We start from the raw sequence: 57,525 nt of genomic DNA, 5'->3' as shown, positions 1-57,525 counted from the left end.
GTCGATCTCGCCGATCCGAGTGGGCTCGAGGTTCGGGTCGTGGCCGACACCCATGAGCTCGCGGCCCTTGCTCCGCAGCAACCGCACCTGCTGAACGTGGGGCATGAGGTTGTGCGGGTCAACGCCGCGCAGCGACCGGCCGCAGTCCCGGCGCGGGTACAACGGTTGGGGCACGTCGTCGCGCAGACCACGAGATTTCGAGCGACGCTCGATTGGTACCTGGAAAATCTCGGCCTGATCGTCAGCGACTTTCTCTATTATCCAGGCCAGCGAGAGCGCGGCCCGGTCATGAGCTTCATTCGCTGCGATCGGGCGGGGACTCCGGCCGACCATCACACGCTTGCGCTGACTCTGGGCCCGTCGAACCGGTATGTGCATTCGGCGTATCAGGTAGCGGACCTCGACGCGCTCGCCGCGGGTGGGGAGTATCTGCGTGAGCACGGCTATCGCCGATCGTGGGGTATCGGCCGGCATATCCAGGGCAGTCAGATCTTCGACTACTGGCGTGATCCCGACGGGTTCATGGTCGAACACTTCAGCGACGGAGACATGTTCGATTCGACCGTCGAGCCGGGCTGGGCCCCGATGAGCGCCTCGGGTCTGGCTCAGTGGGGGCCGCCCGCGACGAAGGACTTCCTCGGCATCAAGCCCGGAGCCGAGTCGTTGCGAGAGGCACGCGCGATCGTCGACGCGCTCCGCGAGGACAACGAATTCGATTTCCGCCGCCTGCGCGGCCTGTTGAAAGTAGCCGGCTCATGACCATCTCCGTACTCCGCACCATCGACGGCTGGTGGGTGCACACGCCGGCCGGTGCCGCCCGGATCGATACCGCCGCGACCACCACGCGAGAGCTCCTGGCGGACCGCGCGACCGTCGTCGCCGCATCGGAATCCACCGATACCGTTGCAGTGCATACTCTTTCGTTGATATCGCCGGTGACCGCGCCGTGTCGCGTGGTCGCGCAGATGACGAACTTCGCCTCCCACGTGAAGGATTCGGGTGGCGATCCCGCGACTGTGCCGCTGACGTTCTTTCGCAAGGCATCGGGATCGATCAGTGGCCCTTACGACGATGTGGTCCGGCCCGCCCATGTGTCCCTCCTGGATTACGAGGTGGAGATCGGGATCGTCTTCGGCCGGGAGATGCCGGTCGGCTCGGAGATAACCCCAGAGAATCTCGCCGGCTACGTCGCGGGCCTGGTCGTCACCAACGACGTCTCCGCACGCGATGTCCAACTACCGAAAACACAGTTCTACGAAGCGAAGTCGTACCCGACCTTCACCCCGGTCGGGCCGGCTCTGGTGCTACTGGACGCCGACGAGCTGAAGCGGTTCACCGACCTGCGACTGCGGCTGTGGGTCAACGGCCGGCCGCGTCAGGACATGACGGTCGCCGACATGATCTACCGGCCGGTCGAGGCGCTGCGAGAACTGACCCGTTTCCAGCGAATGGACGCCGGTGATCTGCTGCTCACCGGAACGCCGGTCGGCACCGCGATCAGCGCGCCGCCCAAGCCGGTGGAGATCATCGGCTCACTGCTACCGCCGAAGTTGAAGTGGAAGCTGTTCTTCTCCCGACAAGCCCAGAATCCGAAGTATCTGAAGGACGGTGACGTGGTGGAGGCGACGATCGGCACCGACGACGGCGTGCTCGATCTCGGCCGCCAGCGCACGGTCGTGAGGTACGCCCGGTGACCGGCACCGCCCCCGTGGCCGGCACCTCCGAGGAACTGTTGTGGCCGCGCTACGAGCGCCCGGAAGATCTCGCGATCATCGAGTCGCTTCCGCTCGAGGCGCGCGGATTGCCCGAATCGACATACGCGCTACTCGTGCGTGCCGCGACACGATGGCCGCACCGGCTGGCACTGACTGTGCTGCCCGATGCGTCCCGCTGGCGAGAACCTGTGCAGCGCAGTTACTCCGAGCTGCTCGCAGACGTCCACCGGTACGCGAATCTGCTGCACGAACTGGGTGTGGGCCGCTCCGATGCGGTCGCGCTCATCGCGCCGAACTGCGTCGAGCTGATTCCGGCGACATTGGCCGCGCAGCTGGCGGGCGTCGCCGCTCCCGTCAACGGCGGCCTGTCCGGCGACCACATCGCCGAACTGTTGCGCCGCTCCGGCGCCAGGACTCTGATCGCCGCAGGTCCGGAGCTGGCTCCCGAAACCTGGGACACCGCTTGTGAGCTGGCCGGACGAGGGCTGCTGGACGCGCTGCTCGTATTACGTCCGACGGCCGCAGCGCAGCCTCGACCGGCACTGCCGGACATCGACGGCGTCCTGGTCGGCTACCTCGACCTCCTTGCCGCGGAACAGGTTTCGAGTGGATTCGCGGGCCGGCCGCCGACCGGAGCGGATCTGGCGGCGCTGTTCCATACCGGGGGGACGACCGGTGTGCCGAAGCTGGCCGCCCACCGGCATTCCGGTGAGGTCGCCAACGCCTGGATGATCGCCGCCAACTCGCTGCTCGACGAGCAAGCGGTGGGATTCGCCGCGCTGCCGTTGTTTCACGTCAACGCTCTCGTCGTCACCGTGCTCGCACCGCTGTTCCGCGGCCAGTCGGTCGTGTGGGCGGGCCCTCTGGGATACCGGGATCTCGCTTTGTACGCGGAGTTCTGGAATATCGTGGCGCACTACCGGATTGCGGCGATGAGCGCGGTGCCGACCGTGTACGCGGTGCTGGCCCGGTGCCCGGTCCAGGCGGATATCTCGAGCCTGCGGTACGCGATGGTCGGTGCCTCGCCGTTGCCGGCCGCGGTGCGCGAGGACTTTCAGAAACACACCGGCGTGACACTCGTCGAAGGGTACGGCCTCACCGAGGCCACGTGCGCTACCGCGCGCAGCTTTCCCGGCGTTTCGCGACCCGGCGCGGTCGGCCAGCGCATGCCCTATCAGCGCGTCGCGGTTGTCCGGACGGCCGACAACGGGACGTGGGAAGACCTGCCCGCCGGAGAAATCGGCGTGCTGGTCATCAGTGGACCCACCGTCTTCGCAGGCTACGTGACCGGCCGTACCGACGCCGGCCACTGTGTCGACGGACTCGGCACGGTGATCGACGGCTGGCTGAACACCGGAGACCTGGCGCATATCGACGCCGAGGGCTTCATCCATTTGCACGGCCGCGCAAAGGATCTCATCATTCGCGGCGGCCACAATATCGATCCGGCGACCATCGAGGACGTTCTGCTGTCCCACCCCCAGGTAGTCGCGGCGGGCGCCGTCGGTCGCCCGGACGCACACTCCGGGGAGGTGCCGGTCGCCTACGTCGCCCTCACCGGCGATGCGAACGTCACCGAGGACGAGCTGGCACGCTGGGCCTCCCGACGTATGCACGAACGCGCGGCCGTGCCGAAGACCGTGACGATTCTCGACGCGCTACCGGTCACCGATGTCGGCAAACCGTACAAACTGGGCCTGCGCGCCGATGCTACGCGACGCGAGCTACGCGACGCGCTGGCGAATGCGAACGGAATCGCCGACATCACAGCTGTGGTCGAGGACGGCGCCATCATTGCGACGGTGGTGCTCGACTCCACAGCCGACCGCGACGCGATCGAAGCTGTTCTGGGCCGCTACGCGCTTACCTGGAAACTGGAGAAGCGTCGATGACGAAGATCGTATCCCTCACGCCCGCAGGGGTATCGGCGACCGGAATCCGCTCGTTCGGGGTGGCCGAACAGCGCCGAGACGGTGACGGAATCACCGAGTTGGTTCCCGCGCTCGGTGCCGACCTGCCCGCCGGCGCGTTCGTCGCTGCGCTGAGAGGAGTGCCCTCGTGAACCTGCCGGCGGTCCGAGTCGTGATCGTCGGCGCGGGCCCGACCGGGCTCACCGCGGCCACGCTCCTCGCCCAATACGGCATCGAATCGCTGGTGCTCGAACGGTGGGAGGACATCTACCCGCAGCCGCGCGCTGTCCATGTGGACGGCGAAATCCGGCGGATCCTGGAACGGCTGGGCGTCGGCCACGAATTCGACGCCGTGTCCCGGCCGGCGGCGGGCTTGCGTTTGGCGGATCCGAATCACCACGTGCTGGCGCAATTCGATCGCGACCCGACCGGTGGTCGCAACGGTCACCCGGAGGCGAATCTCTTCGATCAGCCCGAGTTGGAAGCAATCCTTCGCCGCAACGTGGCGCGGTACCCGGAGGCGACGGTGCGCGGCAACGTGGAAGTCACCGCCGTGGTCGAGGAGAACGATTGCGTCCGTGTGGTTTTCGGCGATCGGTCGACCGGTGCGTCCGAGACCGTGCGGGCGCAGTACGTCTTGGGCTGCGACGGGGCGAACAGTCTGGTGCGTGGTCAGATCGGCGGACGTATGCGGGACCTGCGATTCCAGCAGCGATGGCTGGTGGTCGACATCGCGACCACGGCCGAGCTACACCACTGGGAAGGTGTCCACCAGATCTGTGATCCCGATCGTGCCGCTACCTACATGCGAATCGGAAAGACGCGCTACCGATGGGAATTTCGTCTGCATCCGGGTGAGAACTCCGACCGCTACCGGAATTCGGCCGCACTTCGTCCGCTACTGGCCCCTTGGGTCGGTGAGACCGACTACGAAAGTCTGGAATTGGTCCGCGTCGCGGAATACACCTTCCGCGCGCAGCTCGCGGACCGGTGGCGAAAGGGCCGAGTATTCCTGCTCGGGGATGCGGCCCACCTCACCCCGCCGTTCATCGGGCAAGGAATGGGCGCGGGTGTGCGCGATGCCGCGAACCTGAGCTGGAAGCTGGCCGGAGTGCTGCGCGGCGAGTTGTCCGCCGCGGTGCTCGACACCTACGAACGGGAAAGAAAACCACACGCGCGCAGGATGATTCGGTTGGCCCAGCTCACCGGGCTGACCATGACCGAAGGTGGCGAACTGGGCAACCGGCTGCGCGGCCTGATCGTGCCACGCCTGCACCTCGTTCCGGGCCTCACCCGGATGGTCGGCAGTGGCGAATCCCCACCGCTGCGTACCACCTCGCCCGTGGCGGCGAGCCGGATCCGCGATCGTCTGGCGGGTCGTCTGGTCCCGAACGATCGGATGGTGGACGGGCGGCGCGTCGACGACGTCGCCGGTGGCCGATACGCCGTCATCACTCTCGAAGATCCGTCTCCGGCGGATCGTGCCGAAGTCGAAGGGCGAGGCGGGGTGATGGTGTGTCCCGGGCCGAACTCGGAATTGTCTCGCTGGATGCGCCGCGGCCACGCGTCGACGCTCGTAGTCCGGCCCGACGGAGCCGTGCAGTGCTGCCGCGGGAGTTTGGCCGCGCTGTGCGCGTCACTTCCTCGCTTCGCGCCGAGCGTTCGGCGGTGATGCCTCGCCTTCGGGCGGCGATCGGCTGAGATCGCAATCTCCCCCCTGCTTGAATGGTGTCATGAAACCGGTGGAGCGGTGGGCGAGAGTTCTTGCGGGACTGGGTGGTTTGGTCGCCGTCGGACTCGTCGTCCTGTACGGGCTCGCGGTGTTCCTCGGCGGCATGCCCGACGAGGGTGCCCCGCCCATCGCGCAGCGGGTCCTTCTCCTCGTCAAGGCCGTCGTCATCGGTGTCGCGTGTATCGCGCTGTCGATCGGTGCGATTATCGGGCGGCCGAGGTCGATCATCGCCGGCTGCGTGTTGTTCGTCGCGGATTTCGTTCTGCTGTACGTCTGGTACTCGAATGTTTTCGTTCCCCCCGAGAGCTTGCCCGTCGAGTCCGAGACGGGGGGATATCCACTCGAGTTCGTGCTCGCGGTATGGCTGGTCTGGACGGTGCTCCCGATCGTGACAGCGCTGCTCGTCGTCGCGTGGGGTGGGGTGGCACGCGGGCCGTCGGTGCCGCTGCCGGCATAGATCGGCGACTCTCGCGGGCCCCGCCGAAAGGTCATGGCGGTCGTCGTCGATCGCGTCCCCGGGCACGGTGATTGTGCTTGAATATTCCTAGAACCTGTTTCAGTCAGCGATGACGGCCCGGTGGTTGATATGCGTGCGACACGTCCCGATATCCCGGCGAATTTCGACGTCACGGATCCGGATATGTGGGCCCGGCGGGTGCCGGTCGAAGAGTTGGCGGAACTGCGTCGTACGGCTCCGATCTGGTGGAATTCGAAGCCGCCGCACAGCGACGGATTTCCGGACGACGGATTCTGGGTCGTGACCACACACGCCGACGTCAAAGAGGTGTCTCGGCGCAGCGATGTGTTCTCCAATGCCGAGAACACCGCGCTGCCACGGTACGGCGTCGAACTCACCCCCGAACGGATGGACATGCAGCGGCTCGTCCTGCTCAATCAGGATGCGCCGCAACACACCAGGATGCGCAAGCTGATCTCGAAGGGATTCACCCCGCGGGCCGTCAACGGGCTGCGCGCGGAGTTGTCCGCTCGCGCCCAGGCCATCGTGGCCGCCGCCGCCGAGGCGGGCGCGGGGGACTTCGTCACGCAGGTGGCATGCGAACTGCCGTTGCAGGCGATCGCGGAATTGATCGGCGTGCCGCAGGCGGACCGGATGAAGATTTTCCGGTGGTCCAACGAAATGATCGGCTACGACGACCCGGAGTATGCCGGCGTGGACCCGCTGGCCGCCTCCGCCGAACTCCTGGCCTACGCCTGGCAGATGGCCGAAGCGAGAAAGTCGCGGCCGGCCGACGATATCGTGACCGAACTGGTCCACGCCGACGTCGACGGGGAAGCGCTGACCTCGGAGGAATTCGGCTTCTTCGTCATTCTCCTGGCCGTGGCCGGCAACGAGACCACCCGTAACGCGATCACGCACGGGATGATCGCATTCCTCGAAAACCCCGGCCAATGGGAGCTTTTCAAATCGCAGCGGCCCAAGACCACCGTCGACGAAATCGTCCGCTGGGCCACGCCGGTGAGTACGTTCCAGCGAACCGCGCTGGAGGACACCGAACTCGGCGGCGTCCGCATCCGGAAGGGGCAGCGGGTACTGATCGTCTACCGATCCGCGAATTTCGACGAGGAAGTCTTCGACGCCCCGTTCACCTTCGACATCACCCGAGACCCCAACCCGCACTTGGCGTTCGGCGGTACGGGTGCGCACTTCTGCATCGGGGCCAACCTGGCCAGACTGGAGATCGACCTGATCTTCAACGCCGTCGCCGACCACCTTCCCGACATCACCGCACTGGGGGACCCCCGGCGGCTGCGGTCGGGCTGGTTGAACGGCATCAAGGAATTCCAGGTGCGCTACCGGGGCGAGTGAAGGGTCCGGCGCCCACGGCCGGATGGCGTGGACGCACCGAACCGTCGATGATTTTCGGCCGCACGCATCGTCTCTTCTGCGACTCGACAGATTGGATGAACCGATGCAGATCCTGGCCCGCCTGTGTGTGACCGCCGATGGTTACGTGACGACTCCGGACGGCTGGCCACCTCAGGTCATCGATCCGGTGCACGGTCCGGGCAGTCACGGCATCGCCGAATTTCTCCGCACCTGCGAGGCCGCCCTGATGGGACGCACGACCTTCGAACCGGCGCTCACCGCCGATCGCTGGCCGTGGCCGGACCTGGAGGTTTTCGTGCTGGGTTCGCGCCGGCCCGACGGCACCCCCGACGATGTGACCGTCGACGACGATCCGGTGCGGCTGCTGGAGAAGGTCCGTGCGGCCAACAGGGGCGGCGATGTCCACCTGATCGGTGGGCCCGCCACGATCGAGACCTATCGCGCGCTGGGTGCCGTCGACAAACTCGAGCTCGTGATCCTGCCGTTCTTCGTCGGCAGCGGCATGCGCCTGACCGATTCGCTGGATCCACGGACCGATCTCGAGTTCGAGAGCTCGCGGCCGTTGGACGGTGGCGGCGTGGAGATCGTCTACCGAGTGTTGCCTGCCGCCGGATAATCGCTGTCGAAGCTCTCGCCGGCGGGCTCGGCGGCGTGGACGGTGTGCAGGATCCAGTTGCCGCGGGCGCCGGACTTGGCGTCGTACAGCGAGGTGTCGGCCGCGTCGAGCAGCCATTCGGGGTCCTTGCCGGCGACCGGAGTGACGACGGCGCCGATGCTGGCGGAAATGTGGAGCCGGTGCCCGCCGACGATGAGGGGATGCGACAGTGCGCCGCGGAGGCGATCCGCCACGGCGGAGACCCGTCGGGTGTCGGCCGGGGGCGGAATGAGGGTGACGAACTCGTCGCCGCCGATCCGTGCGACCAGGCATCCGTCGTCCTGCAGGCTGTCGTGCAGCCGACGAGCGACGGTGGCCAGCACTTGATCGCCGACGCCGTGACCGTATCGGTCGTTGACCTCTTTGAAGTGGTCCAGGTCGGTGAAGCACAACCCCATCAGATCGTTCTCGCCGGCCGTGGAGATCACTGCTCTGAGCGTGTCGAGCAGGTGGCGGCGGTTGGGCAGCTCGGTGAGCGCGTCGTGGCGCGCCTGGTAATGGAGCTGCTCCTGCAGTTGGTGGCGTTCGGTGACGTCCTCCCCGATGGCGAGCAGATAGTCCGGCCCGAAGGCGCTCCGGACATAGGTGATCGCGAATGTGGCCCATCCGGTGCTGCCGTCCGCGCGCTGCAGACGCCGTTCGATCTTCGCGGTACCCGCCCTGGCCGGTACGAGGTCGTCGTAGACCATCTGGCGGATCGCGGCCTGGTCGTCGGGGTGGGCGAAGTCGTAGACGCTGATTCCGCGTAGCGAGTCGACCGGTACGCCGATCATGTCGGCCAGATGCGGATTGGCTTCCAGCAGCACACCGTTGGTGTCGCCGATAGCGATGGCGATGGAGGCATGGTCGAACACGAGCCGGAACCGGCGCTGGCCTTCCTCGACATCGTCGGCCCGGATCGCTTCGGCCAGGAAGTGGTGGCCGTGGCCGAACGCGACGAGCAGGGTGGCCATCCGCCGGCCGGTGTCGGGGTGATCGCTGAATTCCGTGAGTCTGTGCAGTACCGGGGCGGACACGACCGGGACCGCCGGATCGGTGAGCCGGGCACCCGCCAGCGCCGCTCCTGCTCGGGATCCGGCGGCCGCGTCGAAGTCCTCCGCGGTGAGACTCGCGTGAAGTTCTTCCAGTAGATCGCGCAGAAACGAAATTTCTACATTGGCGTAGGAAGGGTGGGCGGTGATCGTCGCGAGCGCGCGCTCCCATTGCTGGGCGAGTGCTGTGCTCAGATCATCCACTCCAACTCCCCATGTCCGATGCGCTTGTGCTGCTACTTCGGGTGCCCGGCGATACTCCCCTGGCTGGTACTGCTGATCGAGACGCTGCAGTCAAAGGTACTGCATGCCTGATTCGTCACGTCATCGGCGGACTACCTCTGTGTGTGGGCCTCGGCGAATATCGACCGGCCCTTGTAGCGCGAGGTGGCGCATTGCCACACCCAGCTCGCTTGCACGCATTGGTCGAGGTCGTCGGCGTAGGCGGTGACGGCGGTGGCCAGCGGTGGACCGAGTGCGGCGCAGCGATCGAGCAGGTCTCGACGCAGCCCGCGGAAGTGTGTGAATCGCTCGCGCACGATCTGCGCGGCGCCGAGTACGGCGTCGGCCAGTGTCGCGCCGGGCGTATTGAGCAGCAGAATCGATATGAGATTGAAATCGGATCGGTCCACGATGACCTCCTTCTCGAAGGAGAAGACATCGTTCATCAGGGCGCCGACTTCGGCGGTCAGGCGTTCCAGCGTGCGCAGGTCCTCGGCGAGGCCGGCGGCGGCGAGCCGATCCCAGGGCAGGGTGGTGTCGCGCGCGAACTCGCACAGCTGGATCGCGGGGTACATCCCGGAAACTTCGTTACGCAGGGCGATGTAGTCGTCGACGCTGAGCAGGTCACCGCGCGCGCCGACGTTCTGGTCGCGGATCGCCGTGCGCAGGTGGTCGATCGTCGATGCGCGGAATCGCTGCAACCACACGGGCTCGGCTTGTTCGGTGAGGATCGTCAAGAATTCGAGGCTCGCCTCGATGATGGGGGTGGTGGTGTCCGGCCGGATCCGGCCGGACTCGAATAATCGACACAGATGGTCGACCTCCCGCTGCGCCTGTGCGCGTTCGTCCTCGGACAGATGGCTGAACTTCTCCCGGCCCACCGTGTCGTTGAGTGCGAACAAGATCGCGTTGTAGATACCGATCGTCGTCATCCGCGGTAGGTCTATCGTGCGCGGATGCAGGTAGGGTGTCATCGAATTGTAGGCGGCACCACCGCTTTCCAGCCAGATCCGGTGTCTGCGGCAGAACGTCTCGACCGCCTCGCACGCCTCGGCGCCGAACCGGTTCGGCGCGAAAGTGCCGCAGTATTCGGCGATATCGCAGTCGTCGGTGCTGAACAGGGCGCGCAACGACCATCGATCCCCGTGCAGAAGTGACTGGTATTCGGTGTGCATGGCGGCGATATCCGATTCGATATGAGGCATGTACTGCACGAACGTCTCCCAACCAAGAGCGGCATCAGCCGATCCGAAAGTGTCGCCGACAGTTGGCGATACCCGGTACCAGTATTTCATCGGGAGCGGTCGGACGCTGGCCGCTCGAAGCGGACGCGTTTCAGAATTTGAGGCGGGGGCTCCTGCCTGTCATGGCAGCCACTGACGCATGGCTCGACGCCGTCGCCCTTGGGTCCAGCGCCGTACTCCCGGCCGGGAGAGCATCGTCTGCGCGTCGATCACCGACGCCGTCCGCGGCGAATGCGGATGGTCTGGGGATTCGACCTCGACGTGGTCGCGAACCGCGTTCGCTAGCGCCACGACATCGCCCACGCGACAACACCGGTCGAAGTCGCCGCCGCCATCGAAGTGTTCCGTGATCACATCCCGCTGCGGCCACGGCGAACGATACCGGCATGACTTCGCGGCCGCGTCTCGATCCCGACGGCCGTTTCGCTCCGATCGCGTCGGTGGCCTTCAGTGGCGGCGGTCACTCTTGACCGATCGAAGGCGGTGACGTTAGTTTCGAACCGACATGAACTTGGGGGGTGAAATGTCTTCTTCTACAGGACGTTTCGTTAGCAAAACAGTAGCTGTCCTCGCTGTCGTCCTCGGCATCTTCGGGATGCTGGTGGTCGCGGCACCGATAGGATCTGCCGATTCGTTGGACTGCGGGGCGGTCGCTGCGCGGATCGAGGCACACAATCAGGCTGCCGCGGTCCACAACGCGAATCCGCCGAATCCGTCGGATGAGGCAGCGGTCGCGGCCTACAACGCGGAGGCCGAACGCGGCAACGCCGAGATCCCGGAATTGCAGAGCCTGGCCGAGCAGTGCCGGGCCGAGGGGCATGACGTTCCGCAGGTCGGTGCACCGCCGAAACCCGATGCGCCGCAACCGTGCCCGGCCGCGCTGATCATCGCCGCGGCCGCGCCCAACCCGAGCTGCCCGCCGAGCCCGGCACCGGGGCCCGCGCCCGCGCCGAGTCCGGCACCGGCGAAGCCGCGCACGCCGTCGGTGCCGTTGGCGCCGCGCTCGTCGACCGCGCCGGCGCTACCGAACCCTGCGATGGCGTTGCCGCCGTTGTCGCGGATCATCCGCAATCCCGCGATCCCGCAAGGTGGCACCTACAGTCCGTCGACGTTGATCGGTAGCGGTGCTCCGGTGCAGCCGGCGCTGCTGCCCAACAGCATGGTGAACGGCCCCAACGCCTTCCGTGTCCTGCCCGCGCCCGCGAATCCGTTGCAGGCGCCCGGCGCCACCGGTGGGATCGGGCCGGCGCCGGATATGACGGCCATGCAGCAGGAGTTCTTCGCCAATGCCTTCCAGATCCAGCAGGCTGCCCAGGGTGTGCTGCGCCCGAGCAACGCCACGCCGCAGGTGTTCGCGTTGCCGAATCCGGACGGCACCAACCCGGTCGCCGATCAGACCCCGGTCATCCTCGTCGCCGGCGACGGCGGCAACGTGCTGGCCGCACCGCTGGACGACTACAACCGCTCCGGCGGCCTCGTCGGCTACATCACCCCCGCCATGGTCGGCACGGGCGGTTCCCCCTCGATCAAGATTCCCGGTGCGACCAGGCCGTACCAGCGGGGACACCTGTGCGCCAACGTCAACGGCTGTCCGGGGGATCTGCCCCAGTTCCTCACTCCGGAACTCGGCGCGATCAACACCGGCATCATTCGCGACTGGGACGTCGAGATCAGCAAGGTCGTCAGCGGTGCCAGAGTTGCCGACGGGATCCCGCAGCAGAACGTCTCGCTGGGCAAGATTCCGCTCTACGTCGGCGACAACGCCATCCCCGACTACATCCTGATGTGGGCCATCGGCGACAAGGGATGGAATCCCGGGCCCGTGCTGATCCAGAATTTCTGACAGGATCGAGACGATGACCGCCTTCGACGAGCTCACCACCTTCCTCCCGCCGCCACCGGCACGGCCGCCGGTGGCGTGGGAGGAGACCGAGGCCGAGCTCGGCGTCGAGCTGCCGGCCGACTACAAGCGGCTCTACGACACCTACGGCGATGTCCTGTGGTGCAACGCATTCCGGCTGCTGGGCCCGGCGCCCGACGAATGGGACGATCTCGCCGCCCGCACGCGCCGAGCCCGTGGCGACCTGCTGCCACCGGAACGATTACTGCCGCAATGGCAGCCCGCGGTGCCCGCCGGAGTGTCGATCGAACCGGCACAGCTGATCCAGTGGGGCGCTCACGAGGGCGGGGACTATCTGCTGTGGTATCCGGGACCGGATCCGGCCGTGTGGACGATCATCCTCACCAACGTCCACCAGTCCGCGTGGTTGTTCACCGCTATGCCGGTCACCGACTTCCTGCTGGCCTGGACCACCGGCACCCTCGACCTGGCCGGCAACGACTACTTCGACGTCGCCCACTACCTCGACGGCGAGCCGCCCTACTACGAGATCGACGATCCCGCAGGCGATCTCGCGGGCGGTGAGCCGATCCGGGTACAAGCCACGACCTGAACCGACACCTCTGCCCCTCGTCTCGTATATCCGCGCGGCGCTGCGGGCGGTGGAGCCACCGATTCAACAGCGCCTCGATCGCCCCGTGCGCCGAGTCGCTGCCCGATAGGGTGCCGGTGTGGATGCCTACACGAGTTCGGACGCGATGGCGCTGGCTGCTCTGGTGCGGTCGGGTGAAGCCGAGCCGTCCGAATTGCTGGAGGCGGCGCGGGCGCGCGCGGCCGAAGTCGATCCGCGGATCAACGCGATCGTGGCCGAGGTCGATCCGGCCTGTGCTGTCGAGGTGGACGACGCGCCTTTCGCCGGGGTGCCGTTCCTCATCAAGGACCTGCATCAACATCTCGCCGGCTATCCCACCAGCGGCGGTTCGCGGTCGCTCGCGTCGGTCCCGGCGACCGAGAATGCCACGGTGGTGCAGCGGTGGCTCGATGCCGGTCTGGTTATCTTCGGTAAGACCAATACTCCCGAATTCGGCGCCAAGGGAATCACCGAACCCGAGTTGTTCGGTCCGGCGCGCAATCCGTGGAATACCGGCCACACGCCCGGTGGCTCCTCTGGTGGCGCCGCGGCGGCGGTGGCTGCGGGGATCGTGCCGTGCGCGGGTGCCAGTGACGGCGGTGGCTCGATCCGAATTCCGGCTTCGGCGTGTGGGCTGCTCGGGCTCAAGGCTTCTCGCGGCCTGATCCCGGCCGGTCCCGTGCACGGTGAGTATCTGGGTGGAACCGCCACCGATGGCGTCATCTCTCGGTCGGTGCGAGACACCGCCGCCATGCTCGACGTGCTGGCCGGCCCGACCCCGGTCGGGCCGTACCTGGTCGCGCGGGAGACGGGCAGCTATCTCGCGGAGGTGGAACGTGCCCCGGGGCGTCTTCGGATCGGGATGTGCACTGCCAGTTCGGTCAATCCGGCGCCCCATCCGGAGGCTGTGGCGGCGGCGAACGGAGCGGCCGAACTACTGGTGAGCCTCGGCCACGACGTGATGGAGTTGCCCCGCGCTCCGTTCGATGACGCGGCTTTGGCCAAGGATTTTCTCACCACCTGGTTCGTCGAGTGTGCCTTTTCGGTGGACGAGGCCAAAGCCGCTGGTGGCGTGGGGGATTCGGGATTCGAACTCGATACCCGGCTCATGGCCGCGCTGGGGCGCGCGATCAAGCCTGTCGAGTTGACTCGCGCCGTCGAGCGGCGACACCAGTACGTGCGGCGGCTGGCGGACTTTCACGAGTCCTACGACTTGCTGCTCACTCCGACGACAGCGACGCCGCCGCCTCGGATCGGGGCGTTCGACCTCTCGCCGACGCGGCGCACGGCACAGCGACTGTTGCTGACCGCCCGGGTCGCCGGGCTACTGCGCTGGACACCGATCGTCGACCAGTTCATCAACGACAACCTGGGCTGGGTTCCTTACACCCAATTGGCGAACATCACCGGCCGTCCCGCCATCAGCGTGCCACTGCACTGGACTCCCGACGGGCTACCGATCGGCGTCCAGTTCGTCGGCCGCCTCGGCGCGGAAGGACAGCTCATCCGGCTGGCCGCACAGCTCGAGCAGGCCCAGCCCTGGGCCCAGCGCCGCCCGGACATCTGACCTGTCGTCGATCATCAGAGGCGGTGCGAGAGCGCGGCCCCGGTCTCTGCGCCGAACATCGGATCAGCTCGTTCGCCGTGTGCCCGCGGTCGGTGCCGCGGCGATGATCCAGTTGCTGAACTCCGCGGCCAGATGCCACTGGTGTTGGCGGATGAAGCGGGCGGGCACGGTGGCCGGGAATTGTACGGTCAGCAGTGCGTCCATGGTGCCGGCGCGGTCCCGGAACTGGTGGCGGACACCGCCGATGACCAGGCCGTCGTCGAGAGTCGCCGCTCCGGCGATCTGGATCGGATAGTTGGGGTCGACCGGAATGGTGAGAGTGTCGCTCGCGGTGTAGTCGATGATGAATCTGGTTGCGGCGGGGCTTCCCCCGGTGGTTTCGAGGACTTCTTGGCGTCCGTCGGGTAGGCCGCGCACAAGGTAGTGGTCCGGGCAAGCGGCGATCATGTCGGATTCGGCGTTGGTGGTCGTCAGGTCGTTGAACCACGTGGCAAATCGTTCGGCGGAGTAGCCGGGTACCTCGAGGCGAGTAACGCAGTGTTTGGTTCGGCCTCTGCTCGCTGCCACCCCGATGCGGGATGTGCGTTCCGAGAAGGCCAGTTCGTGCCGGAGTAGCGCGTAAACGCCGGCGTGACCGAGTCGGGTTTTCAGTGTGATCAATGCGGAGCGTTGCTCGTCGAGCGGAGCGGTGCGCAGTTCGTGCGGTGTGCGGTCGGGCATGATCTCGTTCAGCCCGAGATGTCCCAGGCGCGCGGTGAATTTCCCGAGAACTGCTGTGGCGCGGCGCGATTCCCATGCGCGTACCTGTTCACGTGTCACGTTCTGCGTGCCGACGGTCGCCCGGATCTGCACGGTTTCGGTCATGTCTGCTCCTGCTGTTCTGGTTGGCCTGACACCCGGGTTCCGGGCGTGTGGACGGCGCGCACATCGTTGACTGGGAAGGCCGGCTCGCCCCGGACGCCGCCCGGATTCCCGCGGCGGCCGAGGTGGTGAGGGCTCCGTCACCGTTCGGGGCGAACGTGCGGCAACTGCTGGCCGATCTCACCACGCATCGAACATCCTGTCTACATTTTCGTCAACTCGCAGTGAACAGTAGTGCGTGACTGTTCGGCCGCAGGACGAATCGGGTCGCCCACCTCTGCTGCTCCAGAATACGCACCCAGCGTGGGCGGTTGACCGCAGTATAAGCCGCGTATTGCGGGTGTATTCCTGTGCGCGAAGCTCTGACGCTCCTCCTCGATGGTTGACATCCTGCCTCCGAGTGTTCCATGCTGCTTAACATAGTTTGGGTTCGCTGAACCTCCCATTTCCCCTCATCGACGCCGAAGGAGCCCTTGATGCCATCCTCGATCCCTCGATCACGATCGACCCGCGCACCACGGTCGGCGACCGGCGTCGCCGGCCGCATTCGCCGTCCGAGCGGGGTGTGCCGGCGCTTCGCCGGTAAGGGATTGCCGTGCTGATCGGGTTCGCCGGATTGGGGCGGATGGGACGGCCGATGGCCGCCCACCTCGCGGCGGCGGGGCATACCGTCCTCGCCTACGATCCCGTGGCCGAGTACGTCCCCGAGGGGCTCACCCTGGTCGACTCGATCGAGGATCTCGCGGTGGCGCCGTTGTCGATCAGCATGCTGCCCGATGGGCCGTCCACGCACGCTGTGGTCGTCGACGGACTGCGAGCGGTCGCGGTCGGTCACGTGCACATTGTGATGGGCACGATCGGTCCAGAGGCCGTGCGCGAAATCGCGGATCGCACCAGGGCGGAGGTCATCGACGCGCCCGTGTCGGGCAGTGTGTCGATGGCCGAATCCGCCTCCATCACAACGATGGTCGGATCCTCTGTCGAGCAATTCGCGCAGTGTCGCCCGGTGCTGGCGGCGATGACCGCGGCACAGTTTCATGCCGGGCCCCTCGGTTCGGGGTCGGTGGCAAAGCTGGCGGTGAACGCGGTCCTCGCCGGATTGAGTCAAGCCGTCGCGGAAGGGCTCGTTCTCGCCGAGGCCGGCGATCTGGATCCGGAGGCCTTCTACGACATCCTGCGCCACAGCGCGGCCGGGGCGCCGTATGTCGGATACAAGCAACAGGCGTATCTGGCGCCGGAGACCGCCGCTGTCGCGGCGACAGTCGCCCTGATCCGCAAGGACCTCGGCCTCGCCCTGGACCTCGCACACCGCCACGACCTCGACCTCCCCGGAGCCGAGGCCGCGTTCGGCGTGCTCGAGGAGGCCGTGGGGACCGGCTTGGGGCAGGCCGATATGGCCCAGGTCCTCACCGTGCTGAGACGACGACGCGGCGGGTCCTCGTACTCGGCACTTTCCAGCGATCAGCGGAAGGGAGCACACCTGTGACCGACGCACCCATCACCGCCGCAGTCGAGTCGACGATTCGCTCGCTCGAAGACCGACGGTACGCGGCCGTGATCGCGGGCGATGTGGACGGCTTCCTCGCCCTGGCTCATCGCGATCTCGTCTACACCCACTCCAACGCCGAGGTCGACACCCTCGACAGCTATGTCGAGAAGCTGAGGTCCGGCCACTACGTGTATCACCACATCGACCATCCGGTGCGCGGCGTCGTCGTCGCCGGCGACACCGCGGTCGTCGTCGGCGAGATGCACGCCGATCTGACCGCCGGGGGAGTGCGCAAGAAGCTGGCCAACCGTGCGCTGGCGGTGTGGGTGCGCGACCGTGATCGCTGGTTGCTGCTCGCCTATCAGCCGACAGTGATTCCGGGAGATGACCGATGACGATGTTCACCTACGACGCGCTGCCCGGCCGAGTGGTCTTCGGCGCGGGCGCGGCGCGCACCGCATTGCTCGACGAGGTCGACCGACTGGGCGCGCAGGCAATCCTGCTGATCGCTTCCACTTCGGAGTACGAGCTCGCGGCCCGGCTGTGCGAGCGGTTCGCCGACCGGCTGTCTGCGACATTCTCCGGGGTGCGCCCGCACGTACCGGTCGAGGTCGCCGAGCGCGCCCGCGAGGCGGCGGACGGCTCGGATCTGGTGTTGTCCGTGGGTGGCGGTTCCACGACAGGCACCGCGAAAGCCGTTGCCCTGACGACGGGTTTGCCGATCATCGCCGTCCCGACGACCTATGCCGGGTCGGAAGTCACACCGGTGTGGGGAATGACCGACGAGGGCCGCAAGACCACGGGCACCGACCGGCGAGTGTTGCCACGGACGGTGATCTACGACCCGGAATTGACACTGTCGTTGCCCGCGGACCTCTCGGCGGCCAGCGGCCTCAACGCCATGGCTCACTGCGTCGAAGCATTCTGGGCTCCGGGGCGCAACCCGGTGTCGAGCGCGGTCGCCGAGGACGGTATCCGGCATCTGAGCCGGGGCCTGGAAACAGTCACCGCGGCGCCGGATGACCTGACGGCGCGAACCGAACTGCTGCTCGGCGCATATCTGGCCGGATCGGCCTTCGCGGTGGCCGGCTCGGGACTGCATCACAAGATCTGCCACGTCCTCGGCGGTGCCTTCGATCTGCCTCACGCCCGAACGCACGCGATCGTCCTGCCGTATGTGCTCGCGTACAACGCCCCGAACGCGGCGGCGGCCACCGACCGGATCGGCGCCGCGCTCCGGCGGCCCGATCCCATCGCGGCGCTGCGCGAGATGAGCGAAAAGCTCGGTGTTTCAACGGGTTTGCGCGACCTCGGTGTTGGTGAAGCAGACCTCGACGCTGTCGTCGACGACATTGTCGCGATCGCCCCCGGCGACAACCCGACACCCGTCACCGCCGCCGGCGTCCGCGCGATCCTGCACGCGGCGTGGGCCGGATCCGAGCCGACAGGGCCAATCGCATGATCCTCGACCACACCGCCGTATCCGGGCGGGAACAAGCGGTTACCGACGAGGTTCTGGCAAGCTTCGACGCGACGCCGGATCCTCGGCTGCGCGCGGTGTTGCACAGCCTCGTCCGGCACCTGCATGCCTTCGCCCGCGAGGTCCGGCTCAGCGAACGAGAATGGCAGCGGGCGATCGAATTCCTCACCCGCGCAGGCCATATCACCGACGAACGCCGCCAGGAGTTCATTCTGCTGTCGGACGTTCTGGGGTTGTCGATGCTGACCGTCGCCATCAACGAGCCCGCCGAACCCGGCGCCACAGAATCGACGGTATTCGGCCCGTTCTTCGTCGACGACGCTCCCGAAGTGCCGCTCGGCGGCGATATCGCTCGCGGCGCCTCCGGCGCGCCCTGTTATGTGTCGGGGCAGGTCCGCTCGGTCACCGGCACACCGATCGCGGGCGCTCGGATCGAGGTCTGGGAGGCCGACGAGGACGGTTTCTACGATGTCCAGTACCCCGACGGCCGCTCGGCCGGTCGTGGATGGCTTCGCTCGGATATCAACGGCGAGTACAGGTTTCGGTCGGTTCTGCCCGCGCCGTATCCGATCCCGCACGACGGGCCGGTCGGTGATCTGCTGCAGGCGACGAATCGTAGCCCCATGCGCCCCGCGCATCTGCATTTCATGGTCACCGCCCCCGGATTTCGGACCCTGATCACCCACATCTTCCTCTCCGGCGACCCCTACCTCGCCACGGACGCTGTGTTCGGCGTGAAGGAAGACCTGGTCGTGAGCGCCGTCCATCACGACGACGGTCCGGCCCCGGACGGCACCCACCCCCGCGGCGGCTGGCACAGCATCACTTTCGACCTGGTCCTCGCCACCGACGACGACCTGAAACACCCTTGAGGAAATCGCCTGTGCCACAGATGATGAGGGCTGCTGTGTACTACGGTGCACGCGACATCCGGCTCGAAGAAGTACCCGTGCCGAGTCCCGGCGGCGGCGAAGCGCTCGTGCGAGTGCTGCGGTCGGGGATCTGCGGTACCGACGCATCCGAGTGGATCGCCGGACCGAAAACCTATCCCGTCACACGACGCCACCCGCACAGCGGCCATCTGGGTCCTATCATTCCCGGGCACGAGTTCGTGGGTGAGATCGTGAGGTCCGACTCCGATTCCGACCTCGCCGTCGGAGATCTGGTCGCCAGCGGAGCCGGAGTATGGTGCGGGACTTGTCGCAGATGCCGCGAAGGTCGCACAAACCAATGCGGGCACTACAAGACTGTCGGGCTCAACGTCCACGGTGGTATGGCCGAATACGTTGCGGTCCCTTCGAAGACGCTTCGCCGGTTGCCCAGCGGGTTGTCGATCGACCACGCCGCTCTCGCGCAACCGCTCGCGGTCGGCATCCACGCCGCTCGCCGCGCCGGAGGCCGTGACGGTGACAGCGTCGTCGTGATCGGCGCCGGCGCCATCGGCTCCTTCGTCATCGCCGGGCTCGAGCACATCGGTGGCTTCGACATCACCGTCGTCGATATCGCGGCCGACCGGCTCGAGCGTGCGATGCGGCTGGGCGCCCATCGAGCACTGACCACATCGGACACGATCGCCTGCGATGTCCGAGAGGCCTTGGGCGGCCACCGGCCGGAGGTCGTCATCGAAGCCAGCGGCGCGCCGGGGCAGCTCGCCGAAGCACTGGCCATGGTCGCCGACGGCGGCCGCGTCCTGGCAGTCGGCATACCGAAAGGCAAGCCCGAGTTGGACATTCACTCGATGATCTTCCGCGAGGTCACCCTCGACACCACACTCGCACACATCTGCGACACCGATCTGCCCGCAGCACTCGACATCCTTGCCCACGGCGTCATCGGCGGCGAATTCGTCGAACCCGCCGTCGCGCTGGACCAGCTCGGCACCTCCCTCGACCGACTCGCCGCCGGTCGAGTGGAAGGAAAGATCCTCATCGATCCCGGCATGTGAGGTCACTGATGACAACGACCCGCGCCGGCGTAACCGCCGCCGTCTGCACCGCCGCCCTCCTGTTGAGTGGATGCACCGCACTACGCACCCCGGGCCGCGCCGAGAACCACATCACCGCCGACTTCCGCGACACTGCGGGCATTTTCGACGGGAACCCCGTCACCGTGCTCGGGCTCCGGATCGGCACGGTGGACAAGATCATCCCCCACGGTGAATACAACGAAGTCCACATGAGCATCGATGCTTCGGTGCAGATACCCGAACACGTTGTCGCGGCCCTCGTTTCACCGTCGATCGTCACAAATCGTCACATCGAACTCACGCCCCGCTATACCGGCGGTCCGGCACTGCCGGCCGATGCGCACCTGACCGTGCAGCAGACACGCACTCCCATCGAGCTGGACACGATGATCAAAACGATCGACCAGTTCGCCGCCGCCCTCGAGCCCGAACCCGGCGCCGACACCGGCCCGCTGTCGGGAGAACTGCTCTACTCCATGGTCAACGGACAGGGGCAGAAGATTCACGACACCCTGGCTGCCTTGTCCGGAGCCCTGAAGGTCGGCGTCGGCAACGGTGATGCGATCACCGGCATCATCAGCAAACTCAACGAACTGACGACGATGCTGGCCGACAACGACCATTCGGTGCGCGAGTTCAGCGACAAGATGACCCAGCTGTCGAAGTTGCTGGCCGAACAAGCACCAGGACTGCAAGCGACTCTCGACCAGCTCAACGGGATGTTGGCCAACACCAGCGGAACCCTGAGCCAATATCAGGACCAGCTCGCGGGCACCCTGTCGAACCTGACCAGCGTCACCGCCCAGCTGCGCGCCAACGCCGCCGGAGTGACGGAAACGGCCGACCTCGCCCCGCTGCTGCTGCAAAACCTCGACCGATCGATGGACCGAAGCCAAGGATCCATGCGCGGTCATGTCGTGCTCGGTACCGCGCTCACCGGAGAGGTCGTCAGCCTCTTCTGCGACCGCATCCAGATGCGATCCGACGGCTGCCGCACGGGCCGCCTGGAGGACTTCGGGCCCGACCTGGGACTCACCTCGGCACTCCTCGGACTGACACGATGAAACACTAAGGAGCCCAGCGGTGTTCGAACCCTTCCCGGGAAATTACGTCTGGAATCTCTCGATCAATCTGGCACTCGCGCAGGGCGCCGCGATCGGGGAGATCGACGAAGCATGCCGCCCCCTGATCGGTGCCGGACCGGATTCGGAGCAGTTGTTCGCGAGCCTGTGTGCGATCGCGGATCGGGTCCGCCGACAGGCCGACGCGGATGTTACTGCGGGCCATGAGCTTTCGGCGGCGACGCGATACCGCCGTGCGTCGATCTACTACCTGACCGCGGAGCGGATGCAGAGCCGGTCGTTCGAGCCGTGGAAAGTGGCTTACCGTAACGGTCTCGACTGCTTCCGTAGGTCGGTCGAGCTCGGTGGTGACCACTGTGAGTTCGTCGAAGTTCCGTACCGTGACGGCGATATCGACACCACCTTGCCCGGCCTGCTCCTACAAGCGGACGGCGATGGCTCGACGCCATACATGGTGCAGTTCAACGGCCTCGATTCGACCAAGGAGATGGTCTACGGCACCGGCCTGGCCCGAGAATATCGCGAGCGCGGAATTTCCACGCTCATCATCGACCAGCCCGGCACCGGGGAAACGCTGCGACTCCGCGGGCTAACCGGCATCGCCGAGGCCGAGCGCTACGGGTCCGCCTGCTTCGACTATCTCGCCGAGCGGTCCGACTGCGATCCGGAACGGATCGGTGTCGGTGGGTGGTCGCTCGGCGGCTACTTCGCGCCCCGCGCCGCGGCATTCGAATCGCGTTTCGCGCTGTGCGCCGCGTGGGGCGCCATCTACGACTGGGGCGAGTTGCAGCGCACCCGCCGGGCGCGCGAACGCACCGGAACCGCCGAGCCGTCGGTCCCGCACTTCTGGGAGCACGTGATGTGGGTGTTCGGAAAGAACTCGGTGGACGAGTTCGCAGACTTCGCCGCGTCGCTGACGATGGCCGAGGCCAGCGCGAAGATCGAGGTCCCTCTCCTGGTGGTCCACGGTGCGAACGATCGCCAAGTTCCGCCGGCCATGGCGCAGAAGCAGTACGACGCAGCCGTCAATTCGCCGAACCGGCAGTTGAAGATCATGACCCTCGACGACGGGGGAGTCGAGCACTGCGCCGCCGACAACATGTCGGCCACAGTCGACTTCATCGCCGACTGGGTCGCCGATCGATTCGGTACCGGACGATAGTGAACGACGGGGCGGGGTCACGTCGGCACGGGCAATCACCGAAGTGACTGCCGTTGCCCTGTCGTGAACGCATTCGGATGTGAGCCGGCGGCTCGGTTTTGCGTCGCTCGGACCGGCGCGTCCGGGGTGAGATCGACCGGGGCCGGATGTGGCCGTTTGGCGACTCGCCCGTCGCCGGATGACCTGCCGGTGAGGCGGCGAAGCAGCCACGGTGTCAGGAAGCCTGTTACCCAGCGCAGTTCGGCGGTGATTGCCGCGGCGGTGCCGAGTTGTGGTGCGGCGGAGGGAAGCGGTTCGGTCCAGCTGCTGTCGGACCCCGGCAGGTGGAGGGCCTGGGCCAGTGCGTCGGCGAAGCGCTGGTGGCCCAGCGGGGTGGCGTGCAAACGGTCCCAGGACCACATGCGCGGATCGGTCATCACTTCGTGGTCACCGGTTTCTGCCACCAGCACGCCATGGCGCGCGGCCGCGTTCCGGATCGCTTCGTTGAGCGCGGCTGTGCGTGGGCCGAGCACCCGGGCCAATGGAATGACGCGAGCGACATCGGGAAATGTCACAGTCGCCACGACCGTGCCCTGAGCGGTCAGCTGCGCGAATGTCGCCTCGAGATGTTCACCGACGGCCTCGGCGTCGAAGTTCGGTCGCAACAGGTCGTTCCCGCCGGCGATCACCGTGGCGACATCCGGCTGAAGCGCCATCGCAGCGTCGAGTTGTTCGTAGCGGACTTGGCTTGCGAGCTTGCCCCGCACGGCCAGATTCGCGTACTGCAACGCGGGATTGGACGCGGCCATCGTCGCGGCGAGCCGGTCGGCCAGGCCGACCAGCCCCGTGCGTTCATCGCCGTCGCCGAGTCCCTCACTCTGGCTGTCGCCCAACGCGACGTACCGAAGAAATTGCGTGGGTGTGCGCACCCTTGTCCTCCTGGGCAATTGGTTGAGCAGCCCGAACGAGATGTTCGGTCGCGAAGTTTCGGAGCGTGTGTGGCAGGCTCAGTACGTCACGGGGGCTTGATGTCCGGCAGCGAATTCGAGGGGTACCGCGAGGCGGTTTCGTAGTTCGTCCAGACCTGTTTCGAATGTCTCGCGCACCTCGACGCCGTGAGCGGTGATGTCGAATATCGCGTGGTCGGTGTAGACGCGGCTGACGCAGTTGATGCCGGTGAGAGGGTAGGTGCATTCGGGGACGAGTTTGGGGAGTCCGGATCTGTCGAACAGGGTCATCATGACGAAGACGCGTTCGGCGCCGATGGCGAGATCCATCGCTCCGCCGACTGCTGGAATGGCGCCGGGTTCGCCGGTGTGCCAGTTGGCGAGATCGCCACGTGCGCTGACTTGGAAGGCGCCGAGGACACAGACGTCGAGGTGGCCGCCGCGCATCATGGCGAAGGAGTCGGCGTGGTGGAAGTAGGCGGCGCCGGGGAGTTCGGTGACCGGCACTTTGCCGGCGTTGGTCAGGTCGGCGTCGATGTCGTCGCCCGCCGCGGCGGGGCCCATGCCGAGCATCCCGTTCTCCGTATGCAGGGTGACGGCGAGTTCGGGGTCGAGGTGATCGGCGATCTTGGTGGGTTGGCCGATTCCGAGGTTGACGTAGGCGCCGCGAGGGATGTCGCGAGCGATGCGGGCGGCGAGGTGGTCGGAGGTCAAGGCCATGTCAGCGGGCTCCTTGCACGGTGTAGTGACGGGCCTGGGTCGCTACGATGCGGTCGACGTAGATGCCGGGTGTCACGACTGCTTCGGGATCGAGGGTGCCGGCGGGGACGATCTCGCCGACCTGGACGACGGTGGTGGTGGCCGCGGTCGCCATGACGGGGCCGAAGTTGCGGGCGGTTTTGCGGTAGACGAGGTTGCCGAGCGTGTCGGCGCGGTGCGCGGCGATCAGGGCGACATCGCCGCGCAGTGGCATTTCGAGGACGTGGTCGCGGCCGTCGATGGTGCGGGTTTCCTTGCCCTCGGCCAGCATCGTGCCGACGCCGGTGGGGCAGTAGAAGGCGCCGATGCCCGCACCCGCCGCGCGCATTCTTTCGGCGAGTGTGCCCTGCGGAACGACCTCGAGTTCGACCTCGCCGGCGCGGTAGAGGCGATCGAAAACGTAAGAGTCGCTTTGACGTGGGAACGAGCAGATCACCTTGCGCACGCGTCCCGCCGCCAGCAGGGCGGCCACACCGACGTCGCCGTTTCCGGCATTGTTCGACACGATCGTCAGGTCGGTGGCACCGTGGCGGATCAGCGCGTCGATGAGATCGAACGGCATTCCCGCCAAACCGAATCCACCGATCAATACCGTTGCGCCGTCGGTGATTCCGGCGACCGCGTCGTCGGTGCCGGGGACGATGGTGGCGCTCATCGGGTGACCTCCGGATTCTCCAGCACGACGGCCAGGCCTTGTCCGACGCCGATGCAGATCGCGGCGACTCCCCAGCGTTCACGGCGTTCGCGCAGTACCTTCGAAAGTGTGGCGAGGATGCGGCCGCCCGAGGCGCCGAGGGGGTGGCCGATGGCGATTGCGCCACCTCGGGTGTTCACGATCTCCGGGTCGATCTTCCAGGCGTCCACACACGCCAGCGATTGCACCGCGAACGCTTCGTTGAGTTCGACGGCACCGACCTGGCCCCAGCCGATACCCGCCCGCGCCAGCGCTCGGTTGGCGGCCTCGACCGGTGCGTAACCGAACGCCTGCGGTTCCACCGCATGCGCACCACGGCCGGCGATCCTGGCCACAGGTGACACGCCGACAAGGTCGGCAGCGGCCGGGCTGCCCAGCAGGACAGCCGAGGCCCCGTCGCTGAGAGGCGAGGCGTTCCCGGCAGTGATCGTGCCGTCCGGGCGGAAGCTCGGTTTCAGCCCCGCCACCTTGTCGACGGACGCATCGGCGCGGATGCCCTCGTCGCGCAGCAGGTCGACACCCTCGACCGGTGTCACGAGGTCGTCGTAGAAGCCGTCGGCCCACGCGGCGGCAGCGAGGGTGTGGGAGCGGACCGCGAAGGCGTCCTGACGTTCGCGGCTGATCGAAAACCGTTGCGCGAGTTGCTCATTGGCCTCGCCGAGGCTGACGGTCCACTCGGCCGGCATGCGCGGGTTGACCAGGCGCCAGCCCAGCGTCGTGGACACCAGCGTCGCGTCCCCTGCGGGGAACGCGCGGCCCGGCTTGGGCAGCACCCAGGGCGCTCGGGTCATCGACTCGACGCCGCCGGTCAGTACGAGGGTCGCGTCGCCGGTTTCGATCTGCCGGGAGCCGATCATCGCCGCGTCGAGACCGGATCCGCACAGCCGGTTGACGGTGGTGGCGGGAACGCTGACCGGGACTCCGGCCAGAAGCGCCGCCATGCGGCCGACGTTGCGGTTGTCCTCGCCGGCGCCGTTGGCGTTGCCCCACACGATGTCGTCGACAGCGGCCGGATCCAACCGGGGCGTTTTCGCGAGCGTGGCGTGGATGACGGCGGCGGCGAGGTCGTCGGGCCTGGTCCCGGCCAGTGCGCCATTGAACCGGCCGAACGGTGTTCGCGCCGCGGTGTAGAGGTGAGCTTCGGTCACCGCTTCGACGCTAGAGCCCTGCGTTGATATCGTGAAGTACCTATCTTGTGCCCGATTAGGATGTTTTCGATATGGATGTTCGGCACCTGCGCTACTTCGTCGCTGTCGCCGAGGAGCAGCACTTCGGCCGCGCCGCCGCCCGCCTGCACATGGCTCAGCCGCCGCTGTCGCAGCAGATTCGCCAGCTGGAAGCGAATTTGGGCGTGTCGCTGTTCGAACGCACGACCCGCAAGGTGGAGCTCACCGCGGCCGGGGCCGCCTACCTCGCTCGCGCCCGGCAGATCCTGGCCTCGCTCGACGACGCCGCACGCGAGGCACGGCTGGTCGCGGCAGGCTCCGTCGGGCACCTGACCATCGGCTGCGTCGGCTCGGCGACGGCTTCGCTGCTGCCGACACTGTCGCGTCACCTCGCCACCGAACTACCCGGGGTCGAGTTCGCCTTCCGCGGCGAAATGCTGGTCCCCGACCAGATCGAGGCGCTGCGCACGGGCGCCGTCGACATCGCCCTGCTGCGTCCACCGGTCACCGACCGCTCACTGGCCGTAGAACTCCTCCGCAACGACGAACTCGTGCTCGCCACGCCCTCCGATCATCCCCTCGCCGCCCATTCGGAGGTCGATGCTCGCGAGCTCGCCGACACCGACCTCATCGTGCATTCCGCCGACCGCGCATCGGTCATGTACGGCGTCGTGATGCGCCTGCTACGAGACGCCGGCATCCAACCGCGCATCCGGTACCGAGTCGGCGAAACCTCGACCCTGGTCACCCTCGTCGCGGGCGGCGTCGGCGTGGCGATCGTGCCCGAACCGGTAGCCGCGCTCACCCTCGACGGTGTCACCTACCGCCCCCTGCGACCGACCACGACCGTCGGACTCGCCCTCGCCCACCGCGCCGGCAGAACCGAACCGCACCTCACCCGAAGCCTGGACGTCATCAGAAGACTGACTGCGGCGAAAGATACTCCGCCGCAGTGACTTTCGCTGCCTGAATCGGCAACCTAGCTGCCGTGGCCCGCTCGTGTCGGCTGTGAACGCTTCGTCGTGGTCCCGAGTAGATCCAGTGCATCGACCGCGTTCGTCACCCGCATCGGTGATTCGGGGCCGGTACCGCCGAGCTGCGCGTCGACCCACTCCCGCGATGGCCCGGACTCGTGGCGGCCGGTGACGAACCACACGCCGCTCGCGGTGTGGTCGGACTGATTGACGTACATGTGCGGGCGAGTGGAGTCGAAACAGAGTGAGTCGCCGGCGCTGACCGTGTACTTGTCGAAATCCAGCAGCAACGTCAACTCCCCGGCGAACAGATAGGCGTACTCGGTTCCGGAGTGCCGCATCGGCATTCGGTCGACCGAGCTCGCGGCACCGGGTTCGTAGGTGACCAGCAGGGCGTCCACGTCCGCCCCGGGGCCGACGGCGAGCCTTTCCCAGCGGACCCCATTGGCCATCTCCAGCACCGGGTTGTTCGCCGCATGTTGAACGACTCCGGCCGAACGAGGCGTGCCTGTCGACGACTCGGCGGCCGGTTCCGCGCCGGACCCGGTGCGGCCGTAGGAGAGTCCCAGCAATTCATCGAGTGAGACCTCGAGACGGTTGACGAGCGCGTAGAGAGTGCTCACAGACGGCTGAGACTTGTTGTTCTCGATCTGCGAGAGCTGACTGGCGGAGATTCCCGCTGCCGCGGCCAGCGCGCGCAGACTCAAATTCCGGTCCGTGCGCGCCTGCTTCAAAGCCTGCCCGATCCTGTCCTGCATGCGGGACACCCCTGTCTACTGGCCTGGCTGATCAACCCACAGTGAACGCTAGCGGTTTACCTGAAATGAACAGTACCCGTACCGGTACCGGATAGGGGCGTCCCCTGCCGGTGCATTGCCTATGCACTCCCGAATCAAACGGTGTTTGCGCGGAGGGCGGTAGGCGGCGATGGCAGTGCCCCGCTGGCGTTCCTACGGTCGCGGGCACTCGATCATTCGCAAAGTGTTTCGTTGTGGTTGACATCACGTCACGTCTGTTTAATCATACTGAACACAGGAAGCGCTGGGCCGACCGAGGTCGGGACCGAATCGCAACCTGTGTCCGGCTCCGCTCTCGCGATTCATGGGCCGGCACCGACACCACGTCTACGGGAAGCACCGGCCCCCTGTTCGACGATCACCGCTGCCCAGGCCTCATGACCTCGGCAGCTCATATTGGAGGTACAACGATGCGACGTAGTCGTTGGATCGTGCTCGGCGGGTGCTTTCTCGCCTACCTGTTCGATGCCCTGGAAATAGTCCTGCTCTCCATGGCGCTACCGACCATCCGCAAGGACTTGGCCCTGACCATCACCCAAAGCGGGCTCCTGGCCACCGCCACCCTGGTCGGCATCGGAGTCAGCAGCGTCCTGGGAGGCTTCGTAGCCGACAACTTCGGTCGAAAGAAGGCCCTCGTCGCGTCCTTGCTCACCTTCGGCGCCTTCACCGTCGCGATCGCGATCGCACCCAACTACGAGACAATCCTGTTGCTGCGCTTCCTTGCCGGAGTGGGGCTCGGGGCGGTGTGGAGCGTCGTCTCGGCATATGTGGTCGAGACCTGGCCCGAGCAGCACCGAGGCCGCGCGGCGGCATTCGTGATCAGCGCCTTCCCGGCTGGTGGCGCCATGGCCGCCGGCATCGCCGGCTGGTTTCTGCCGGACTGGCGACTGATGTTCCTGGTCGCCGGCACCGCGGTAATCCTGCCCGCCGGCGTAGTTCTGGTCTTCTTCGCCGAATCCGAGAGCTGGGCGGCGGAGAAGGCACGCACCAGCGCCGATGTTGTTTCGGTTCGCGACGTTCTGGGTTCCTCGCTACGCCGCCGGACCTTGCTGGGCACCGTCATGGCTGCGTTGGCCCTGTTCGGCTATTGGGGCGCCACCACCTGGCTGCCGACATACCTCACTACCGAGCGTGATCTGCCGTCCAGTTCTGTCGCGACATTCATGACCATCCTGAACGTGGGAATGTTCCTCGGCTACAACGGCTTCGGCATCCTCGCCGATCGCATCGGCCGGCACAGGACAATTATCCTCACGCTGCTCGGAGTCGCGCTCACACTGCCCGTGTACGCACTCACCACGCATCGGACGGCGTTGCTGTGGATGGGACCGGTATTCGGTGCGTTCACAGCATTCTTCGGCCTGTTCGGCTCCTACCTCGGCGAACTGTTCCCGACGAGGGCCCGTGCCACCGGCGCCGGATTCTGTTTCAACGTCGGGCGCGGAGTCTCGGCGCTGGCGCCGTTCATTCTGGCAGGACTAGCCGGCAGCATCGGCTTTCGCGGCGGCCTCATCGTGTGCGCCGGATTCTTCGCCCTCGCAGCACTGGTGGCATTGCTGCTGCCGCGCGCCCACGCCACCACCGACGGCATTGCGGCCGAACCGATCACAGATCCCCGCGACGACACACCCGCAACGGTGTGACAGCGAACCCCTCGAAAGACAAGGAAGAAGATGCGAAAAACCGTCATCACCTCGACACTGCTGGCAGCCGCCATCAGCATCACCTGCGCCACCGCGACTGCAGACACCGCTCACACGGCCACACCCATCGGCTACACCGCCACCCTGACACCGAAGGCCGCCATCGTCGAAACCGACTCCGCGGGAACGATATCCACCGATCACGGTGTCCTCACCATCCGGCCGAAGGACGGTGGTCCGGTGCTGGCCGGCGCCGAACTCTCTTTCCGCGTCGATGATTTCGTCTTCCCGATCGTCGCTGACATCCACGGCAACCGCGCCGTTCTCACCCCGCAATTCGACCTGCGACACGCTGCGTACCGACCGGTGGCATTGCCCTACGAGAACCAGGCACCGTGGAAAAACGAGTACGACCGCGAACAGGCCGCCTGGAGTCGGCTCTCGAGCACAATCCTCACCGGCGCCACCATCGGCACACTCGTCGGTGGCGTCGGTGGTGCCGCCGTCGGCTGTTTGCTCGGCGGCATCGCGGGAGCGACTGTCGCCGCGGCGGCGATCATCGGATTGTTCGGCGCCTTCCTGCCTGCCGCCGCGATCGGCTGCCTCGGCGGTATCGTCGCGATCGGTGCCCTGGGAACCGCCGCGGGACAACTCTTGGTGACCGCACCGATCGCGATCATGGCTGCGGTGCAGTACTTCACGACTATCAACCAGCCCGCACCCTCGGCAAAGTAACCGCACGACGGCCCGGGCCCCCGACTTCTTGCGAAGTCCGTTCGCCCAGATCAGCGCAGGGCTCGATCGGGTATGTGCGCGGGCCGGCGTGCTGGATCAGAGGGCGGCCGATTCGGCGAGCACCCCGGCGAGGTACTCGAGTTGATCGGCGGACAAGCGCTGTTGCCACGGACCGTCGTAGACGTCGAAGTGGTCGACGGGATATTCACGCAATTGTGCTCGCGCACCGGCCTTTACGGCGACCGCGCGAGCGGCCTCCGGGGGTGCGACGTGGTCGTTGGAGCCGGCTTGGATCAGGATCGGACAGGGTAGCCGACGCGCGTAGCGGATGGGGCGGTTGAGTCCGACCGTCAGGGCGGTGCGTGCGCGGACTTCGTTGCGCCAGCTCGGGCCCGCTGCCGAGGCGTAGGCCTCCTCGGCACCGGGGTTGGTCATGATCGCGGCCGATCCTGGCGGGCCGACGATCGGTACGTGGTGCGGCGCGCTGCTGGTGAGGGTTCGTGCGGCGTCGACCAATCCGTGTCCCGCGACGCGGGCCAATTGGCCTACACCGGCGCACCGCACGAGGTGTCTCAGCGTCGCGAGCCCGTCCATTGCCGGCGTCATCGAGACGACCGCGGCGATATGCCGATCCTGCGCGGCGACCGCGACCGCGTGGCCGCCGGAGTACGAGGTCCCCCACAGCACGATGCGATGCGGATCGACGCCGGGGAGAAGCCGCGCCGCGGCGACCGCCGAGTGGTAGTCCTGTCGTTGACGGCGGACCGAAACATCCTGCCGGGCAGTTCCTTCGGAGTCGCCGAAGCCGCGGTAGTCGAAGACCAGCACGTCGAGCCCGGCGCCGGCGAAGGTTTCGGCGTAGCCGAGCAGTCCGGTATCGCGGGTGCCGCCGAAGCCGTGCGCCATGACCACGCACGGACGCCCGACCGATGTGTCGTTACCGGTCAGATGCCATGCGGCGCAGCGGGAACCGTGGCTGGTGAAGGTGATGTCCTTCATCGCGCCAACTCTTCGACGAGAGCGGCCGCCGTCGACGTGCCGGTGCCGAATTTCAGCGCCGGATCGTCGATCGCGGCGTTGCGCAGGCGGTCGAGATCACTCTCGTAGGCCATCTCGGCCGTCCAGGGGTCCTCGGTGCCCGCGCGGGGGAACGCCGCGATCCCGCGCTGGACATAGCCCGAGGTCAGGTCGTGCACCAGTGGTACCCGGTTCATCCGGGGATCGCTCAGCGTGGGTTCGACCGTGCGGTAGCCGCGCGAGTCCATGAAATCCAGGAGGCGGCAGAAGTACTCGCCGACCAGGTCGACCTTGAGTGTCCAGGAAATATTGGTGTAGCCGATGACGAAGACGAGGTTGGGCACCCCCGACAGCATCGTCGACTTGTGGACGGTCGTCTCCGGCAGGCTCACCGCTCGGCCGTCGACTTCGAAGCCGATTTTGCCGAAGGGCGACATCGTGAAACCCGTTGCGGTCACGACGATGTCGGCGGCCAGCTCACGGCCGGACTCCAGCAGAATGCCGTTGCCGGTGAACCGCTCGATCCGATCGGTGACCACCGAGGCCCGGCCGGTCGAAATGGCCTTGAACAGATCACCGTTGGGCACGATGCACAGCCGCTGTTCCCACGGGTTGTAGCGCGGAGTGAAATGCGTGTCGACATCGAAATGTGGCGGCAGCTGCCGGCGTACCGCGGCGATCAATACCTTGCGCGCTGTGCGCGGAAAACGCTGGCAGGCTTTGAAGATCGCCCGCGTGAAGGCGATGTTCTTCCATCGGACCAGCCGGGCGGCACGCTCATGGCCGAACACGGCGTTGAGCGCATTGGCTATCACGTCCTCGGCGGGAAGGGAGAAGACGTAGCTGGGTGAGCGTTGCAACATCGTGACGTGGGCGGCCGTATCCGCCATGGAGGGGAGCAGCGTCACCGCGGTGGCGCCGCTGCCGATCACGACCACCCGCTTACCTGTGTAGTCCAGATCCCGCGGCCACTGTTGCGGATGGACCACTCGACCCCGGAAATCCTCGATGCCTGCGAATTCGGGGGTGAACCCCCGCTCGTGGTCGTAGATTCCGGTGCCCAGCAACAGAAACCGGGCCGTGAATCGAGCCGCGGCGCCATCTGCTCGCCGGGCGGTCACCGTCCACCGGCCGGTCGCCGAGGAGAACTGCGCGCCGATCACCCGGTGCCCGAAGCGGATGTGCGCGTCCAGCCCGTGCTCGGCGGCCGTCTCCCGCAGGTAATCGAGGATGAGGTGTCCGTCGGCTATCGATTTGCGATGGGTCCACGGTTTGAATCCGTAACCGTAGGTGGGCATATCCGAATCCGAGCGGATGCCGGGGTAGCGGAACAGGCTCCAGGTGCCGCCGACCTCGTCGCGGCCCTCGAGGATCGCGAACGATGTCCCCGGCCGGCGAGTTGCGAGATGACACGCGGCGCCGATGCCGGAGATGCCGGCGCCGATGATCACCACGTCGAAATCGGTGGTAGGAGGGCTGGTCGTGGTCACTGAAATCTCCTGACCGCAGGTCGGGCGGGCTGTGATGACGTTCACGCTAGAACTGCGGCCGCTGCCGCGGTATGTCCGCAGGACCGGGATTTGCGCACGATTATGTGCCGTCGCACACTGGCTGACATGAATGGTTCGATCGCCGCTCCGGAGCTCGTCGAACAGATGGGACGGGTGGCCGAAGCGATGCTTGCCGATCTGGACCGGCTCGTCGCCGAGATGGACGCCGCGGAGATCGAATTGTCGCCGATGGTCGGCGCCGATGCCGCGCTCGTCGCGGATATGTCGGCCAGCAACCGCGCCAACGCCGTGCGGCTGTTGACCATGCTCGCGCGGCGCGACGCCGCGCCGGGACCGATCGATGTGCCGCCCGAAGCGCTCGATGTCGCCCGCACCGTCGCCCGGCGCGGAATGGACCTCGATGTGATCTTCCAGTCCTACCGGCGCGGACAGAACACGGCCTGGCGCTTCTACCTGGCGCACGCCACCGATATCGTCGGTGCCGGACCACAGCTCGTCGCGCTGCTCGAGATCTCCTCGCAACGCATCTTCGAATACGTCGATCACGTCATCGGGCGCGTCATCGCCGAGGCGCAGCGGGAACGCGAGGAGGTTCTGGGCGGTGCTCTGGCCAGGCGCGCGGAGGCGATCCGGCTGGTCCTCGACGGCGCCCCTATCGACAGCCGCCGGGCGGGAGAGCGGCTGGGTTATGAACTCGGACGCCGTCATACCGCGCTCATCCTGTGGACGCAGCCGACCGGGGAGGTGCAGGGCGCGCTGGAATCGGCGGCAACCATGCTGGCTCGCGCCGTCGGTGTCCGTCTTCTCATGCTCTCCGCCGGCAGTTCCACGCTCTGGGCGTGGCTGGGTACCGATGCCGAGCCCGACACCGAAATCCTGCGCGAGGCGCTCGATCGAGCCCATCCCGATATTCGCGTCGCGGTCGGACCGACGCGCGCCGGGATCGCCGGCTTCCGGCGCTCGCACGAGGCGGCCCTGGCCATGCACAATCTGCTCGCCGGTCATCCCGGCGGGCCTCGGCTCACCCGCTACCGCGAGCTGGAAGTCGCCGACCTGGCTGCTCGAGATCTGAACCGCGCAGCTGAATTCGTCGCCACCACACTGGGCCCCCTCGCCGCCGATACGCCCGGCGCGGCGCGGCTGCGCGAGACACTGCGGGTGTACCTCGACGAGGCCGAGAACGGTCCCCGTACCGCGGCCCGCCTGCACACCCACCGGAATACGGTGCTGCAGCGCGTCGCCCGGGCGACCGAGCTACTCGGCTGTCCGCCGGCGCAGCGGCGCCTGGCGGTGGAACTCGCGCTCGAACTCGCCCATCGAATCGGTTCGCGCGTGCTGACTCGGCCCTGAGTTCGTCAGTCCGGCACCCCTGTGCCGACGCTCGACTGCTGGCGACCAGTAACGCCGCAGGACGTGCAGGCGGGCCGAGGGCCCCGCCTGCACGTTCTGTGTTCGCAACGATCGTCAGCCGCGCAGCGCGGAGGCGAAAATGCCTGGGAGATGCGTGAACCCAGGTTTCGCGGCGAACCGGGTGAGCCGCCGCAGGGTGGTCGCGGCGGTGCGGTTGGTCACGAACCACGGCGGTCTCGGCGAGAGCGTGAATTCGCCGTTGACGATGGAGCGTGGCGCCGGCCGGAACGGTCCGTACACGATGGTGCGCTCGGGCTCGGGTATCAGCAAGCCGTTGTGCACGACGCCGATACCACTCTGGATGTCGTCGAGGGTGTGGCCGGGGAAGGCTCCCCAGGTGGCCCGGGCGGTCAGATAGCCCAATCCGGTCCAGGCGTTGACCGCGACCGTCCCGTAGCGCAAAGTCGCTACAGCCGTGTCGAATTCGTTCCCGAGCGCTTTGATGGTGCGCGGATGTGAGATGAGGTTGACGCCGAGCGTGCCCTCGAACTCGTCGTTGCACACCCGCACTGCTTCGGCGAGGAAACTGCCTGCGGGGCCGGGTATTTCGATGACGCCGAGTACCGGCGCGAAATACTCCGTGTGCAGGGCGGGCTCGCCGCGGGTCGGCACCAGCCCCTCGATCAGTGTGCGCGGGCCGATCGCCTGGGCCTGCGGGTAGGTTGTGCGTGCGGCGGCCACCCGGTCGTGAGAGCCGGGGTAGTAGTCCGCCCGCTGGGGCGTCCGCTCGATCGCGGCGCGCAGTTCCTCGAGGAAACGTTGCTTCTGCGGCCAGTCGGCGCTGATGACGGCCACTTGCGCGGCGACGCAGTTGTAGCCGTTGTTGTGCAGCCGCTGTGTCGCCAGATGTTCGGCCTGGAAACGCAAATCGGCGTTCGACCAGCGCCCCGGAACCACGATCGTCGGTGAGACACCGCCGAGTTCGCTGCTGATCGGTTTGTCGAGCAACGGTTGTCCGCTCGCCTTCCGCTGTGCACCGGCGCGGCCGGTGCCCCAGACGATCGCGTCGTGGGTGGCGGCACTGCCGGTCATGTGCACCGCGGTGACTTCGGGGTGGTTCACCAGCGCCGCGCCGACGTCGGCGCCGCCGGTGAGGATGCGCACGAGGCCGCGCTCGATCGCCGGTGCGAAGATCCGCTCCAGGACGGGCAGCAGGGGATCGGTGATCGGATTGAGTTTCAGCGCGACGACACGGTTGTCGGCGAACAACTGATACAGCACATCCAGCGGCGCGATCGAGAAGATGTTGCCCGCGCCCAGCACCACACCGATTCCGCCGGTACTGCGGGGCGTCCGCTGTCCCAGCCCCGATCGAGCGCGCAACGTCTGCGCATCGACTCCGGGCCGCGACCAGACCTCGGCGCGAAAACCGTTGAGCAACAACCGATCGAACAGTCCGTGCGGGAAGACATCGACGGCCACCCGGCCGCCGGGCGCCGATCGAATCGGATACCCGTCGACGGGACTGCGCCCGCTCTCCAGTGCGCGCACACTCTCGGCGAGCGCGGCGGCTCCGGTGAGCAGCGAGTACGGACCGCTCACCCATTCCTCGCCCAACAGCGGTGAATCGGCCGGCAGGCCCTTGATGCCGGCGGCGATATCCACCCATTCCTGCGCGTGCGCCGCGGTGGCGGCGTGCAGTTGTTCGAGCAGCAGCCGGCGTTGCGCCAGATCGGTGGCGCTCCAGGTCTTTTCGCCGACGCGCAGGGCGGCGATCGCGGTGTCGACGGTAGAGGTCACTGCGCGGCTCATCGACGCGCACCCTCGAGGTCGGCGGCGATCAGATCGGCGGCCTTCTCCGCGATCATGATGGTCGGGGCATTGGTGTTACCGCGCACGACGGCCGGCATGACCGATGCGTCGGCGACCCGCAACCCTTCCAATCCCAGCACCCGCAGCTGCGGGTCGACGACCGAGCCGATCGCGCAGGTCGAAGTCGGGTGATACAGCGTCTGGGCGGTGCGGCGCGCGAAGTCGAGCAGATCCTCGTCGGAATCGGAAGCGGGAACACTGAATTCGCCGGACGTGACCTCGCGCAGGGCAGGCTGGGCGGCGATGTCGAGCCCGATTCGCAGGCCCGCGACCATGGCGGCCCGATCGGCCTCGGTGTCGAAGTAGTTGTGCCGGATGCGCGGCGCGGTAGCGGGATCGGCCGACCGCAGCGTCACCTCGCCCCGGCTGGTCGGATTGATCACACACGGGCCGAATCCGAAGCCGTGCGCGAGCAGCGGCCCCATGCCCTCGTCGTAGAACAGCGCGGGCGCCTGGTGGAACTGCACATCCGGTCCCGCGAGGCCGGGCCGGGTTTCGAAGAAGCCGCCCGCCTCTCCGACGTTCGAGGTCAACGGGCCGCGGGCTTCGGTCTGCAGCAATGCCAGGTTCTCCGGTGACAGTGCGGTCATCAGTGATTCCCGATCGGTGCGGAAGTTCAGGAACACCGCCGGGTGGTCCTGCAGGTTCTGCCCGACCGGCAGTTCGCGCAGGACCTCGATACCGAAGGGCGCGATGGACTCCGCGGGCCCCACGCCGGACAGCAACAGCAACTGTGCCGAACCGTAGGCCCCAGCCGACAACACCACCTCGCGACGGGCGGCGATGAGTTCCGTCTCGGTGCCGCGACCGACCAGGACTCCGGTCGCGCGGCCGCCGTCGAACACGACCTTGTGGGCGAGCGTATCGGTGATGACCGTCAGATTGGGCCGCTCGAGTGCCGGGTGCAGATACGCGACGGATGCGCTGCAGCGCATACCGTATCGCTGCGTCAGCTGGTAGCGGCCGACCCCGATTTGCGTCGCCCCGTTGAAGTCGTCGTTGCGGCCGAAACCGGCCTGCTCGGCCGCGGCGAGGAAGGCCTCACCGAGCGGGTTGACCGATCGGCCGTCGCTGACCGACAGGGGGCCGCCGACATTGTGATAGGCGTCCTTGCCGCGCTCGTTGTCCTCGGCCCGCAGGAAGTACGGCAGGACTTCGTCGTAGCTCCAGCCCTCGGCGCCGGCGGCCGCCCACCCGTCGTAGTCGGCGCGGGCGCCGCGAATGTAGATCATCGCGTTCATCGAGCTGGAACCGCCGAGCATCCGGCCTCGGGGCAGATAGGCGCGGCGCCCGTACAGTCCGGCCTCGGGTTCGGTGTCGAGATCCCAGTCCAGCGCACTCTTGAACAACGCCGGGAAGGCGACGGGGATATGAATCTCCTCGGCGGTGTCGCGTGGCCCGGCCTCGATCAGGGCAACCTGGACATCGGGGTTCTCGGACAACCGGGCAGCCAGCACACAGCCGGCCGAACCTGCGCCTACGACGACGTAGTCGTACACGACGGCACCTCATTTCGATTCGCTACGTATACGGGCCGATATGGCCCAGATCACTGACGAGTCGATGGTGCAGGCCGGAGCGGGGGGTGCACCATGTGCCCGGGTCGCCGGTTCGGCGGCGGGCGAGTGTGCTCCAGCACACACCGGGGCTCGTCGATTTTCGTACCATCGACTCATGCCAACCCTGATCGGACCAGCCGCGAACGGGTCCGAAGCGGTGGCTCGCACCTTGCTCGAAAGGGTCGACGACCTCACGAGCGAACTGGTCGAGCGCATCCGCACCGGAGACCACGCCTACGCGGAGACCACTGCCGTGCCGGAACCGTTGCTGCACGCGGCTGTGCACGACAATATGGTCGCGGTGCTCGGCCAGCTCGCCGGGGTGGGCGGGCGGCGGTTACGGGCCGCTGCCGATGTCGGTCGCACCAAAGCCGAACTCGGTGTCCCGCTCGCGGCGCTCCTGCACGCCTATCGGCTGGCCGGGCGGCTGATCTGGGAACGTTCACTCGCCGCGGCGAGCGGCGACACGGTGCTGTCGCTGGGGTCGGAGGTCTGGCGGCTGATCGACGACTACTCGAGCGCCGCCGCCAACGCCTACACCGGCTACCTCGCCGAGCGCACCGCCCGCGCCGATGCCGATCGCCGCGCACTGCTGGATGCGCTGTTCCATGGCGAGACCGACGCGGCGGCCATCTCGGAAATCAGCCGGACGCTCCATCTTCCGCGCACCGGCCTGTTCATCGCGATCCACGCCGTATCCGGTGTCCCGACAGTCGATCCGTTGCCGGGCGCCGAGCGCCGGCTACGGGTGGCCTACCTGAATTCGGTGTGGCAGAACGACGCCGGCGTCAGCATCGGATTGGTCAGCCTCTGTGGCCCGCGCGCCCGGGAATCGGCGTTGGCTCGACTCCGGCAGATCGCAGCCGGGCGCGTCGGCGTCAGCCGGAGCTTCTCCGCGTTGAGCGGTACCGCCGCGGCCGTGCGCGAGGCCGAACTGACGGCGCGCTGCGCACGGCCGGGCACTTGCGATGTGGTCGACTACGGCAGCGCGCCGGTGCCGCTGGTGCTGGTCCATGCGCCGGACGCGGCGCGCGGACTCGCGCACGAGGTCCTCGGTGCCGTTCTCGACCTCCCGGACGAGGACCGCGACACTCTGCTCGACACGCTCGATCTATGGTTCGACTGCGGCGGCTCCAATACCGAAGTGGCGCAACGACTCAACTACCACCGCAACACCATCCATCAGCGGCTGCGCCGGATCGAAACACTGACCGGCCGCCGCTGCTCGGACCCCAAGTCCGCCGCCGAGCTGTACCTGGCGCTGCGCGCCGTCCGACTCGAGGCCTGACCACACCCGGCCCCCCGACCCGCTTCGGGTCCGCGCTACGCCGCCCGGACGGCCCGCACTTGATCTCGGCGCGCGGTGGGCACGGTGACTTCAGTGGATTTCTGGCCGACCGGTTCCAGGGCCACCCACGACTGCTCGAGATGGACGCAGCCGACGGCTGCGACGAAATCCGTTCCCGGGTGCGCACCGGGATCCGAGATGAACACCCTCGTCGCCACCTGACGACGATGTAGGCGAAGGACTTCATGGTGTTCTCGTGATGGGCTCGAGCGAGTTCGCGCTCGAAGATGGTGCGCGCCCGTCTCTTCCTTCGGCAGTCGGCCGAGTTCAATTCGCCTGTGTCCGAGACGGATATCCCGTAAAGCGAGCCGACGCCGTATTCGAGACCGAGGAAGCGGCAGTAATTCGCTCGTTGCTGTTGTGCAGCGCGCGATAGCCGAAGTAGTACACGAGCATCTGGCAGGCCCAAGTGGTGAGGGCGAGGATGTAGAAGATCGTGTGATGATCGTCGTCGCCGGGGATGCGGTAGAAGTCGTACATCCCGGCGATCGCTGCGGCCGCGGTGGAGACGACGGCTACGGCGATGGCGTTGCGGTGCTCACCTGCGTTCCACAGTCGCCAGGCGAAATAGAACAGGAACACAGTGGTGAGGGCATTCATCACGACATAGAAGATCGCCGCGGCCAGACCGAGATCGTCGGCGAAAAAGGACATGATCAGTCCGCCGGCGATGGCCAGCCCGAACACGCCGATATCGACGGCGGCCGACGGTTTGAACCCGTGTGTCACCTTCATCAGGCCGAGCACGAGAATCACCGTGATTCCGACCGATCGGGAGAATGCGTCGAAGAAGAAGGCGAGGTGGTACATCGGGCTGGTTTCCCCGGCGCCGACCAGTCCGAATATGAGGAAATTGGTTCCCGAACTCGCCACGATGATCCATTCGAGGCCGAGGAGGTAATTTCCGTAGTTCCGGATGAACTTCCATCCGGTGGTGAACCCGGCGACGATCATGAACAGATCGGCGACTGCATACAGCGTTGTTTTGATATCCATGATGAACCTCGTCGTCAGGCTTGATGTTTCAGGGCTCGTCGAGAGCGGCGGCTAGTGCGCGACGTCGAAGAGTTCGTCGCGCGGGGTGCCGACACGTTCGAGGGCCTTGTAGAACCGTTGTGGCTCGGCCCATTCCTCAGGCGTGAAAACCCCTGCGCGGGTGCCGGGTTGCTCGTCGAGAGCGGCCACCATGAAGGCGGCGCAGGCGGTTCCGGTCGCCGCGGCCATATTGGTCAACAGGTAGGTGCCGGGTCCACTCGTCGGGGTCCGGCGGCTGACAACCGCTGGAAGGCCGTTTCGGAGGCCGGTCACCTCGACCTTCAGGGCGGATTTGTGCGGAAAGGTATGACCCGCTGCCGCCAGGACGAGGAACTGGAGCACCTCGGTGCGCGTCGCCTCGCCGGTGTGTACGAGGTTCCTGAGTCCGGACAGGGCGTGGCGCCAGCCCTGGATGCTGCCGAACTTGTTCGTCATCAGAGCTTCGACGAAGTCGATGGCCTTCTCCATCGGCATCTTTCCCGTCTGCACTGCCAGGCCGATGCCACGGATCAGGCCGTTGTAGGGTGCTGGATCCAGGCCGCCGAAGCAGCGAATGTTCTTGGCATCCGGATACTTTCGCGGCAATGTCACCGGCTCCGGATGAGCCGTCTCGTGCACCATGGTCAGTCCCAGCCCGCCGCCCAGTTCGGTCCAGCGAGTCTCCGCCCAGGACTGGTGCAGAACGGGACCGCCGTTCTCCCAGGTCACGCACGGGCCGGCGGCGACGCGCAGCATATGGTCGACGACCGCCCTGCCGACGGATCCGCGCTCGTCGCCCACCACCCAGTACACGTCGATGTTGTCGACTCGATCCAGTTCCCCGGCCGCGTCGGCCACCAGCACATTGGTGATGCCCGGCGACGCACCGCAGCCGATGTACATCGGCACCCCGGCCGCTCGGGCCTCCTCGTGCAAAGACAGTGCGTGCAGCGTGCTTTCGATATCGTCGTCGAAATCGAGATAGGGCACCTCGGCCTCCAGGCACGCCTCCATCACGGGACCGGCGGTCCGGGTGTACGGTCCGGCGCCGAGGACCACGAGTGCGGCCCCCTCGATTGCCGTGCGCAGCCCCTCTCGGTCGTACAGATCGAGGTGTGCGGCGGTTGCGCGCCCGGCCGGCAGTCGCTGCAGCAATTGATCGAGAAGCTCGGGGCGGATGTCGTAGAGAGCCAGATCCCAGTCGCCATCGGCGACGGTGAACCGCTCGATAGCGAGCCGGCACATTTCTCCCGCCGCTCCGATGAAGACGATTCGCTTGGTGCCCATGGTGGTACTCCTGTGGATCGCGGCCGCGTACGACCAGGTGTTTACAGAATGAGACTGGATTCGAGTTCGAGTTTTGCGAGCCGGCGGTGTCGTGTGGGCTTGCGTTGCCAGTCCGCGCAGAACGCCGAGGCAGCGCTAGAGGCTCGTCAGTACCGCTCTGGCTGCGGCTTCCCCGGAAGCGGCGGCATCGGCCAGCGATGGCATGTCGAGTTGGTAGTCGCCGGCGAAATGAACCGGACCCGCGGCGTTGCGCAGCGTCGGAAGGGAGGCGCGTTTGCCGGGTGCCCAGAACGGCACGACGCGGTGGTGACGCCGCACGACCGGTTTCCCCAGCCGCCCGTCGAGTTCGGGGTAGAGCGAGATCAGGTCCCGGCTGAACCGCTCGATGATCTCGTCGTCGGTGTGGCCGAACAGTTCGTCGGCCCGAGCGCCGCCGGCGAAGCACGCCAGTGCGCCCCCGGGTTTGCGGGCGGCGCCGTCGCGGAGAGCGGCGGCGTGGTTGAACATGGCTTGGAACGACAGCTCGGGTGTGGAGACGGCATAGTAGTCGTCCCATCGTTGCGGGCCTTGTTCCTCGGTGAAGTATCCGACGACGACGTATCGGCCGTACCCGATGTCGCCGAAGGACTTTCGATATTCCGATGGCAGGTCCGGGAGAATGTCGAGGGCGACGTCCGCGGGGACGGTGACGACCGCGCGTTTCGCCCGCAGGCGAACAGGTCCGGTGTCGTCGGTGTAGTCGATGACGACGGCGTCGTCGGTCCATCGCACGGAGCGGACCCGCGAGCGAAGCCGCAGGCGTTCGCCGAGGTCTTCGGCGAGGATGTCGGTCAGTGTTTGATTGCCGCCCACCGGAAGTGAGAAGTTGGGCACCTTCGCGGGGTCGGCGAGAGCGACACCCATCGAGATGACGAATTGGGTGGCCGCGGTCTCCTCCGGTTCACAACCCATCCACTGTCCGGACCATGCTCGGACCATCGATCGTGCGATCTCGGAGCGAACGCCGCGCAGTACCGACGCCGCGGACTTGGCGTCGAGCGCCGCACGAACCCGATTACCGGCTGCCCTGCCCGTGCCGAGTTCGAGGAGCACGGCTCCGGAGATGATGCGAGCACCGATCACCGCCATGTCGATACGGTCGCGCAACGACATCCGCGAGCGGAGCATGAGTGAGATCGGGTTGGCGGTGTCGACGAGCTTGCCGTCGAGGGCGAGGGCGACCTTTTTGCCGGCGAGGGTTCCGCAGTGCACCTTGTGGTGTTCGAGGGCGTCGATCAATGCGCCGGTGCCCTCGGTGAATTGGGTGCCGACGTTGATCCAGTAGTCGCCCTGCCGGACCGTCTCCACGCGTCCGCCCGCGCGGTCCGCGGCTTCGAGTACGAGCACCTCGGCGGTGGGGGAGAGGGTGGTGGCGGCCATCAATCCCGATATTCCGGCGCCGATGACGGCAACCTCGCAGGTTTGCTCACGAACACGCTGTTGTGTGGCCATATCGATCAGCTCCTGGGTGAGAACTCGGTGGGACGTGTCGAGCGCATCGGTGGCCGATCGGCTTTGCGGTGTCGAAGGATGATGCAAAACACGAACACGAATCGGATTCGAGTTTCACGATAAGGCGAGGTCGTCCACCCGTCAAGACGTCGACGGATAGCAATTTCGCCGCTGTCACCTGGCGGTTATCGGCTGTTACGATATCGAATCGTGTTCGAGAATGAGGTGACGTCCCTGAATTCCGGTCGCCCGACGCCGGTGCAGCGCCGCGGTGTCGAACGTGTGCAGGCAGTGCTCGAGGCGGCCGAGGGGCTGCTCGTCGAGCATGGTTACGAGGCGGCCACCCTGAAAGCGATCAGCGCACGGACCGGGATCCCGCTCGCGTCCATCTACCACTACTTCCGCGACCGGCATCAGGTCGACGCGGAACTGGCGCGCCGTCATGCCGACCGGCTGGAAGATCGCATCACCGCTGCGCTGGACAACCCGATCTCACGAGACCTTCGCGAGGCGGTCGACGTCATCTTCGATCTGTTCCTCACCTATTACCGGGAGTATCCCGACTTCATCGAGCTCTGGTACGTCAGCCGCAGCCCGACCGTGGCCGAGGTGGCGCAGGTCTTCGATACGACACAGGCGGGCCGGTTGCGGTCCTATCTCGTCGACCGTGGCTTCTTGCGTGCCGATGCGCCGCCGCTGGTCCTCGAACTTGCCTTCGAAGCGGGCAACCGCCTCCTCGATGTCGCTTTCCATGTCACGCGGGCCGGCGACGACGTCATCATCGAAGAGGCGCGGCGGCTCGTGACCGCCTATCTGGCGACTTACGCGCCGCAGGAGTGACATCGGCCCAGCCGGTGCTGCGCTCGTCATCCGCCGATGTGGCGGATGAGTAGTCGAGTCTCGCCGTGCCGCAGTTCCTCGCGTCCGCTGTTGACAGGGGCGCGCCGTCGTCATAAAGTCGAACACGATTCGAGTTTGAATTGTCTGTGAGGCGGGCTCCCCGTCTCGATCCAACGGTGTATCGAGACGGATGTCCCGCGAAGTCTGCCTCGCGGTAGCAGTAAACCGTTGTGTCACAACGGCATCCGCTGCGTCACTATCGTGCCGATGCGTAGGCAGCCGCCGAAGCGAGAAAGATCCCCGATGTTTGCAACTGTGTCGAGTCGCCGAACGGCGGCCGCCGGATGAGCGCGGTGGTGGAAATCCGCCGTTCGCGGAACCCGTTCGGGCAATCCGGAGTGAGCCTGGACGCCCGAGGCGTGCCTCGCTACACGGATCTTCCCGTCACTTTGATCGACATGGTGCGCAGGCACGTCGAGACCCGGCCCGACGCCGAGGCGGTTGTCGAGATCGGTGGGCAGCGGCTGACGTACGCGCAGTTGTGGGAGCGGGCAACACGAGTCGCCGGCGGGCTACGGAGTGCCGGCGTGGGCCGTGGGGACCGGGTAGCCCTGCGATATCCGGCCGGAGTGAACTGGGTGCTCGGCTTCTGGGGGACGGTACTGGCCGGTGGGGTGGTGGTGCCGGTGAATACCAGGTCGGCGCAACCGGAGCTCGAACTCGTCCTCGCCGACGCCGAGATAACCGTCGATCTGGCGCCCGGACGGCCGGTGCCCGACGGCGAACCCTATGTGGTGCGCGACCTCGAGGCCGGCGACGTGGCCGTGCTGTTCTATACCTCGGGTACCACCGGGCGCCCCAAGGGTGTGCCGACCACGCACGAGGCGTTTCTTGCCAACGCCGAGAACATGGTTCGCTGCCTCGGCATGCCCCATGATGTCGGACCCGAGTTCCGCACGCTGATTTCGGTGCCGCTGTTCCATGTGACGGCATGCAACTCGCAACTGCTGGTGGCCACCTATGTTGGTGGCGCATCGGTGATCATGCCCGCACTCGACCTGCCGACTTTCATCGACTCGCTTGCGGCGGAACGTATTTCGTTCCTGGTCACGGTGCCCGCCGTGTATTCCCTGCTGCTTCGCCACCCGAAATTCGCCGCTGCCGACATATCCCGGATCCGCACGGTCGGATACGGCGGCGCCCCGATCGCCCCGCAGCTGGTGCGATCGCTGAGGAGCGCGTTCCCGCGGGCGACGTTGATGAACGGGTACGGAATGACCGAGACCGCGTCGCTGATCACCGTGTTACCGCACGACGACGCAGTCGACTTCGCCGATTCGGTGGGTTTCGCGGTGCCCTCGGTGCGGCTGGGCATCGTGCCGCTGACCGACGACCCGGGGATCGGCGAACTGGTCGTCCGGGGTGCGAATGTGACCACCGGATACTGGCGACGGCCGGACGCCACCGCGGACGCGTTCGTGGACGGTTGGCTGCACACCGGTGACGTGGTGCGTGTCGACGACGCCGGACGCGTGTTCATCGTCGACCGGATCAAGGACATCATCAACCGTGGCGGCGAGAACGTGTCCAGTGCCGAGGTCGAAGGGGTACTGCTGTCGGCACCCGGCGTGGCCGACGCGGCCGTGCTCGGCGTCCCCGACGATGTGATGGGTGAGAAGGTCGGCGCGGTCCTGTACGCCGACGATCGGCCGATCGACATCGAGGCCGTGCTCGCCCACTGCCGAAACCATCTCGCGGACTTCAAGATTCCCCAGTACGCGACCGTCGTTACCGAAGTCCTGCCGCGCAACGCCGGCGGCAAAATCCTGAAGAACCAGCTACGCCGGCAGGTGCGCTGGGGTGCCCCGCTGCGGTAGCCGACCGACATCATGGAGATCCACATGGCCGAACCCCGACCCGGCGCACCACACTCCGTCGACGCGCACGCGCATTCGTCCGCCGGTGCCCCGGTGAACGCGCATGCGATAGCGCGATGGTTCACCGACCTCGGCATCGAATACGCCCCGCCGCTGCGCCTGCAGCGGATCGGCCTCGGGCAGTCGAATCTCACCTATCGCGTCACCGACGCCGCGGATTCGTCCTGGATACTGCGGCGCCCACCCATCGGTCACCTGCTGGCATCGGCACACGACGTGGTTCGTGAGGCACGGATCATGCGCGCGCTGGCCGATACCGAGGTGGCCGTTCCTCGGATTCTGGCTGTCTCGACGGATCCGGAAATCTGCGACGTCCCGCTGGTACTGATGGAATTCGTCGACGGTCTCGTCGTCGACACGATGGAGGCGGCGCAGGCCCTGACGCCGCAGCGGCGTCGGCGGATCGCCTCGTCGCTGCCGCGTGCTCTGGCGGCGATCCACGCCGTCGATCTCGCGGATGTGGGCCTGGCGGATTTGGCGAGCCGCAAGCCTTACGCTCAGCGCCAGCTGAAACGGTGGGCGGGCCAATGGGAACAATGCAAGACCCGGGAGCTGCCCGCCCTGGACGATCTCACCCGCCGACTCACCGCTGCCGCGCCCGAGCAGCACGAGGTCAGTTTGGTGCACGGGGATTTCCATCTGCGTAATCTGATCTTCGCCCGCGACACCGACGAGATCGTGGCCACGCTGGACTGGGAGCTGTCGACCCTCGGTGATCCGCTCGCCGATATGGGAAGCCTGCTCACGTATTGGCCGGAGCCGGGAGAGGCGACCGGCGGTGACTTCGCGGCGTCGACGCTGGAGGGGTTTCCCGATCGTGGCGAGATGGCCAGGATATATCTGGACGAAACCGGCCGTGACCCCGCAACGCTGCAGTATTGGCATGCCTTCGGGCTGTGGAAGCTGGCGATCATCGGCGAGGGCGTGCGCCGCCGGGCCATGGACGAGCCGCAGAACAAGGCATCGGCGGGCACTCCCGCCGCGGAGCTGATCGACGCACTCGTCGAAAAGGCTTGGGATATCGCCGATTCCGTCAAAATTTATTCTCATACCGGCACTTGAATGCCCCCGGACCGAAGATCTGAACCGATGAATCCATTCGACAACGACATGCTGGAATTCGCCACCGAGTGGGCACCCTACGGCGGGAACGACGACGAAGCGTTTGTGCGATTCGGCCTGCGCCCCAGAGAATTCCACGCACGGCTTCTACGGTTGCTCCGATCTCCGGCCGGCCGAGCACTGAGCGGAGCGACGATGAGCGCACTGCGCGAGCAATGCCGCGAACGATTGGGCAAACCCGCGGCGGGTGCGGCTTGACACGCTCGCACGCGGCATCGCGGAGTCTTCGGCGTTCGCCTCGCCATTGCGTTCACAGTTTGAAGAAAGTGACCACCAGTAACGCGAGGCTCACAACGGCAACCGCCACGCTCACCCAGAAGTAGTTTCCGGCCAGGTGCGCCTGCCCAGACGCTGACCAGTACTGGCCGGCCAACTCTCCGTACTGGTGAACCCGGCCTCCTGGAATATCTACACACCGGTCGCCGGCGATCATCGTGTCCGAGCCGCACAACGGACCTCCAGCGTTGCTCAGGCGCCGTTTCGACAGATACTCGAGGCCACTGAACAGTGCCGCCACGCCCGATGCCAGCACTCCGAAAGCTCCCGTCGCGACACCACCGACGATGAGTTCTCCGTATACGTTGCCGTCGGGCCGGATCGCGGCGCTGTCCCGCGCCGATCGCCATGCCCAGCCCGTACTCGCGACGAACAGCAGAGGGATAAGCCCCGCCGGGGCAAGCCATCGCACCCACGCCCATGAGGGAGGTACGAGATCCCCCAACGCCCAGAGCATCCACACCAGGCCCGCGGCGATAAGCAGCAACGCCGCTGTCACGAAAGACCACAGCTTGACGAACGCCTTCACCTGTACCCCCCGGAACGCGCATCAAATCTGCTGTGCACTGGGAGAGTATCCTCCCGCCCAGGGCTCGTGCGGACCGGATCGTTGCCTGGGCTGGGCAGTGCCGGCCTGCCACGAGGTTCTTTCTCCCAATGAACTGAGCCATTCGACGACCAGGGGCCAGGGCACGGTAGGTGATCGCGGGCTTGTCGTAGCGCGCGAATACTGTTGGCAGCCGTAGCGATCGGCCATGTGGTCGTGCCCGTGCTGATGTTAATCACCGTAGCCCCGCTCCGGTTTCCCTCGACTGCGAGGGAGTTCTTCGCCCGGGCGCTCCTTGACGCACGCTCATGCCGCCGAGTGAGCATTGATCTATCATCCAAAGCCGTTCGCCGACAACGCCTTCCAGCGCTCGTGAATGCCGACGAGCGTGCCCCGGGCCCAAAGTGTGACGCCCTGCGTGCCGCTGCAGCCCGAGCGAAGCCATCGCCGTCGCAGTCATCCTGGGCGATGACGCGGTCCGCAACCGAACAGGTGCTGTCTCGGATCCCCGACATTCGCAGATGGTTTTCGAAAATGATCTTGGGCTCAAAGTGGGAGACACGACCTAGTGCGCGTCGCCCAGGTTATGGACGATCTGCTGCATCGCGGGCACGAGAACGGCTCGGGCTTCGGCTGCCGTCAGGCCGTTGCGATGCTGGGGGTCGTGTGCTCGCAGGTCCAGGATGAATCGTCCTTGTCGTACGGTCACAGCGCCGGCGGCGCCCAGCATGTTCGGATCGTCGAGGACCGCCGATTCGTCGCCGAGTGGGATGTCGGTGGGCCCACCGTTGTGCTGTCTACGGACGTAGGCGATGTCCTTCTTGGCCGATCCGTCGGACAGGTAGCTCTTGATCTCCAGCTCGACCGCCTGACGGTCGCCCGGGTCGATCTCTCCGGTACCGCGATAGCAGGTCATGGCGACGTAGTTCTTGTCGCGGGCTTCGGCGTCGAAAGTCGTCTGCCCGACCGCGGTGGCGGGCTGCTCCACCACCAGAGGCGACAGCGTGCCGTGGTAGGCGGCGGCGAAGACATCCTGGTCAGCAGCGGGCATGGTTGCGCGACGGTGTCGGGAAATGCGGCCCGGTCGTAGGAGATCGCGGCGGGTCCGGTCGGGGCGGTGACCTGGGTTTGCATATTGGCCGCGATGACGGTGACGATGTCGTGCATCTTCGGGCCGTAACCGCCCGGCGACAGGCTGACATCGAGGTTGACGTGCGCGCCGTGGATCCACATCGCGACCTCGCCTTGACGATCGTCCGGATTCTGCGTGTCCCGCAGGTGCGAGGACACGTTCACTTCGCCGAATTTCTGTGCGCCCGGGTATTTTTCGATGCCGCTGGTGCCCGGGTAGTAGGAATCCTGTGCCACGGCGATCGACAGATGTTCATCGGAGGCGCCGTTGGGGGCGGCGAGGCGGTAGGTGCACTTGTTGAGCGCGAATGTCAGCGCGGACGGTGCGGTGCTCTGCCCGGCGTGCAGTGGTCCGGCCCCGTCGGCTGCCAGGTAGGTGCGCTCGAAAGTGACCGAATTCGGTAAGGGATTGGGGTCGGTGCGGATGCCCAAAGTGTGCAGGTCGGCAAGGGTCAGCAGATTGCACGCCTGCACCACCGGCGTTCCTTGGTAGGCGGCCGGGGTGGGATTCGGAATTTCGCTCAGCGGTGCGGGATCTGCCACGCCCGAGGTGCTGCTCGGATAGCCGGGGCGGGTGACCGTTTTCCCGTCGGCACTCGCCCGGGTACTGCTCGCGGAGGAACCGAGCATGGGGCGCAGCAGCGTGAACGCGACAACGACACCGAGCACCACGACCACGCAACCGACGATCGCGACGATCCGCCCGGCGTGGGACTTCGGCGGTTTCGTCGGCTGTGGTTGCCACTGCGGCGGATACGGCGACTGAACCGGTGGTCTCCACTGGGGCTGTGGCTGATACGGGCCACCGAACTGCTGATTGATCGCTACCCTCCCGATCGCGTATGGCCGTCGCTCGTTTCCAAGCGGCGGATCCGGCAGTCGGGCACGGTAATCGAATCGGGCTCGTTCGAAATCGGTAGTGCCCCGCGCCTACCTAGGTACCCGTACCGACCACGCCGGCCCGTTCAGCGCTGCGCGAGCGACCGGTCGCGGCGACCCGGTGGGATCAGGGCGGCGATCTCCTCGCGGGAGTCGATCATCAGTTTGCGCAGCACAGCGGCGATGTGCGCGTCGACGGTGCGACGGGAACTGCCCCGGCGAGTGGCGATGGCGGCGTTGGTCCACCCTGCGGCCGCCAGGATCGCGACCTCCTGCTCGGCGCGGGTGAGGTGATCCCACGACCGCGCCGCCCCACCCGATGACGCGCGGCGTCCCTCCGGGGACACCTCGCCACGAGCCAGCCGGGCAACGTGCGCCATGGGCGGTCGCAGCGTGGTCCCCTCCTGCCGCAACGCCTCGAATCGGTTCGGGCCGAGCGCCTTTCGGATACGTTCGATCGCGTGCGCGGTCTCGGTCGCGAAGGGGCGCAGATGGGCTATCTCGACTCCGAGGCGGCGCCGCAACGCTTCGGCGGCGCCCACCAGTTTCGCGGTGTCGGCGGCTGTGGCCGATACGTCCGAGCCGGGGGTCAGCGCCCGCGACAACGCCCAGATGAGTGCGTGCACCGTCCACACCGCGCCCCAGGCGTCGCGCATGGAAATCTGGCGTGCCAGGGTCGAGCGTGCTCTCGCGATCGCCCGTTGTCCGTCGCCGTATTTGGTTTCCGCGATGATCCACGCGATCTCCGCCCAGGATGTCGCCCACTCGCCCTGTGCGCGTGCCGTGTTGTCGAGGTGGCGACGGGTGATGGTGCGAGCCTGGTCGCGGTTCCCCAGGAAGGCCGCGGTGAGCGCCTCGAACAACTCGCTCATCGCGGCATTGCCGAAATCGCCTGCCGCGGTGAACTTGTCGCGTGCCCGAGCAAGGACGACCAACGCCCGCACATCCGCGTGCGTGAGCATGAGGTGGCATCCCGCCGCGAATTCGACGGCCCCGGGCATCGCTCGATCCGGCACCGGGTCGGCGAGCCAGGCACGCTGCGCGTCCTCGTCCGCCAAGCAGGCGGCGGCGCATTCGCGCAGTATGCGCGACGCGTCATCGGGTCGTCCCTGACACAGGCAGAGCCACGCCACCGCCGCCCGTGTGGCCAGCCGCAACCGGCTCGCTTCGGGCTCGGCGTCGCGAGTCGCTTCCACTGCCTGCTTGGCCCAGCACCGCGCATCGCGCAGCGAGCCCCGGAAGAACGGCACCCGCAATGCGATCATCCCGTGGACGATTTCCAGACCGACCACCGCCTCGCCGGGAGTGACCATACTGCCCTCGACGGCCGACAACAGGTCGTCCCACGAGGCGCTCGCCCAATCCAGGAGCTCGCGCTCCCGATGGCTGAACCACTCGGTGCGAGCGGCACATACGCGGTCGCGGTAGTAGCGACGATGTCGGGCGGCCAGACGCTGTGGCTCGCAGCCGTCGCGCACGGCGACCCGTTGCTGCGCGAAGACCCGGATACTCTCCAGGAGCGAGTAGCGTGCCCGGTCGCCCGAGAGATGCACGGACACCAGCGACTGATCGGCCAATCGCTCCAGCAAACCCTCGATCTGTTCGGGAGGCAGATCCAGGCCCGCACCGTCGGGACCGCCGCAGATCGTCCGGACGGCATCGAGGTCGGCCCCCGACTCGACCACGTCGACATCGGAATTGCCCTGTTCGCCGCCGGGGGCGAACACCGACATCCGCTCCAGCAGCAGTCGCTCACCGTCCCCGCAGAGGTCGAACGACCAGGCGATCACGTCCCCGATCGCCCGATGCCGTTCCTCGGCACCGAACTGCGGGTCCGCCGACCACATCAGCCGACGATCCGACTGCTCACCGGTGAGATCGCGCGCGATCGCCCGCAGCGGCTGCCGGAACAGGCGCGCCGCCGCCAGACGGATATGCAGCGGTTGATTGTTCAGATGCCGGCATATCGATCGGACCGTCTCCGTATCCGCGACCGGCGTGCCCGTCAATTCGGCACGGCGGCAGAACAATTCGATCGCCTGGTGATCGGCGAGCGGCGGGACACGCAGGACTTGCTCATCGACCCAGCCGATCCGTCCCCGGCTCGTCGCCACCACGGTCACGGTGGGTACGGCGTCGAGGAGGGCGGCGATGGCCGCACCGGCCCCGGCAAGCACATGTTCACAGTTGTCGATCACCACCAGCGGCTGGGGCACGGAGCCGTCGGTCAAGGTCTCGATCAGCGCCTCCCAGGACGCGCGGCCGGAGAAGTCGTGGCCGACCACCGAGCGCACGATCTCGTCGGCCACGACGGTCGCGTCCGCGCCCTTGGGAAGCCGTGCCAGGCGAACCCACGGGACCGGATCCTCAGTGGCTCTGCGGAATCGATCCACGGCCTCGGCGACCAATCGCGTCTTGCCGATACCGCCAGGCCCGACAACCGTGATCAGCCGACGTCTCGCGAGCAACGCGGTGGCGAGGTGGTCCAGCTCTCGGTGGCGGCCGATGAACTCCTCGGCGGAGCCCGCCGCGATTTCCGGTCGGCGCGATGCCATAGCTGTCTCCCCCTATCCGTGACCGACCGCCCGCATGAGTTCGAAACGCGGGTCATCGAACTCCGATGGTACAAATGCGCGCAGGCCGATACCGCATCTCCACCACGCCGGACTCGGCCGTCAGCGGGTGTGCTCGGAGCCGATAAGGGCGTGATTGGCGGTGATGTCCGCTATCGCGTCGCCGCGGGGGCACAAATCATCGGCGAGACGTCCGAGCGGATCTTCGTCGACAAGGGGTTCTCGGGCACCAACGGCAGAAACCGCACCGGCCTGGACACCTGTCACCGTGCGGAGGCGGTGGCCATGGGCAACTCCATGGTCGCGAGTCGCGGAAGGCTGAGAACACCATAGGGGTCCATCCGGCACCGGGTGAGTGGAACCGGGGGCGGACTTCGACAAGACTGGCCCTATGCACTACGTCGGCCGAGTTCCTGCGCCGCCGTTGGATCTGTTCGTTGATGATATCTACTGTCTGACGGGGGTACCGCGGCACCGACGGATGAATGTGCCGTCGATGCCATCGGCGCATTTGTTTCTCAACCTTGCTGGACCGATTCGGCTGTGGGATCCGGATTCCTCGGCGGTGCCCGCCCTGTTCGTCAATGGATGGTTCATGGGCGTGTGGACCAGGCGGTTCGTGGTCGAGTATCCCGACCGGGTGCGGGTTGTGGGGGTGCATTTCAAGCCCTGGGGACTTTCGCCGTTCATCGATATGCCCGCGAGTGAGCTGCGGGACCGATGGGTGCCGGTCGACGCTGTCTGGCAACGGTCGGTGGAGCGAATCCGAAATCAGGTCGGTGACGGCGCCTCTGTCGATGAGATGCTGGGGGTGGTGGAGCGGGAGTTGCGTTCGCGGTTGCCCCAGGACTGGCCTCGGGGCCTCGACCTGGTCCGGCACGCGGGCACGAGGTTGGTGGCCTCGCACGGCACCGTGGCGGTCGGTGCGTTGACCGATGTGATGGGTGTGAGCGGCAATCACCTTGCCGAACAGTTCAAGTCACATGTCGGGATCACCCCGAAGCCTATGGCGCGGATCTACCGATTCGCGCGGCTCATCGTGTCCGTCGACGCCGAGCATCCAGTCGACTGGGCGGAGGTGGCGCACTCGGCGGGCTACTTCGACCAGGCGCATTTCAGTCGTGAGTTCAAGGCCTTCACCGGCCGTACCCCGACCGAATACTTGGCCCTGCGTCGCCGGTTCCCTGTCGATCGGGGCTTTCCGCCCGATCTGGGACCGATGCCCGCCGATTGATTTTTTACAAGCCACACCGCGCTGGGCTCGACAAGATCGGACAAGACAACGTACGAGCCTCGAGGAGCAGCAGTGGGTACCGTAATCATGCACAATGTCGTCTCGGTTGACGGTTACATCGCCGACAAGAACGACGACGTCGGCCCGCTGCACGACTGGTACTTCAACGGTGACACGCCCATCACGGCCGGTATGGACGACGTATTCGACCATTCCGGAACCGGCAGCCGCTTCAAGGTCTCCGCCGCCTCAGCCGAATACGTTCGCGCCATGTGGGAATCGATCGGCGCCATCGTCATGGGCCGTACCCTCTTCGACCTGGTGAACGGCTGGGAGGGCCGTCCGCCCGCGGGCGAGCACGTGGTTGTCGTCTCACACCGCCCCAAACCCGACAACTGGCACCCCGAAGCCTCCTACCATTTCGTCGACGACGTGACCGCTGCGGTAGCCATGGCCCGCGAGTTGTCCGCCGACCGAAACGTCGCTGTGAATGCTGGCGAGGTAGGCGGCCAGATCCTTGCGGCCGGCTTGGTCGACGAAGTCGCGATGGACGTGGTGCCGGTCGTATTCGGTTCTGGCAAGCCCTATTTCGGTGGCATCGACGGTCGACACCGCCTGGAGGATCCGCATGTGATCGTCCGTGGCGAGGGCGTACTTCACCTGAAGTACCGAGTCCGGAACTAGCCGTGTGCACCGGGCAACTCACGCACGATGCCACAGCGGGTCCCTAACCTCGAACGTGCCGTAACCATGCGATGAAACGCAGTTCGGTAAACCAGAGACTCCGTCGCGCCCCACGCGGAGCAATCGATGTAGGACTTGGCGTGATCGAACACGCGAGGGGATCCGGCTCCTCGGTGCGGTGCGTGCCTGGTGTAACCAGCCGGTCGCCCGCCGCTGGCCGCAAGCGCATGACCGTTAGCAGGCCGGACCGTCGCGCCCATCGTGGAATTGGTTGTGGCTGTTGCTCTTCCTTTCCCGCGCCGGCGCTGTCGAGGGTTGGCCGCGGACTCTTTCGCTGCTGGTCAGCCGCTGACACGGGCGGTGTTGTCGAGCCAGTGCTGGGCCGGGCCGGTGACGCCCTCGACGCTAATTCCGGTGGCTTCGCGGTCGGTGAGGCCGACGCGCCGGGTCAGGTGAGCAGCAGCGATCGCGCCGGACCGCGGCGCTCCCCTCTGGGCGGCGAAGCAAGCACGGGCCGTTGACCCCCGTTCGTAGCGGGGCGCCGGCTGGGACCTTTGTGCGTCAGGAGGCGAACCGCCGGCGGGGAACCGATCTCGTTCACGGTGTTGTGCGGTCGCCCTCGGAATTCAGCACGGTCGCGATCAGCGCGGTACCCTCGCCGGTGCGGCCGCCCGGACCCGGCTGATAGACAACCGATTCCGGCGTCAGCTCGCCGCCGCAGCCATCGCATGTGACCTTCGCCTCGACTCGATAACCGCACGTGCGGTGGTGCAGAACAAGCGGCGGCCCCTCGGCCCCGGACTCCCATTTATCACCCCAAGCCATGAGAGCGAACAGCACCGGAATCAACTCCCGACCCTTGTCGGTCAGGTGGTATTCGTATCGGTCGGGCCGCTGCTCGTACCGGTGACGGCGCAATACACCCTGGTCCACCAGCCGCTGCAATCGCTGGCTCAGCACATTGGTGGCGATACCGAGGTCGCGCTGCAACTCCTCGAAACGTCGCAGGCCCAGTGCCGCATCGCGAAGGATCAGCAGGGTCCACGAGTCTCCGACGATCGACGCCGAACGCGCGATCGAGCACGCGATCTCGTGAAAGTTCGTTCGCCCCATCTTCCAGTCCCTTGCTTTAAGCAAGCTAGCTGCTTACAGTCATTTTATGTATCACACCATCGTACGGTTCCTGGTTCGGAGGACGTGGCGCCGCACCGGCTCGGGCGATCATGCCGCCGCCGTGGCGATGGCGGCGCCGGACCTGCGATTCCGCTTTCTCGGCGATACTCCGCTCGGTGCCGACCTGCGCGGACCGGAGGCGTTTCGCGATTGGTTCGCTCGCTTCGATCGACTGCTGCCAGGACTGCGCCTGGAATTGGTGGATGTGGTCTCCAGCGGCCCGCCCTGGAGAACGAAGGTCGCGGTCCAGCTGCGGGTGAGCGGAACCCTGGCCGATGGCAGCGGCTACCGCAACACCGCGATGCAGTGGCTCACCCTGCGCTGGGGCAAGCTGGTGGACGATCTGGTCCTGGAGGACACCCTGACCCTGCAACGCGCCCTCGACCGGCAGCAGGCAGCCGGCGCGATCGCCCGATCGCTGTGAGGCGGTCGGCGACACGCGATCGACGATTTCGGTACCACCACCGGCCAGCGGGGGCGAACTCTCGAATCAAAGCCGTCGTCGTTGTTTCCGTGCGATAACTATCGGAACCCCAATTTCGTTGCACCCGCGTGCTTTTCGTGAGGGTGGCCTGGTCTGGTCCGCGGACCGGGCGCTGGCGCCGGCGGTCCGCGCGTTCGGTGACTGTGTCGAGAGCGGGGCCGTGGGTGCCTGGTCGGTGCGGGCAGGCCGCGGCCCGATCGTCCTCACCGCGTGGCGGGTTCCGGTTCCGGTTGCGGGCCGGTGTTCAGCTGTTCGGGTAACACGGTGAAGTGGCGGACGAAACCGGACAGGACGGGCAGGTCCTTCGGTGTGGTCCACTCGCCGAGCAGGTCGTCGGTGACGGTGTCGCTGTAGAGATAGTGACCGTGCGTGGGTTCGTCGAGGTCGTAGGCATCCAGGTAGATCCGCCACCGGCCGTCGGGGAGCGGGATCACGCACTGTCCCTCGCGCGGTTGTCCCGGGCCCGGTCCGCCCCAGCGCGCCCAATTCCCGGTTCGCGCGAACGTGTACGGGCCGACCAGGCGGTCGGCCACCGCGACCTCGACGTTCTTGGTCGACTCGTTCTTGACGAACGCGTAGTAGCGTCCCTGCGACAACGTGACCGTGGTGTCGATGTAGCCGAGGCCGCCCGGCGCGGGAACGACGCCTTCCAGCGGTATGGGCGTGGTCCAATGCAGCCGGCTCAGCGATGAGGTGGTCGCGGTCATGACGCAGGGCCGGAACAGGGTGCCGTCGTTGATGTTCACCAGGACGCTGACCGTGCCGTCACGGTCGACGAACCATTCCGGTGCCCAGGTGTGGGTGACACCGCCGAACGGAATCGTGTACTCGTACAGGAACTCCCAGTGGATCCGGTCGTGGCTGCGAGCGAACCCGATGGTGTCGCCGTCCCATGCGGTCGTGTAGGTCACGTAGTACTCGCCGTCGATGTGACGAAAGACGCTGGGGTCGCGGCACAACCCCTTCTTGGTTGTGGCCGCCGCTGCCGGGGTGTCGGCGGGGTCGGCGTCCGGCGGACGGTAGGCGGCGGCCTGGACGAGCCGGAAATTCGTTGCGTCGGTGGATTCGTAGACCGACATATCGGTCTGGCTGGCGTTGGTGAACGCCGTCATCGTGTATCGGATCGGCGGGGCGGCGGCCACTGCGCGTCGGGATGCCACAACGCTCAACGGTACGCTCGCCGCCAGGGCGAGCATCGCTCTGCGGGACAGCCCGATCGATGTCATATGCGGATTATTCACCCGTGAACGCTGAATGATTGCTGACACACCGCGCGTGGTGAGTAGGTCGATGTGTTGCTGTTGTGGTGGCAGCACAGGCGCCGACGCCGGCCGTCCCGGGCGCCCGCCGGACTCTGCTGGGCCGTGGAGATGAAATGGCATGCGCGCCATCTGGTCCGTGTGCCGCCAGTGCGTGGACCCGCTGGAACGCGCCCGCCGTGGTCGCCCGCCGCGGTTCCGCAGCTCGGCCTGCCGTCGTCGCCACTTCTCCAGGTTCCGGTAATAATCGCGCCCTGCACGACGCCCTGACCTCACGCGAGCATCAGCTCTGCATGACCGCACCTGCACGAACTGCCCCACGACCGGTCAAGGGCGCTGGCCGGTTCTCGCTGTGTTCGGGGGCCTCAGGCGCTGAGCTACCAGAACCAGGGTGCTTCTTCGTGCGGGATCGAAGCCAACCTGCCCGGACTGCAGTAGAGGGGCGCCGCAGTATCGGCCGAATGGCGGGGGATGTGGCGTAATTATTTGGTAGAGAACGGTTTTGGCGTTCGAGTTGCAGAGTTGGGAGCCACCACCGGAAACCGCGAACCCGATAATCGCCACCGCTCAGTGGTGGGCCATTTCGGCGAGCCCGGTCGGGAGATTCGGTGAGCGCAGTCACCGTGCCGCCGCACATGGGGTTGCATGCGGCGGACGGGACTGGTGGGCGCTCAGGCGGCGGCGTACCCCAGTGCGAGGGCGGCAACGACCGGCACCAGATACAGCAGTGGGTAGGCGATGTGTGTGTAAGCGCGGGCTCGCAGCACCGTGGCCACGGCCCCGAGGAAGTACACGATCAGGCCGACC

The 57,525-nt window shown here is 66.7% G+C and carries 52 protein-coding genes (1 of these 52 only partly in view); 30 read left to right on the top strand and 22 right to left on the bottom strand.

Annotated features, from left to right (window positions below; translation table 11 throughout):
• The 8 genes from NMI01S_RS31205 to NMI01S_RS31175 form a co-directional block, all read left to right on the top strand.
• A protein-coding gene (locus NMI01S_RS31205) for a VOC family protein (protein WP_063002386.1) crosses the window boundary here: on the top strand, positions 1–759 show its 3' portion. Its footprint begins 375 nt before the window's first position; only the last 759 of its 1,134 coding nucleotides appear in the window; its start codon lies off the left edge, out of view; the stop codon is at positions 757–759.
• Positions 756–1,694 (top strand): fumarylacetoacetate hydrolase family protein, encoded by a 939-nt coding sequence (locus NMI01S_RS31200; RefSeq protein WP_063002322.1) that lies wholly within the window; start codon positions 756–758, stop codon positions 1,692–1,694. Before NMI01S_RS31205 ends, NMI01S_RS31200 begins: the two co-directional genes overlap by 4 nt.
• Complete coding sequence (locus NMI01S_RS31195; protein ID WP_245717102.1) at positions 1,691–3,607, top strand: acyl-CoA synthetase; 1,917 nt, start codon at positions 1,691–1,693, stop codon at positions 3,605–3,607. Before NMI01S_RS31200 ends, NMI01S_RS31195 begins: the two co-directional genes overlap by 4 nt.
• A complete protein-coding gene (locus NMI01S_RS35175; RefSeq protein ID WP_157126455.1) occupies positions 3,604–3,777 on the top strand; it encodes a hypothetical protein in 174 nt (57 codons plus the stop codon). The genes NMI01S_RS31195 and NMI01S_RS35175 overlap by 4 nt, the downstream gene beginning before the upstream one ends.
• The gene (mhpA, locus tag NMI01S_RS31190; RefSeq protein ID WP_063002321.1) at positions 3,774–5,297 is read left to right on the top strand and encodes a bifunctional 3-(3-hydroxy-phenyl)propionate/3-hydroxycinnamic acid hydroxylase MhpA; all 1,524 of its coding nucleotides are present in this window, start codon (positions 3,774–3,776) and stop codon (positions 5,295–5,297) included. The genes NMI01S_RS35175 and mhpA overlap by 4 nt, the downstream gene beginning before the upstream one ends.
• A 61-nt stretch (positions 5,298–5,358) precedes the next feature.
• Positions 5,359–5,814: a hypothetical protein gene (locus tag NMI01S_RS31185; protein ID WP_063002320.1), complete on the top strand. Its 456-nt coding sequence runs from the start codon at positions 5,359–5,361 to the stop codon at positions 5,812–5,814.
• A gap of 129 nt (positions 5,815–5,943) precedes the next feature.
• Positions 5,944–7,185 carry a cytochrome P450 gene (locus tag NMI01S_RS31180; protein ID WP_063002319.1) on the top strand — a complete coding sequence of 414 codons (1,242 nt, stop codon included), beginning with the start codon at positions 5,944–5,946 and terminating at the stop codon, positions 7,183–7,185.
• Positions 7,186–7,288: 103 nt separating this feature from the next.
• Positions 7,289–7,822 (top strand): dihydrofolate reductase family protein, encoded by a 534-nt coding sequence (locus NMI01S_RS31175; protein ID WP_063002318.1) that lies wholly within the window; start codon positions 7,289–7,291, stop codon positions 7,820–7,822.
• Here NMI01S_RS31175 and NMI01S_RS31170 read toward each other — a convergent pair.
• Both NMI01S_RS31170 and NMI01S_RS31165 read right to left on the bottom strand, forming a co-directional pair.
• Positions 7,795–9,096, bottom strand: coding sequence for a sensor domain-containing diguanylate cyclase (locus NMI01S_RS31170; RefSeq protein ID WP_063920917.1), 1,302 nt, complete (start codon positions 9,094–9,096; stop codon positions 7,795–7,797). The genes NMI01S_RS31175 and NMI01S_RS31170 overlap by 28 nt on opposite strands.
• A gap of 131 nt (positions 9,097–9,227) precedes the next feature.
• The gene (locus NMI01S_RS31165; protein ID WP_084513423.1) at positions 9,228–10,319 is read right to left on the bottom strand and encodes a terpene synthase family protein; all 1,092 of its coding nucleotides are present in this window, start codon (positions 10,317–10,319) and stop codon (positions 9,228–9,230) included.
• A gap of 562 nt (positions 10,320–10,881) precedes the next feature.
• Between NMI01S_RS31165 and NMI01S_RS31160 the strand changes: the two genes are divergently transcribed.
• The 3 genes from NMI01S_RS31160 to NMI01S_RS31150 all read left to right on the top strand — a co-directional run bounded on the left by NMI01S_RS31160 (position 10,882) and on the right by NMI01S_RS31150 (position 14,396).
• Positions 10,882–12,201 carry a hypothetical protein gene (locus NMI01S_RS31160; protein ID WP_157126454.1) on the top strand — a complete coding sequence of 440 codons (1,320 nt, stop codon included), beginning with the start codon at positions 10,882–10,884 and terminating at the stop codon, positions 12,199–12,201.
• 13 nt (positions 12,202–12,214) lie between these two features.
• Entirely contained in the window at positions 12,215–12,811 is a 597-nt protein-coding gene (locus tag NMI01S_RS31155; RefSeq protein ID WP_063002316.1) for an SMI1/KNR4 family protein, read from the top strand.
• Between the two features lie 145 nt (positions 12,812–12,956).
• On the top strand, positions 12,957–14,396 hold the full coding sequence (locus NMI01S_RS31150; RefSeq protein WP_063002383.1) for an amidase: 1,440 nt from the start codon (positions 12,957–12,959) through the stop codon (positions 14,394–14,396).
• 63 nt (positions 14,397–14,459) lie between these two features.
• On the opposite strand, the gene NMI01S_RS31145 is transcribed toward NMI01S_RS31150, so the two are convergent.
• Entirely contained in the window at positions 14,460–15,260 is an 801-nt protein-coding gene (locus NMI01S_RS31145) for a hypothetical protein (RefSeq protein WP_063002315.1), read from the bottom strand.
• Positions 15,261–15,852: 592 nt separating this feature from the next.
• On the opposite strand from NMI01S_RS31145, the gene NMI01S_RS31140 reads away from it, so the two are divergent.
• The 7 genes from NMI01S_RS31140 to NMI01S_RS31110 are packed head-to-tail and all read left to right on the top strand — an operon-like array spanning position 15,853 to position 22,436.
• Positions 15,853–16,743, top strand: a complete 891-nt coding sequence (locus NMI01S_RS31140; protein ID WP_063002314.1) for an NAD(P)-dependent oxidoreductase — start codon at positions 15,853–15,855, stop codon at positions 16,741–16,743.
• On the top strand, positions 16,740–17,141 hold the full coding sequence (locus tag NMI01S_RS31135; protein ID WP_063002313.1) for a nuclear transport factor 2 family protein: 402 nt from the start codon (positions 16,740–16,742) through the stop codon (positions 17,139–17,141). Before NMI01S_RS31140 ends, NMI01S_RS31135 begins: the two co-directional genes overlap by 4 nt.
• On the top strand, positions 17,138–18,208 hold the full coding sequence (locus tag NMI01S_RS31130; protein WP_063002312.1) for a maleylacetate reductase: 1,071 nt from the start codon (positions 17,138–17,140) through the stop codon (positions 18,206–18,208). Before NMI01S_RS31135 ends, NMI01S_RS31130 begins: the two co-directional genes overlap by 4 nt.
• Positions 18,205–19,098: an intradiol ring-cleavage dioxygenase gene (locus NMI01S_RS31125; protein ID WP_063002311.1), complete on the top strand. Its 894-nt coding sequence runs from the start codon at positions 18,205–18,207 to the stop codon at positions 19,096–19,098. Before NMI01S_RS31130 ends, NMI01S_RS31125 begins: the two co-directional genes overlap by 4 nt.
• A 20-nt stretch (positions 19,099–19,118) precedes the next feature.
• Complete coding sequence (locus NMI01S_RS36315) at positions 19,119–20,171, top strand: zinc-dependent alcohol dehydrogenase (protein ID WP_369689942.1); 1,053 nt, start codon at positions 19,119–19,121, stop codon at positions 20,169–20,171.
• An 8-nt stretch (positions 20,172–20,179) separates the two neighbouring features.
• A complete protein-coding gene (locus tag NMI01S_RS31115; RefSeq protein WP_063002309.1) occupies positions 20,180–21,256 on the top strand; it encodes an MCE family protein in 1,077 nt (358 codons plus the stop codon).
• Between the two features lie 19 nt (positions 21,257–21,275).
• A complete protein-coding gene (locus NMI01S_RS31110; protein ID WP_063002308.1) occupies positions 21,276–22,436 on the top strand; it encodes an alpha/beta hydrolase family protein in 1,161 nt (386 codons plus the stop codon).
• A 35-nt stretch (positions 22,437–22,471) separates the two neighbouring features.
• Here the strand turns inward: NMI01S_RS31110 and NMI01S_RS31105 are convergent, their stop codons facing one another.
• The 4 genes from NMI01S_RS31105 to NMI01S_RS31090 form a co-directional block, all read right to left on the bottom strand.
• On the bottom strand, positions 22,472–23,344 hold the full coding sequence (locus NMI01S_RS31105) for an SGNH/GDSL hydrolase family protein (RefSeq protein WP_084513413.1): 873 nt from the start codon (positions 23,342–23,344) through the stop codon (positions 22,472–22,474).
• 78 nt (positions 23,345–23,422) lie between these two features.
• A complete protein-coding gene (locus tag NMI01S_RS31100; protein WP_063002307.1) occupies positions 23,423–24,082 on the bottom strand; it encodes a 3-oxoacid CoA-transferase subunit B in 660 nt (219 codons plus the stop codon).
• A gap of 1 nt (position 24,083) precedes the next feature.
• Positions 24,084–24,776, bottom strand: coding sequence for a 3-oxoacid CoA-transferase subunit A (locus NMI01S_RS31095; protein ID WP_063002306.1), 693 nt, complete (start codon positions 24,774–24,776; stop codon positions 24,084–24,086).
• Positions 24,773–25,963, bottom strand: coding sequence for a thiolase family protein (locus NMI01S_RS31090; protein ID WP_063002305.1), 1,191 nt, complete (start codon positions 25,961–25,963; stop codon positions 24,773–24,775). Before NMI01S_RS31090 ends, NMI01S_RS31095 begins: the two co-directional genes overlap by 4 nt.
• 71 nt (positions 25,964–26,034) lie before the next feature.
• On the opposite strand from NMI01S_RS31090, the gene NMI01S_RS31085 reads away from it, so the two are divergent.
• Positions 26,035–26,937: a LysR family transcriptional regulator gene (locus NMI01S_RS31085; protein ID WP_063002304.1), complete on the top strand. Its 903-nt coding sequence runs from the start codon at positions 26,035–26,037 to the stop codon at positions 26,935–26,937.
• Positions 26,938–26,960: 23 nt separating this feature from the next.
• Here the strand turns inward: NMI01S_RS31085 and NMI01S_RS31080 are convergent, their stop codons facing one another.
• Positions 26,961–27,713 carry a helix-turn-helix domain-containing protein gene (locus tag NMI01S_RS31080; RefSeq protein WP_063920915.1) on the bottom strand — a complete coding sequence of 251 codons (753 nt, stop codon included), beginning with the start codon at positions 27,711–27,713 and terminating at the stop codon, positions 26,961–26,963.
• A 416-nt stretch (positions 27,714–28,129) separates the two neighbouring features.
• On the opposite strand from NMI01S_RS31080, the gene NMI01S_RS31075 reads away from it, so the two are divergent.
• Together NMI01S_RS31075 and NMI01S_RS31070 are read left to right on the top strand one after the other, a co-directional pair.
• Positions 28,130–29,395, top strand: a complete 1,266-nt coding sequence (locus tag NMI01S_RS31075; protein ID WP_245717101.1) for an MFS transporter — start codon at positions 28,130–28,132, stop codon at positions 29,393–29,395.
• Between the two features lie 30 nt (positions 29,396–29,425).
• Positions 29,426–30,130: a DUF8020 domain-containing protein gene (locus NMI01S_RS31070; RefSeq protein ID WP_063002302.1), complete on the top strand. Its 705-nt coding sequence runs from the start codon at positions 29,426–29,428 to the stop codon at positions 30,128–30,130.
• Positions 30,131–30,226: 96 nt separating this feature from the next.
• On the opposite strand, the gene NMI01S_RS31065 is transcribed toward NMI01S_RS31070, so the two are convergent.
• Both NMI01S_RS31065 and NMI01S_RS31060 read right to left on the bottom strand, forming a co-directional pair.
• Positions 30,227–31,129 (bottom strand): alpha/beta hydrolase, encoded by a 903-nt coding sequence (locus tag NMI01S_RS31065; protein ID WP_063002301.1) that lies wholly within the window; start codon positions 31,127–31,129, stop codon positions 30,227–30,229.
• Complete coding sequence (locus NMI01S_RS31060; RefSeq protein WP_063002382.1) at positions 31,126–32,643, bottom strand: flavin-containing monooxygenase; 1,518 nt, start codon at positions 32,641–32,643, stop codon at positions 31,126–31,128. Before NMI01S_RS31060 ends, NMI01S_RS31065 begins: the two co-directional genes overlap by 4 nt.
• A gap of 120 nt (positions 32,644–32,763) precedes the next feature.
• Between NMI01S_RS31060 and NMI01S_RS31055 the strand changes: the two genes are divergently transcribed.
• A complete protein-coding gene (locus NMI01S_RS31055; RefSeq protein WP_063002300.1) occupies positions 32,764–34,008 on the top strand; it encodes a PucR family transcriptional regulator in 1,245 nt (414 codons plus the stop codon).
• A 114-nt stretch (positions 34,009–34,122) separates the two neighbouring features.
• Here the strand turns inward: NMI01S_RS31055 and NMI01S_RS31050 are convergent, their stop codons facing one another.
• Positions 34,123–35,820, bottom strand: a complete 1,698-nt coding sequence (locus NMI01S_RS31050) for an aldehyde dehydrogenase family protein (RefSeq protein ID WP_063002299.1) — start codon at positions 35,818–35,820, stop codon at positions 34,123–34,125.
• Entirely contained in the window at positions 35,817–37,379 is a 1,563-nt protein-coding gene (locus NMI01S_RS31045; RefSeq protein ID WP_063002298.1) for a GMC family oxidoreductase, read from the bottom strand. Before NMI01S_RS31045 ends, NMI01S_RS31050 begins: the two co-directional genes overlap by 4 nt.
• Positions 37,380–37,554: 175 nt before the next feature.
• Between NMI01S_RS31045 and NMI01S_RS31040 the strand changes: the two genes are divergently transcribed.
• Positions 37,555–38,727 carry a PucR family transcriptional regulator gene (locus tag NMI01S_RS31040; protein WP_063002297.1) on the top strand — a complete coding sequence of 391 codons (1,173 nt, stop codon included), beginning with the start codon at positions 37,555–37,557 and terminating at the stop codon, positions 38,725–38,727.
• Positions 38,728–38,762: 35 nt separating this feature from the next.
• Here the strand turns inward: NMI01S_RS31040 and NMI01S_RS35580 are convergent, their stop codons facing one another.
• The 4 genes from NMI01S_RS35580 to NMI01S_RS31025 form a co-directional block, all read right to left on the bottom strand.
• On the bottom strand, positions 38,763–38,945 hold the full coding sequence (locus tag NMI01S_RS35580) for a hypothetical protein (RefSeq protein ID WP_174554593.1): 183 nt from the start codon (positions 38,943–38,945) through the stop codon (positions 38,763–38,765).
• Between the two features lie 109 nt (positions 38,946–39,054).
• Positions 39,055–39,783, bottom strand: a complete 729-nt coding sequence (locus tag NMI01S_RS31035) for a hypothetical protein (protein ID WP_063002296.1) — start codon at positions 39,781–39,783, stop codon at positions 39,055–39,057.
• Positions 39,784–39,834: 51 nt separating this feature from the next.
• A complete protein-coding gene (locus NMI01S_RS31030) occupies positions 39,835–41,088 on the bottom strand; it encodes a saccharopine dehydrogenase family protein (protein ID WP_063002295.1) in 1,254 nt (417 codons plus the stop codon).
• Positions 41,089–41,223: 135 nt separating this feature from the next.
• Entirely contained in the window at positions 41,224–42,579 is a 1,356-nt protein-coding gene (locus NMI01S_RS31025; RefSeq protein ID WP_063002381.1) for a flavin monoamine oxidase family protein, read from the bottom strand.
• 282 nt (positions 42,580–42,861) lie between these two features.
• Between NMI01S_RS31025 and NMI01S_RS31020 the strand changes: the two genes are divergently transcribed.
• From NMI01S_RS31020 to NMI01S_RS31010, 3 genes are all read left to right on the top strand, one after another.
• Positions 42,862–43,419: a TetR/AcrR family transcriptional regulator gene (locus tag NMI01S_RS31020; protein ID WP_245717100.1), complete on the top strand. Its 558-nt coding sequence runs from the start codon at positions 42,862–42,864 to the stop codon at positions 43,417–43,419.
• A gap of 344 nt (positions 43,420–43,763) precedes the next feature.
• Positions 43,764–45,296 carry a class I adenylate-forming enzyme family protein gene (locus tag NMI01S_RS31015; protein WP_174554592.1) on the top strand — a complete coding sequence of 511 codons (1,533 nt, stop codon included), beginning with the start codon at positions 43,764–43,766 and terminating at the stop codon, positions 45,294–45,296.
• 24 nt (positions 45,297–45,320) lie between these two features.
• Entirely contained in the window at positions 45,321–46,418 is a 1,098-nt protein-coding gene (locus NMI01S_RS31010) for a phosphotransferase family protein (RefSeq protein WP_157126453.1), read from the top strand.
• A 310-nt stretch (positions 46,419–46,728) separates the two neighbouring features.
• On the opposite strand, the gene NMI01S_RS31000 is transcribed toward NMI01S_RS31010, so the two are convergent.
• From NMI01S_RS31000 to NMI01S_RS30985, 4 genes are all read right to left on the bottom strand, one after another.
• Complete coding sequence (locus NMI01S_RS31000) at positions 46,729–47,283, bottom strand: hypothetical protein (RefSeq protein ID WP_063002292.1); 555 nt, start codon at positions 47,281–47,283, stop codon at positions 46,729–46,731.
• A 583-nt stretch (positions 47,284–47,866) separates the two neighbouring features.
• Positions 47,867–48,292: a hypothetical protein gene (locus tag NMI01S_RS30995; RefSeq protein WP_157126451.1), complete on the bottom strand. Its 426-nt coding sequence runs from the start codon at positions 48,290–48,292 to the stop codon at positions 47,867–47,869.
• On the bottom strand, positions 48,214–49,110 hold the full coding sequence (locus tag NMI01S_RS30990) for a hypothetical protein (protein WP_063002290.1): 897 nt from the start codon (positions 49,108–49,110) through the stop codon (positions 48,214–48,216). Before NMI01S_RS30990 ends, NMI01S_RS30995 begins: the two co-directional genes overlap by 79 nt.
• 287 nt (positions 49,111–49,397) lie before the next feature.
• A complete protein-coding gene (locus NMI01S_RS30985; protein ID WP_063002289.1) occupies positions 49,398–51,866 on the bottom strand; it encodes an ATP-binding protein in 2,469 nt (822 codons plus the stop codon).
• 18 nt (positions 51,867–51,884) lie between these two features.
• Between NMI01S_RS30985 and NMI01S_RS30980 the strand changes: the two genes are divergently transcribed.
• From NMI01S_RS30980 to NMI01S_RS30970, 3 genes are all read left to right on the top strand, one after another.
• Positions 51,885–52,217 (top strand): hypothetical protein, encoded by a 333-nt coding sequence (locus NMI01S_RS30980; protein WP_063002288.1) that lies wholly within the window; start codon positions 51,885–51,887, stop codon positions 52,215–52,217.
• A gap of 58 nt (positions 52,218–52,275) precedes the next feature.
• Entirely contained in the window at positions 52,276–53,118 is an 843-nt protein-coding gene (locus NMI01S_RS30975; protein WP_063002287.1) for a helix-turn-helix domain-containing protein, read from the top strand.
• Positions 53,119–53,190: 72 nt separating this feature from the next.
• Complete coding sequence (locus NMI01S_RS30970) at positions 53,191–53,802, top strand: dihydrofolate reductase family protein (protein WP_063002286.1); 612 nt, start codon at positions 53,191–53,193, stop codon at positions 53,800–53,802.
• A gap of 597 nt (positions 53,803–54,399) precedes the next feature.
• On the opposite strand, the gene NMI01S_RS30965 is transcribed toward NMI01S_RS30970, so the two are convergent.
• Entirely contained in the window at positions 54,400–54,915 is a 516-nt protein-coding gene (locus NMI01S_RS30965) for a winged helix-turn-helix transcriptional regulator (RefSeq protein WP_063002285.1), read from the bottom strand.
• Between the two features lie 46 nt (positions 54,916–54,961).
• On the opposite strand from NMI01S_RS30965, the gene NMI01S_RS30960 reads away from it, so the two are divergent.
• Positions 54,962–55,399, top strand: coding sequence for a nuclear transport factor 2 family protein (locus NMI01S_RS30960; RefSeq protein ID WP_063002284.1), 438 nt, complete (start codon positions 54,962–54,964; stop codon positions 55,397–55,399).
• 263 nt (positions 55,400–55,662) lie between these two features.
• On the opposite strand, the gene NMI01S_RS30955 is transcribed toward NMI01S_RS30960, so the two are convergent.
• Complete coding sequence (locus tag NMI01S_RS30955) at positions 55,663–56,685, bottom strand: glycoside hydrolase family protein (RefSeq protein WP_245717098.1); 1,023 nt, start codon at positions 56,683–56,685, stop codon at positions 55,663–55,665.
• Positions 56,686–57,525 lie beyond the last annotated feature (840 nt).

The organism is Nocardia mikamii NBRC 108933, assembly GCF_001613505.1.
Classification (GTDB): Bacteria; Actinomycetota; Actinomycetes; order Mycobacteriales; family Mycobacteriaceae; genus Nocardia; species Nocardia mikamii.
The sequence above is the reverse complement of the archived record's forward strand: the minus strand, read 5'-3'. Positions and strand labels throughout refer to the sequence as shown.

What these genes read in the sequence shown, in the direction of transcription:
- NMI01S_RS31100 (WP_063002307.1), bottom strand. Translation starts at nt 24,082, where the DNA reads ATGGCCTTGACCTCCGACCACCTCGCCGCCCGCATCGCTCGCGACATC.
- NMI01S_RS30960 (WP_063002284.1), top strand. Translation starts at nt 54,962, where the DNA reads ATGTATCACACCATCGTACGGTTCCTGGTTCGGAGGACGTGGCGCCGC.
- NMI01S_RS31015 (WP_174554592.1), top strand. Translation starts at nt 43,764, where the DNA reads ATGAGCGCGGTGGTGGAAATCCGCCGTTCGCGGAACCCGTTCGGGCAA.
- NMI01S_RS31025 (WP_063002381.1), bottom strand. Translation starts at nt 42,579, where the DNA reads ATGGCCACACAACAGCGTGTTCGTGAGCAAACCTGCGAGGTTGCCGTC.
- NMI01S_RS35175 (WP_157126455.1), top strand. Translation starts at nt 3,604, where the DNA reads ATGACGAAGATCGTATCCCTCACGCCCGCAGGGGTATCGGCGACCGGA.
- NMI01S_RS31010 (WP_157126453.1), top strand. Translation starts at nt 45,321, where the DNA reads ATGGCCGAACCCCGACCCGGCGCACCACACTCCGTCGACGCGCACGCG.
- NMI01S_RS31095 (WP_063002306.1), bottom strand. Translation starts at nt 24,776, where the DNA reads ATGAGCGCCACCATCGTCCCCGGCACCGACGACGCGGTCGCCGGAATC.
- NMI01S_RS31035 (WP_063002296.1), bottom strand. Translation starts at nt 39,783, where the DNA reads ATGGATATCAAAACAACGCTGTATGCAGTCGCCGATCTGTTCATGATC.
- NMI01S_RS31055 (WP_063002300.1), top strand. Translation starts at nt 32,764, where the DNA reads ATGAATGGTTCGATCGCCGCTCCGGAGCTCGTCGAACAGATGGGACGG.
- NMI01S_RS31080 (WP_063920915.1), bottom strand. Translation starts at nt 27,713, where the DNA reads ATGCAGGACAGGATCGGGCAGGCTTTGAAGCAGGCGCGCACGGACCGG.
- NMI01S_RS31165 (WP_084513423.1), bottom strand. Translation starts at nt 10,319, where the DNA reads ATGCCTCATATCGAATCGGATATCGCCGCCATGCACACCGAATACCAG.
- NMI01S_RS31070 (WP_063002302.1), top strand. Translation starts at nt 29,426, where the DNA reads ATGCGAAAAACCGTCATCACCTCGACACTGCTGGCAGCCGCCATCAGC.
- NMI01S_RS31200 (WP_063002322.1), top strand. Translation starts at nt 756, where the DNA reads ATGACCATCTCCGTACTCCGCACCATCGACGGCTGGTGGGTGCACACG.
- NMI01S_RS31160 (WP_157126454.1), top strand. Translation starts at nt 10,882, where the DNA reads ATGTCTTCTTCTACAGGACGTTTCGTTAGCAAAACAGTAGCTGTCCTC.
- NMI01S_RS31085 (WP_063002304.1), top strand. Translation starts at nt 26,035, where the DNA reads ATGGATGTTCGGCACCTGCGCTACTTCGTCGCTGTCGCCGAGGAGCAG.
- NMI01S_RS31145 (WP_063002315.1), bottom strand. Translation starts at nt 15,260, where the DNA reads ATGACCGAAACCGTGCAGATCCGGGCGACCGTCGGCACGCAGAACGTG.
- NMI01S_RS31185 (WP_063002320.1), top strand. Translation starts at nt 5,359, where the DNA reads ATGAAACCGGTGGAGCGGTGGGCGAGAGTTCTTGCGGGACTGGGTGGT.
- NMI01S_RS31030 (WP_063002295.1), bottom strand. Translation starts at nt 41,088, where the DNA reads ATGGGCACCAAGCGAATCGTCTTCATCGGAGCGGCGGGAGAAATGTGC.
- NMI01S_RS31155 (WP_063002316.1), top strand. Translation starts at nt 12,215, where the DNA reads ATGACCGCCTTCGACGAGCTCACCACCTTCCTCCCGCCGCCACCGGCA.
- NMI01S_RS31075 (WP_245717101.1), top strand. Translation starts at nt 28,130, where the DNA reads ATGACCTCGGCAGCTCATATTGGAGGTACAACGATGCGACGTAGTCGT.
- NMI01S_RS31130 (WP_063002312.1), top strand. Translation starts at nt 17,138, where the DNA reads ATGACGATGTTCACCTACGACGCGCTGCCCGGCCGAGTGGTCTTCGGC.
- NMI01S_RS31175 (WP_063002318.1), top strand. Translation starts at nt 7,289, where the DNA reads ATGCAGATCCTGGCCCGCCTGTGTGTGACCGCCGATGGTTACGTGACG.
- NMI01S_RS31050 (WP_063002299.1), bottom strand. Translation starts at nt 35,820, where the DNA reads ATGAGCCGCGCAGTGACCTCTACCGTCGACACCGCGATCGCCGCCCTG.
- NMI01S_RS30985 (WP_063002289.1), bottom strand. Translation starts at nt 51,866, where the DNA reads ATGGCATCGCGCCGACCGGAAATCGCGGCGGGCTCCGCCGAGGAGTTC.
- NMI01S_RS30975 (WP_063002287.1), top strand. Translation starts at nt 52,276, where the DNA reads ATGCACTACGTCGGCCGAGTTCCTGCGCCGCCGTTGGATCTGTTCGTT.
- NMI01S_RS31150 (WP_063002383.1), top strand. Translation starts at nt 12,957, where the DNA reads ATGGCGCTGGCTGCTCTGGTGCGGTCGGGTGAAGCCGAGCCGTCCGAA.
- NMI01S_RS31040 (WP_063002297.1), top strand. Translation starts at nt 37,555, where the DNA reads ATGCCAACCCTGATCGGACCAGCCGCGAACGGGTCCGAAGCGGTGGCT.
- NMI01S_RS31115 (WP_063002309.1), top strand. Translation starts at nt 20,180, where the DNA reads ATGACAACGACCCGCGCCGGCGTAACCGCCGCCGTCTGCACCGCCGCC.
- NMI01S_RS31065 (WP_063002301.1), bottom strand. Translation starts at nt 31,129, where the DNA reads ATGAAGGACATCACCTTCACCAGCCACGGTTCCCGCTGCGCCGCATGG.
- NMI01S_RS31180 (WP_063002319.1), top strand. Translation starts at nt 5,944, where the DNA reads ATGCGTGCGACACGTCCCGATATCCCGGCGAATTTCGACGTCACGGAT.
- NMI01S_RS36315 (WP_369689942.1), top strand. Translation starts at nt 19,119, where the DNA reads ATGATGAGGGCTGCTGTGTACTACGGTGCACGCGACATCCGGCTCGAA.
- NMI01S_RS31125 (WP_063002311.1), top strand. Translation starts at nt 18,205, where the DNA reads ATGATCCTCGACCACACCGCCGTATCCGGGCGGGAACAAGCGGTTACC.
- NMI01S_RS30955 (WP_245717098.1), bottom strand. Translation starts at nt 56,685, where the DNA reads ATGACATCGATCGGGCTGTCCCGCAGAGCGATGCTCGCCCTGGCGGCG.
- NMI01S_RS30965 (WP_063002285.1), bottom strand. Translation starts at nt 54,915, where the DNA reads ATGGGGCGAACGAACTTTCACGAGATCGCGTGCTCGATCGCGCGTTCG.